Source organism: Arthrobacter sp. AOP29-A2-19, from assembly GCF_058138025.1.
The window spans coordinates 338,359-394,771 of sequence record NZ_CM176894.1 but is presented as its reverse complement, the minus strand read 5'-3'; the positions used below and the strand labels follow the sequence as shown (position 1 = coordinate 394,771).

General features: G+C 70.3%; 53 protein-coding genes (2 of these 53 running past the window's edge). 24 read left to right on the top strand and 29 right to left on the bottom strand.

What is annotated here, in order from left to right; translation table 11 throughout:
* Positions 1–1,113: the end of a DEAD/DEAH box helicase gene (locus AC3ZJJ_RS01815; protein ID WP_489895639.1), read on the top strand. It extends 1,194 nt beyond the left edge of the window; only the last 1,113 of its 2,307 coding nucleotides appear in the window; the start codon falls outside the window, past its left edge; the stop codon is at positions 1,111–1,113.
* Here the strand turns inward: AC3ZJJ_RS01815 and AC3ZJJ_RS01810 are convergent.
* The 7 genes from AC3ZJJ_RS01810 to ssd form a co-directional block, all read right to left on the bottom strand.
* A complete protein-coding gene (locus tag AC3ZJJ_RS01810) occupies positions 1,110–1,535 on the bottom strand; it encodes an Rv3654c family TadE-like protein (RefSeq protein WP_489893564.1) in 426 nt (141 codons plus the stop codon). The genes AC3ZJJ_RS01815 and AC3ZJJ_RS01810 overlap by 4 nt on opposite strands.
* Positions 1,522–1,908: a TadE family type IV pilus minor pilin gene (locus AC3ZJJ_RS01805; protein ID WP_489893563.1), complete on the bottom strand. Its 387-nt coding sequence runs from the start codon at positions 1,906–1,908 to the stop codon at positions 1,522–1,524. Before AC3ZJJ_RS01805 ends, AC3ZJJ_RS01810 begins: the two co-directional genes overlap by 14 nt.
* Before the next feature lie 11 nt (positions 1,909–1,919).
* Complete coding sequence (locus tag AC3ZJJ_RS01800; protein WP_489893562.1) at positions 1,920–2,114, bottom strand: DUF4244 domain-containing protein; 195 nt, start codon at positions 2,112–2,114, stop codon at positions 1,920–1,922.
* A gap of 154 nt (positions 2,115–2,268) precedes the next feature.
* Positions 2,269–2,994 (bottom strand): type II secretion system F family protein, encoded by a 726-nt coding sequence (locus AC3ZJJ_RS01795; protein WP_489893561.1) that lies wholly within the window; start codon positions 2,992–2,994, stop codon positions 2,269–2,271.
* Positions 2,946–3,557, bottom strand: a complete 612-nt coding sequence (locus AC3ZJJ_RS01790; RefSeq protein ID WP_489893560.1) for a hypothetical protein — start codon at positions 3,555–3,557, stop codon at positions 2,946–2,948. Before AC3ZJJ_RS01790 ends, AC3ZJJ_RS01795 begins: the two co-directional genes overlap by 49 nt.
* Positions 3,558–3,781: 224 nt before the next feature.
* Entirely contained in the window at positions 3,782–5,095 is a 1,314-nt protein-coding gene (locus AC3ZJJ_RS01785; RefSeq protein ID WP_489893559.1) for a TadA family conjugal transfer-associated ATPase, read from the bottom strand.
* Complete coding sequence (gene ssd, locus AC3ZJJ_RS01780) at positions 5,092–6,345, bottom strand: septum site-determining protein Ssd (protein ID WP_489893558.1); 1,254 nt, start codon at positions 6,343–6,345, stop codon at positions 5,092–5,094. Before ssd ends, AC3ZJJ_RS01785 begins: the two co-directional genes overlap by 4 nt.
* Before the next feature lie 136 nt (positions 6,346–6,481).
* Between ssd and AC3ZJJ_RS01775 the strand changes: the two genes are divergently transcribed.
* Positions 6,482–8,194: a bifunctional 3'-5' exonuclease/DNA polymerase gene (locus AC3ZJJ_RS01775; protein ID WP_489893557.1), complete on the top strand. Its 1,713-nt coding sequence runs from the start codon at positions 6,482–6,484 to the stop codon at positions 8,192–8,194.
* A gap of 18 nt (positions 8,195–8,212) precedes the next feature.
* On the opposite strand, the gene AC3ZJJ_RS01770 is transcribed toward AC3ZJJ_RS01775, so the two are convergent.
* Positions 8,213–9,037 carry a class I SAM-dependent methyltransferase gene (locus AC3ZJJ_RS01770; RefSeq protein WP_489893556.1) on the bottom strand — a complete coding sequence of 275 codons (825 nt, stop codon included), beginning with the start codon at positions 9,035–9,037 and terminating at the stop codon, positions 8,213–8,215.
* A 101-nt stretch (positions 9,038–9,138) separates the two neighbouring features.
* On the opposite strand from AC3ZJJ_RS01770, the gene AC3ZJJ_RS01765 reads away from it, so the two are divergent.
* Complete coding sequence (locus AC3ZJJ_RS01765) at positions 9,139–10,344, top strand: glycoside hydrolase family 26 protein (RefSeq protein ID WP_489893555.1); 1,206 nt, start codon at positions 9,139–9,141, stop codon at positions 10,342–10,344.
* A 124-nt stretch (positions 10,345–10,468) separates the two neighbouring features.
* On the top strand, positions 10,469–11,977 hold the full coding sequence (locus AC3ZJJ_RS01760; RefSeq protein ID WP_489893554.1) for a WXG100-like domain-containing protein: 1,509 nt from the start codon (positions 10,469–10,471) through the stop codon (positions 11,975–11,977).
* Here the strand turns inward: AC3ZJJ_RS01760 and AC3ZJJ_RS01755 are convergent.
* The 3 genes from AC3ZJJ_RS01755 to AC3ZJJ_RS01745 are packed head-to-tail and all read right to left on the bottom strand — an operon-like array spanning position 11,957 to position 14,725.
* Positions 11,957–12,658 (bottom strand): NUDIX hydrolase, encoded by a 702-nt coding sequence (locus tag AC3ZJJ_RS01755; RefSeq protein WP_489893553.1) that lies wholly within the window; start codon positions 12,656–12,658, stop codon positions 11,957–11,959. The genes AC3ZJJ_RS01760 and AC3ZJJ_RS01755 overlap by 21 nt on opposite strands.
* Entirely contained in the window at positions 12,655–13,440 is a 786-nt protein-coding gene (gene nth / locus AC3ZJJ_RS01750) for an endonuclease III (protein ID WP_489893552.1), read from the bottom strand. Before nth ends, AC3ZJJ_RS01755 begins: the two co-directional genes overlap by 4 nt.
* Positions 13,433–14,725 (bottom strand): hypothetical protein, encoded by a 1,293-nt coding sequence (locus tag AC3ZJJ_RS01745; protein ID WP_489893551.1) that lies wholly within the window; start codon positions 14,723–14,725, stop codon positions 13,433–13,435. The genes nth and AC3ZJJ_RS01745 overlap by 8 nt, the downstream gene beginning before the upstream one ends.
* 277 nt (positions 14,726–15,002) lie before the next feature.
* Here AC3ZJJ_RS01745 and acs point away from each other — a divergent pair, with 277 nt between their 5' ends.
* Together acs and aroQ are read left to right on the top strand one after the other, a co-directional pair.
* A complete protein-coding gene (gene acs / locus AC3ZJJ_RS01740) occupies positions 15,003–16,952 on the top strand; it encodes an acetate--CoA ligase (protein WP_489895638.1) in 1,950 nt (649 codons plus the stop codon).
* A 169-nt stretch (positions 16,953–17,121) separates the two neighbouring features.
* Positions 17,122–17,574, top strand: a complete 453-nt coding sequence (gene aroQ, locus AC3ZJJ_RS01735; RefSeq protein ID WP_489893550.1) for a type II 3-dehydroquinate dehydratase — start codon at positions 17,122–17,124, stop codon at positions 17,572–17,574.
* 14 nt (positions 17,575–17,588) lie between these two features.
* Here the strand turns inward: aroQ and AC3ZJJ_RS01730 are convergent, their stop codons facing one another.
* Positions 17,589–18,776, bottom strand: a complete 1,188-nt coding sequence (locus AC3ZJJ_RS01730; protein WP_489893549.1) for a MarP family serine protease — start codon at positions 18,774–18,776, stop codon at positions 17,589–17,591.
* A 207-nt stretch (positions 18,777–18,983) separates the two neighbouring features.
* On the opposite strand from AC3ZJJ_RS01730, the gene AC3ZJJ_RS01725 reads away from it, so the two are divergent.
* Positions 18,984–19,661, top strand: a complete 678-nt coding sequence (locus AC3ZJJ_RS01725; RefSeq protein ID WP_489893548.1) for a Crp/Fnr family transcriptional regulator — start codon at positions 18,984–18,986, stop codon at positions 19,659–19,661.
* 107 nt (positions 19,662–19,768) lie between these two features.
* On the opposite strand, the gene AC3ZJJ_RS01720 is transcribed toward AC3ZJJ_RS01725, so the two are convergent.
* The 3 genes from AC3ZJJ_RS01720 to sp36 form a co-directional block, all read right to left on the bottom strand.
* Positions 19,769–20,653 carry an NUDIX hydrolase gene (locus AC3ZJJ_RS01720; protein ID WP_489895636.1) on the bottom strand — a complete coding sequence of 295 codons (885 nt, stop codon included), beginning with the start codon at positions 20,651–20,653 and terminating at the stop codon, positions 19,769–19,771.
* A gap of 82 nt (positions 20,654–20,735) precedes the next feature.
* Positions 20,736–21,212: a RidA family protein gene (locus AC3ZJJ_RS01715; protein ID WP_489893547.1), complete on the bottom strand. Its 477-nt coding sequence runs from the start codon at positions 21,210–21,212 to the stop codon at positions 20,736–20,738.
* A 20-nt stretch (positions 21,213–21,232) separates the two neighbouring features.
* Positions 21,233–21,388, bottom strand: a complete 156-nt coding sequence (gene sp36, locus AC3ZJJ_RS01710) for a Sp36 family protein (RefSeq protein WP_489893546.1) — start codon at positions 21,386–21,388, stop codon at positions 21,233–21,235.
* Between the two features lie 37 nt (positions 21,389–21,425).
* Here sp36 and AC3ZJJ_RS01705 point away from each other — a divergent pair, with 37 nt between their 5' ends.
* From AC3ZJJ_RS01705 to AC3ZJJ_RS01690, 4 genes are all read left to right on the top strand, one after another.
* Positions 21,426–23,777, top strand: a complete 2,352-nt coding sequence (locus AC3ZJJ_RS01705) for a transglycosylase domain-containing protein (protein WP_489893545.1) — start codon at positions 21,426–21,428, stop codon at positions 23,775–23,777.
* Positions 23,778–23,779: 2 nt separating this feature from the next.
* Positions 23,780–24,736 (top strand): metallophosphoesterase, encoded by a 957-nt coding sequence (locus AC3ZJJ_RS01700; protein WP_489893544.1) that lies wholly within the window; start codon positions 23,780–23,782, stop codon positions 24,734–24,736.
* 160 nt (positions 24,737–24,896) lie between these two features.
* The gene (locus AC3ZJJ_RS01695) at positions 24,897–26,771 is read left to right on the top strand and encodes an ABC transporter ATP-binding protein (protein WP_489895634.1); all 1,875 of its coding nucleotides are present in this window, start codon (positions 24,897–24,899) and stop codon (positions 26,769–26,771) included.
* Entirely contained in the window at positions 26,768–28,576 is a 1,809-nt protein-coding gene (locus AC3ZJJ_RS01690; protein ID WP_489893543.1) for an ABC transporter ATP-binding protein, read from the top strand. Before AC3ZJJ_RS01695 ends, AC3ZJJ_RS01690 begins: the two co-directional genes overlap by 4 nt.
* A gap of 161 nt (positions 28,577–28,737) precedes the next feature.
* On the opposite strand, the gene AC3ZJJ_RS01685 is transcribed toward AC3ZJJ_RS01690, so the two are convergent.
* Positions 28,738–28,986, bottom strand: a complete 249-nt coding sequence (locus AC3ZJJ_RS01685) for a hypothetical protein (protein ID WP_489893542.1) — start codon at positions 28,984–28,986, stop codon at positions 28,738–28,740.
* A gap of 158 nt (positions 28,987–29,144) precedes the next feature.
* Between AC3ZJJ_RS01685 and AC3ZJJ_RS01680 the strand changes: the two genes are divergently transcribed.
* Entirely contained in the window at positions 29,145–30,383 is a 1,239-nt protein-coding gene (locus AC3ZJJ_RS01680; RefSeq protein ID WP_489893541.1) for a helix-turn-helix transcriptional regulator, read from the top strand.
* A gap of 28 nt (positions 30,384–30,411) precedes the next feature.
* On the opposite strand, the gene AC3ZJJ_RS01675 is transcribed toward AC3ZJJ_RS01680, so the two are convergent.
* Positions 30,412–31,317 (bottom strand): phosphoribosylaminoimidazolesuccinocarboxamide synthase, encoded by a 906-nt coding sequence (locus AC3ZJJ_RS01675; RefSeq protein ID WP_489893540.1) that lies wholly within the window; start codon positions 31,315–31,317, stop codon positions 30,412–30,414.
* Positions 31,317–32,684: a phosphoribosylamine--glycine ligase gene (gene purD / locus AC3ZJJ_RS01670; RefSeq protein ID WP_489893539.1), complete on the bottom strand. Its 1,368-nt coding sequence runs from the start codon at positions 32,682–32,684 to the stop codon at positions 31,317–31,319. Before purD ends, AC3ZJJ_RS01675 begins: the two co-directional genes overlap by 1 nt.
* Positions 32,685–32,739: 55 nt before the next feature.
* On the opposite strand from purD, the gene AC3ZJJ_RS01665 reads away from it, so the two are divergent.
* Genes AC3ZJJ_RS01665 through AC3ZJJ_RS01635 form a run of 7 tightly spaced genes read left to right on the top strand, consistent with a single transcriptional unit; the run spans position 32,740 to position 38,433 of the window.
* Positions 32,740–33,390, top strand: coding sequence for a class I SAM-dependent methyltransferase (locus tag AC3ZJJ_RS01665; protein WP_489893538.1), 651 nt, complete (start codon positions 32,740–32,742; stop codon positions 33,388–33,390).
* A gap of 10 nt (positions 33,391–33,400) precedes the next feature.
* The gene (locus AC3ZJJ_RS01660) at positions 33,401–34,405 is read left to right on the top strand and encodes an asparaginase (RefSeq protein WP_489893537.1); all 1,005 of its coding nucleotides are present in this window, start codon (positions 33,401–33,403) and stop codon (positions 34,403–34,405) included.
* Between the two features lie 13 nt (positions 34,406–34,418).
* On the top strand, positions 34,419–34,802 hold the full coding sequence (locus tag AC3ZJJ_RS01655; RefSeq protein WP_489893536.1) for a sterol carrier family protein: 384 nt from the start codon (positions 34,419–34,421) through the stop codon (positions 34,800–34,802).
* A 3-nt stretch (positions 34,803–34,805) separates the two neighbouring features.
* Positions 34,806–35,135 (top strand): hypothetical protein, encoded by a 330-nt coding sequence (locus AC3ZJJ_RS01650; protein ID WP_489893535.1) that lies wholly within the window; start codon positions 34,806–34,808, stop codon positions 35,133–35,135.
* A gap of 49 nt (positions 35,136–35,184) precedes the next feature.
* Entirely contained in the window at positions 35,185–36,735 is a 1,551-nt protein-coding gene (gene purF / locus AC3ZJJ_RS01645; RefSeq protein WP_489893534.1) for an amidophosphoribosyltransferase, read from the top strand.
* 14 nt (positions 36,736–36,749) lie between these two features.
* A complete protein-coding gene (purM, locus tag AC3ZJJ_RS01640; protein WP_489893533.1) occupies positions 36,750–37,895 on the top strand; it encodes a phosphoribosylformylglycinamidine cyclo-ligase in 1,146 nt (381 codons plus the stop codon).
* 43 nt (positions 37,896–37,938) lie between these two features.
* Positions 37,939–38,433 carry a 2'-5' RNA ligase family protein gene (locus AC3ZJJ_RS01635; protein WP_489893532.1) on the top strand — a complete coding sequence of 165 codons (495 nt, stop codon included), beginning with the start codon at positions 37,939–37,941 and terminating at the stop codon, positions 38,431–38,433.
* Here AC3ZJJ_RS01635 and AC3ZJJ_RS01630 read toward each other — a convergent pair.
* Entirely contained in the window at positions 38,430–39,365 is a 936-nt protein-coding gene (locus AC3ZJJ_RS01630) for a Sir2 family NAD-dependent protein deacetylase (RefSeq protein ID WP_489893531.1), read from the bottom strand. The genes AC3ZJJ_RS01635 and AC3ZJJ_RS01630 overlap by 4 nt on opposite strands.
* Positions 39,366–39,386: 21 nt before the next feature.
* Positions 39,387–39,614 carry a DUF3073 domain-containing protein gene (locus AC3ZJJ_RS01625; protein WP_489893530.1) on the bottom strand — a complete coding sequence of 76 codons (228 nt, stop codon included), beginning with the start codon at positions 39,612–39,614 and terminating at the stop codon, positions 39,387–39,389.
* A gap of 208 nt (positions 39,615–39,822) precedes the next feature.
* Between AC3ZJJ_RS01625 and AC3ZJJ_RS01620 the strand changes: the two genes are divergently transcribed.
* Entirely contained in the window at positions 39,823–40,416 is a 594-nt protein-coding gene (locus AC3ZJJ_RS01620; protein ID WP_489893529.1) for a septum formation family protein, read from the top strand.
* Between the two features lie 26 nt (positions 40,417–40,442).
* Here AC3ZJJ_RS01620 and clpB read toward each other — a convergent pair whose 3' ends face one another.
* The 3 genes from clpB to AC3ZJJ_RS01605 form a co-directional block, all read right to left on the bottom strand.
* On the bottom strand, positions 40,443–43,025 hold the full coding sequence (gene clpB / locus AC3ZJJ_RS01615) for an ATP-dependent chaperone ClpB (protein WP_489895632.1): 2,583 nt from the start codon (positions 43,023–43,025) through the stop codon (positions 40,443–40,445).
* Between the two features lie 103 nt (positions 43,026–43,128).
* On the bottom strand, positions 43,129–43,584 hold the full coding sequence (locus AC3ZJJ_RS01610; protein ID WP_489893528.1) for a VOC family protein: 456 nt from the start codon (positions 43,582–43,584) through the stop codon (positions 43,129–43,131).
* A 163-nt stretch (positions 43,585–43,747) separates the two neighbouring features.
* Positions 43,748–44,179, bottom strand: coding sequence for a YccF domain-containing protein (locus tag AC3ZJJ_RS01605; protein WP_489893527.1), 432 nt, complete (start codon positions 44,177–44,179; stop codon positions 43,748–43,750).
* 72 nt (positions 44,180–44,251) lie between these two features.
* Here AC3ZJJ_RS01605 and AC3ZJJ_RS01600 point away from each other — a divergent pair, with 72 nt between their 5' ends.
* Positions 44,252–46,303, top strand: coding sequence for a penicillin-binding transpeptidase domain-containing protein (locus AC3ZJJ_RS01600; RefSeq protein WP_489893526.1), 2,052 nt, complete (start codon positions 44,252–44,254; stop codon positions 46,301–46,303).
* 10 nt (positions 46,304–46,313) lie between these two features.
* Complete coding sequence (gene trmB, locus AC3ZJJ_RS01595; protein ID WP_489893525.1) at positions 46,314–47,168, top strand: tRNA (guanosine(46)-N7)-methyltransferase TrmB; 855 nt, start codon at positions 46,314–46,316, stop codon at positions 47,166–47,168.
* Between the two features lie 13 nt (positions 47,169–47,181).
* On the opposite strand, the gene AC3ZJJ_RS01590 is transcribed toward trmB, so the two are convergent.
* From AC3ZJJ_RS01590 to dnaK, 6 genes are all read right to left on the bottom strand, one after another.
* The gene (locus AC3ZJJ_RS01590; RefSeq protein ID WP_489893524.1) at positions 47,182–47,715 is read right to left on the bottom strand and encodes an SRPBCC domain-containing protein; all 534 of its coding nucleotides are present in this window, start codon (positions 47,713–47,715) and stop codon (positions 47,182–47,184) included.
* Positions 47,712–48,692 (bottom strand): alpha/beta hydrolase, encoded by a 981-nt coding sequence (locus AC3ZJJ_RS01585; protein ID WP_489893523.1) that lies wholly within the window; start codon positions 48,690–48,692, stop codon positions 47,712–47,714. Before AC3ZJJ_RS01585 ends, AC3ZJJ_RS01590 begins: the two co-directional genes overlap by 4 nt.
* Before the next feature lie 13 nt (positions 48,693–48,705).
* Positions 48,706–49,134, bottom strand: coding sequence for a heat shock protein transcriptional repressor HspR (locus AC3ZJJ_RS01580; protein WP_489893522.1), 429 nt, complete (start codon positions 49,132–49,134; stop codon positions 48,706–48,708).
* Between the two features lie 5 nt (positions 49,135–49,139).
* Entirely contained in the window at positions 49,140–50,132 is a 993-nt protein-coding gene (locus AC3ZJJ_RS01575; RefSeq protein ID WP_489893521.1) for a DnaJ C-terminal domain-containing protein, read from the bottom strand.
* A gap of 82 nt (positions 50,133–50,214) precedes the next feature.
* Complete coding sequence (locus tag AC3ZJJ_RS01570) at positions 50,215–50,889, bottom strand: nucleotide exchange factor GrpE (protein WP_489893520.1); 675 nt, start codon at positions 50,887–50,889, stop codon at positions 50,215–50,217.
* 13 nt (positions 50,890–50,902) lie between these two features.
* The gene (gene dnaK, locus AC3ZJJ_RS01565) at positions 50,903–52,765 is read right to left on the bottom strand and encodes a molecular chaperone DnaK (RefSeq protein ID WP_489893519.1); all 1,863 of its coding nucleotides are present in this window, start codon (positions 52,763–52,765) and stop codon (positions 50,903–50,905) included.
* A gap of 416 nt (positions 52,766–53,181) precedes the next feature.
* Here dnaK and AC3ZJJ_RS01560 point away from each other — a divergent pair, with 416 nt between their 5' ends.
* Both AC3ZJJ_RS01560 and AC3ZJJ_RS01555 read left to right on the top strand, forming a co-directional pair.
* Entirely contained in the window at positions 53,182–55,413 is a 2,232-nt protein-coding gene (locus AC3ZJJ_RS01560) for a glycoside hydrolase domain-containing protein (RefSeq protein ID WP_489893518.1), read from the top strand.
* Positions 55,410–56,413, top strand: partial view of a glycosyltransferase gene (locus AC3ZJJ_RS01555; RefSeq protein WP_489893517.1) — the 5' portion only. Its footprint extends 292 nt past the window's final position; only the first 1,004 of its 1,296 coding nucleotides appear in the window; it begins with the start codon at positions 55,410–55,412; its stop codon lies beyond the right edge, outside the window. The genes AC3ZJJ_RS01560 and AC3ZJJ_RS01555 overlap by 4 nt, the downstream gene beginning before the upstream one ends.

Sequence of the window (56,413 nt, the reverse complement as noted above, 5' to 3'; positions counted from 1 at the left end):
AATGCGCTGGCCGCCTTCGTCGCCAGCGACGACCCGCTGGACACCTACCTCGTCAACCACCCCGGGGCCATCTTCGACGTCAGCGTTGAGGCAACCGTCCTGGACCCCTCGAATCCCTACGTGCTCGGCCCGCATCTGTGCGCCGCCGCGGCGGAGCAGCCGCTGCGGCCCGAGGAGGCCGAACTGTTCGGGCCCACGGCGGCGGGACTGCTGGATTCGCTGGTTGAGCGCGGCTACCTCAGGAGGCGACCCTCCGGATGGTTCTGGACCCACCCGGAGAGCGCAGCCTCCATGGTGAACCTGAGGGCCGACGGCGGCGGGCCCGTGAACATCATCGACTCGGAGACCGGTTCCCTGCTGGGGACCATGGACTCCCCCCAGACGCACTACCAGGCGCATACGGGAGCGATCTATGTCCATCAGGGCTCCACGTATGTGGTCGACGAACTGAACGAGGAAGACCATTGTGTGCTGGTCCGCAGGGCCACGCCGGACTTCTACACCCAGGCACGCGACATCACCACCATCGAGGTGCTGGAGACGCTGCGCACCAAGGAATGGGGACCAGTGACGGCCCACTTCGGCGAGGTCCGCGTGACCACCCAAGTGGTCTCCTTCCAGCGCAAGGCGCTGATCAGCAACGAGATCCTGGGCGAGGAGCCGTTGGACCTCGGTGCGCGGGACCTGTTCACGAAGGCCGTGTGGTTCACGGTCCCGGAGCAGCGGCTGGTCTCTGCCGGCATCGTCCTTGGTTCTATTCCCGGCGCCCTCCACGCCGCCGAGCACGCGGCGATAGGCCTGCTACCGCTTGTGGCCTCCAGCGACCGCTGGGACATCGGTGGGGTGTCCACTGCCCTCCATGCCGACACCGAGATGCCGACGATCTTCGTCTACGACGGGCACGCCGGCGGCGCGGGATTCGTCGAGCGCGGCTACGAGCGGGCCACCACGTGGCTCGGTGCGACCCGCGACGCGATCATGGCCTGCGAGTGCGATGCTGGCTGCCCGTCCTGCGTGCAGTCGCCCAAGTGCGGCAACAAGAACAACCCGCTGGACAAGGATGGCGCCGTGGCGCTCATCGCGGCACTCCTCAAGGACGCGCCAAGGGACTAGCGCCCCGCCGGCGACCACGGCTGCGGGGGCGGCCCGGCCCTCGATCGGCCCTCGGCCTGCAGCCCCAAGCTTTCCAGCCAGCCCCAGGCGGCGCCGAGGGACACCGACGTCCAGACGTCAACCACTTCGCCGTCGGCGCCGGAACGCCGGCAGTCGACCAGCGTGGCGCCGTTGCGGCCGGCGGTTTGTTCGGCCGTGCCGCACGGATCGCCCTGCGCCAGCCCACGGGCGGCGTCCGCGGCGGCCAGCGCCGCCAGGTCGGCGGCGGTCGCCGCCCGGCCCGACGCCGCCGCCGCGTTTGTCAGCGCCAGGACGACCACGAGTCCCAGACACAACGCGGCGACGACGACGAACACCAGGGCGGTCCCCGCCCCGCGTTCGCGGCCAGGGCGGACGCGTTGCCGCAACCTATGGCCCGCCATGGTCGCCTCCGCCCGGAGGTTCGCCGGATTCGGCGCGGGCCTCGGCTTCGGCCTTGAGCACAAGCAGGCCCTCTCCGCCGTCGAGCGTCGGAATCCACGTGTCCGCGCTCACGTGAACCCGGCGGAATCCACCGTCTCCGCCGATTATGACGGTCGCGCCCTCTCCCGCCAGCCGCTGCCCGGTTTGGATCGCCGTGGCGGCGCTCTCGCCGCGGGCCAACTCGCGGGCCGCGGCCCGCGCCGCCTGCTCCAGACGGACTTGGGTGGCGCCCGCCGATCCCACACCCAGGGCAAGCACCAGCAGCGCGGCCACCGCGGGCAGCAGCACGGCGACTTCCGCCGTGCTGCCGCCCCGCTGTCCCTTACAGCGCACGGCCCCGCCCCCTAGTAGGACAGGGCCTGGCGAACCAGCCCCATCAGGAGCTCGCGGACGTCGCCACTGCTCAGGATGGTGACGAGCAGCCCCGCAAAACCCACGGCAGCAAGCGTGACGATGGCGAATTCGGCCGTCGCGATGCCGTCCTCCTGTGATCCCTCTGACCGCTGACCGCGGCTTTCTTCCCGATCTTCGTGCTGCATGAGCATGCTCCCTATGCCTTGGTTCCAACGGCCCCGCACCGGGGCCTGCAACCAGCATCCGCGGACCCCGTCCGCCGCTGTTCAGCGCCGGTCGTTTTCTGGATGAGACGCGTCCCCGCCGGCTTGTGGAGGGCCAGTCGGGCCCGCCCCGCGCCTAGCCGAAGTCCGGAAGGAGCGAAATCACCACGGGGACGATGCCCAGACAGATGAAGGCGGGCAAGGCGCAGACGCCCAGGGGAACAACCAGACGGACACCGAGTTCAGCCGCCCGCCGCTCGGCCGCCCTGACGTCCGCGCGGCGCTGCTGATCCGCCGCCTCGCGCAGCATCGTTGCCGTCGCGGCGCCCGTCAGGTGGGCGAACGCGAGCGACTCCCCCAGCGAGGCGAGCGGCGACGGCATTCCCGACCAGGCCCTGCTCCAGGGAATGGACAACTCGAGCGACCGGACGACGGTGGCCAGCGCTTCGCAACCCGGCACCTCCTCGGACAGGACCCGCAAGACCCTGGACACGGGCAGGCCCGCCTGCAACAGCGTGGCGCACAGGTCCAGGAGCAGCGAGGCGTCCTCCGGGCCCGCGACTGCCGCGTGCCCCTCGTCGTTCCGCTGGTTGGTCCCGGCCGCCGGCGCCCTCGGGTTGCCCGGCGGGGCAGACCGACCGGACGCGGCGCGGCGCAGCGCCTTGTGGCCGCCCCGGGCGCCGGCTCCCTGCGCCGTGGGCAACGGCGACGGCGACCGCCCGCCGTGCTCCGCGGGGCCGGCCCGCCGTCGCGCCGGACCGGAGACGACGCACCACGCGGCGAGCGCGGCGGCCACGACGGCGCAGAGGGCCATCACGGCGATGCCGGTTCCGAAGCCTGCGCCAACAGCCGCCGACCCCACGCGCGGTTGGCCCACCACAGCAACAGCCCCGCCAAAAGACACAGCCGGCCCACCGGGTGCACCGTGAGGACCGCCAGCGGCTGCGCTCCGATCAGCTGCGCCAGGCCCAGGCCGAACGCGGGCAGCCAGGCCAGCATCCGTTGTGTTGTCCTCGGGCCCGCGAGCGCCGAGTCGAGCGCTAGACGGCGGTCCTCCCCCGACTCCAGCTGTCCCGCCAAGCGCTCCAGCAGGTCCGATTGGGCGGCACCGGTCACCTCGGAGAGGCGGATGCACCACAGCAGGCGGGACCAGACCCTGCCGTATTCTTCGGGTCCCGAGCGGAGGTGCCGTTCCAGGCCCGTGGACGGCGCCGCACCCATCTCGTGGGCGCCCCTCGCGGCGCGACTGGCGGCCAGGATGTCTTCCGTCGCTCGTGCCCCTGCGGCCGGTTCGGTATTGGCGACGGCATTCGAGGCACCCGAATCCGGAAGCAGACGCGACCACGTCTCCTCAAGCAGGGTCCAGGCCTCCGCGGGCGTTCGGCCGGAGCGCAGAAGGGACGCGAGCTGTCGCAGGGCGCGCACGTGCCGCTCCACGGAGGGCGCCGTTCGCCTCAGACGCACCGGTCGGGGGGCGGGCCGCACCGAGTGTGCTCGCCCACCCTGCGATCTCCCGCCGCCGCCTCCACCGTGTCCTCGCCGCACCGGAGCTCGGCCGCGGCCCGCGGTTGGGGGCCATCGCCCAGGCCTAGCCCGGGTCCCGGGGACGGACAACCACGCGGCCCCGGCGGCGCACAATACAGCAACGATCACCAGGCCCACGGTACGGACCTCCGCACGAGTTCCCCGCGGAACCAGGGCGCCGCTGGCCCCTCGCGGACACCGCCCGCACCGTCCGCCTCCAGGACCGTCAGCATGGCCAGTGACGGTCCCGGCGCGTGCACCATGCGGCTCAGCTGGACCGGGCCGCGTGTTCCTCCGCGGCGGGACACGTGCACCACGAGATCCAGCGCGCTGGACGCCTGAAGCGCCGTGGCCTCCGGGGTCAGTCCGGCCAGTGCGCCCATGGCGGCCAGCCTGGCCGGTACGGCTGCGGCGGAGCTGGCATGGATTGTTCCTCCCGCGCCGTCGTGGCCGGTGTTCATGGCGGCCAGGAAGTCTCGGATTTCCGGGCCACGGCACTCGCCGACGACCAGCCGGTCGGGCCGCATTCGCAGTGCCTGCCGGACCAAGTCACCCATGGCCACTTGGCCCGCGCCCTCGACGTTCCCTGCCCGGCATTGGAGGCCGACCACGTGGGGGTGGGCGGGCGCCAACTCTTGGGAATCCTCGACGATCAGCAGGCGTTCGGCGGGATCCGCCTCCGCCAACATGGCGCCCAGAATCGTGGTCTTGCCCGACCCCGTGCCGCCACTGACGAGGAAATTCAGCCTGGCGGCGACGATGGCCCGGAGGATCGGCGCCCAGGCGTCCGTCTTCCCCCGGGGAAGCATGGCGTCCAGGCGGGGCGACTGGGAACTGCGGATGCGCACCGACACCAGTGGCCAGCCGGTCGAGACGGGAGGCAGCACCGCGTGTATCCGGTACGGGCCGACCACCACATCGGCGAACGGTTGCGCGTCGTCCAGCCTGCGGCCCCCGGCCGCCGCGAGCCGCACCGCCAACCGGCGCACGTCGTCGGCCTCTGCGAAGCGCATGCCGGTCGCCGCCAACCCGTTGGGCCCGTCGGACCAGACGCGGCCGGCCGCGTCGACCAGGACATCCGTGGTTCCCTCGAGGTCGGCGATTTCCTGGAGCGGACCCAAGCCGCGAAGGTCCTCCTGCAGCAATTGGATGACCCGCGCCGCGCTGCCGCTGCCCACCACCAGCCCGGAGGCCCGCACTGCCCCGGCGAGGTCGGCGCCGGACAGCTCGCCGGCACCCTGCAGGGCGCGGTTCCTGACTTCCTCCAGGACGCGCGAGTCGACGGCTTCCTTGCCCGCCGGGTCCGCCGCACCCCAGCTCCGCCGGCCGTGCCTTCCGGCGTTCGCCGCGGTGGAGTTGCCGTCCCCGTCCCCGCGCATGCTTGATCCGCCCGTCCCGTGTCCGCTCGTGCCCTGCCCGCTCCCGATTTCTCCCTTCATGCCACCCGCCCCGTCACGGGGACCGCCGCGGGCGCGCGACAGGCCGCCACGAGGGGGCGCACGGCGGAACGCAAGGCGCGGCGGCCCAAGACGGCCAACAATCGGCCTTCGGCGCACGCGGCGCCGACAGCCTTGGATTCCGGGAAGAAGCACACCGCCTCGAGCCCAAACCCCGCGGCGACTCGGGACGCGTCGGAGCCCGGGTGCAGCCTGCCCGTGACGACGGCGCCCCACGGGAGCGCGGACCCGTGCGGGCCCAACAGCCAGCCCGCCGCGGTACCGCTGCGCGCGGGCACCACTGCAAGACCGCGGTCGGCCACCGCCACCAGTGCCGCGTCGAGCCCCGCCGAGCGTCCCCCGTCGACAACGACCACGTCGTAGATCCGTCTGGCCGCGGCAACAACCTCGCCGAGCACCTGAACGGGAAGGTGCCGGCCGGGCTCCCTCGCGGACCAGGTCAACACGGCCGTCCCCTGGGCGAGCGGGAGGATCTCGGCCAACTGTGCAGGGGCGACCTGGCCACGGGACCGCGAGAGGTCCTCCCACCCCACCATCCCCGACGATTCCGGGCGCAGGACGGGCCACAGGCCGGGACTGTGCGGATCGGCATCGATGAGGAGCGTGCGCGAGCCGTCCAGCGTCGCCGAACCCGCCGCCAGAGCCGCGACCGTTGTCGTCCCGGCGCCGCCGGCCGTTCCCGCAACAAGAAGCACCCGGCCCTGTCCGCCGCGCAACCCCAGCTCACCCAGGAACTCCCCCAGCCACGCGGCGGCGCGGGGCAGCACCGCCACGCGCGAGCCGGGCCGGCGGGCCGCAACCCTCCACAAGGCGTCTTCCGACTCGGCATAGCCGACGAGGATCACCGGCCCGCCCGTCCGGAGCGCGATGTCGGCCAAGGCGGCATCCGGCCCAAGCAGCAGGACGTTCCCCGGCTCCGGCGGAGCCCCGGAGGCGTCCCGCGCAACATGCAGCGCGGCCCCCGCGGCCGCGGCGACGAGGGCCACGTGGTCGGCGAGCGCATCGTCACGGGTCACCAGCAGGCAGTCCCCGCCCACCAAACCCTCGGCGTCCCGCGTGAGCGTCGCCGCAGCTTGGCCGGCCGCCGGTGCCGGGCCCACGAGGGCACCGGCATCCACCCCGCCGGACGGACGCCGCTCCACCCCGCCGGGCGGAGTCCGCTCCACCCCGCCGGCGGGCCTGCGACCCCAGCGATCCTGCGGCACGGCCACAAATCTCCTCGGTTCCCTCATGCCTCCACCCTCGCCTGGACCCCGACCGGCGCGGACCGGCGTCGCCGGCGTGTGGACGGCCGCCGGGCCCCGCGCGCCGCGGCGCGCCTGTGGAGGGCCGGTCCGGGACCACGCACGGGGCTGACAGAATGGGATGGTGCCCCGTTACGCCGTGCTGGCGACCCATTCCGACGGCCAGCCCGCTCCCGAGGCCGGCGCGGCCGCCGCCGTCGTGCTTTTCCTCGACGACCGCGGCCAGGCGGAGGGCCCCGCCAGGCCGGTGCCCAGCGGTCGACTGGCCGACGCGGTCGACCATGTGGAGGAACGCGGGCTGCGCTGGGTCTGGGCGAGCACGACGGAGTGGTATCCGCGGCTGCTCGCCGCGGGACGCAGCGTCGAGCGCGCCCACGATCTCGCCCTCTGCCGCACCATCCTGCGCCACTCGACGGCGGCGCTGGACACCGACTACACGGAGGAACTGCGGCGGCAGGCGCCGGAGGCGGGCAACGGCGAGCCGCCGCTCGCGCTCCTGCCGCCGCGTCCACCGGAGAATCAGGGGTCGCTCTTCGAGGATCCCCAGCCGGCCGGAAGCTCCGCAGAGGCCATCGCCGAGGAATTCTCGCGCCAGCTCGCCGCGGTCCCAAACACGCCCCGTGGAAGGAGGCTGCAACTGCTCCTCGCCGCGGAATCCGCCGGGTCGCTTGTGGCGTCCGAGATGCGGGCCCACGGCATCCCGTGGCGTCGCGACATCCACGAGACGCTCCTGACGGAGGAGCTGGGCCCCCGCACCGCGCCCGGCATCCGTCCGACGCGGCTGGAGGCGACGGCCGCCGAGCTGCGGACGGCGTTGGGCGCGCCGATCCTGAACCCGGATTCCTCCCAGGAGCTCCTACGCGCCCTGCACCGGGCCGGGATCGACGCCAAGAGCACCAGCCAGTGGGAGTTGCAGGAGTTCAGCCATCCGGCGCTCGATCCTCTTCAACGGTACAAGAAGCTCTCGCGCCTGCTGACGGCCAACGGCTGGGCGTGGTTGGACGCCTGGGTGGCCGACGGCCGCTTCCGTCCCGAGTACGTGGTGGGCGGCGTGGTCACCGGCCGTTGGGCCTCGCGTGGCGGAGGAGCCCTGCAGATCCCCCACACCGTGCGCGACGCCGCCCGCGCCGACCCGGGCTACCGGCTTGTGGTTGCCGACGCGGCCCAGTTGGAGCCGAGGATCCTGGCCGTTCTGGCGAACGACGGCGCCCTGGCCGACGCCGCGCGCGGCCGCGACCTGTACCAAGGCATCGCCGACCTGGGATTCGGCGGGGACCGTGCCCACGCCAAGATCGCCATGCTGGGGGCGATGTACGGGGCGACCACGGGCGAGTCCGGCCGCCTTATGCCTCAGCTGGCCCGCACCTTCCCCAAGGCCGTGGAGTTGGTGGAGCGGGCCGCGCGGGTGGGCGAGGCCGGCGGCACCGTGGGCACGTTCCTGGGGCGGTGCTCGCCCCCCGCGTCCCCGCAATGGCTGGCCGCCCAAAGGACGTCCGACGCGGACGAGCAGCGGCGAGCCGACCAGATGTCGCGCACCCGCGGTCGCTTCACGCGGAACTTCGTGGTCCAGGGCACCGCCGCGGAGTGGGCCCTGTGTTGGCTCGGCGAGCTGCGACGTCGACTCCGCGCGGAGCGGGCGGCGGGAAACGACGCCGGCGAGTTGGCGTTCTTCCTGCACGACGAGGTGGTGCTGCACGTTCCCGCGGAGCGCGCCGATTTCGCGGCCGCCATGGCACAGGAGGCCGCGACCGCCGCGGCGGAGTTGATGTTCGGCCGCACACCGGTGGAGTTCCCGGTCGGGGTCGCCGTGGTGGAGTCCTACGCCGACGCCAAGTAGGGACGCGGCCCGCCGCACCTAGTTCCTGCGTGCCGTCACCAGCAGGTACTCCCACTCCAGCGCCCCGCTTCCGGCGCCGAAGCGGCGGGCCAGGTCGGCGAGTTCCTCGTCCAGGTCCTTCACCCGCTCGGGTTCGGCGGCGATGTTGCGGTAGACGGCGATCGTGGGGCCGTAGCGCTCCTTGAAGTAGTCGCGAAAGTCTTCCGGGGCGCCAAAGTGTCCCACTGGAAGCTTGGCCCTACGCACATCCACGACGTCGGTCCTCTCGCCGAGAAGCCTTCCCACATGCTCCTCGTTGCCCCACAGCGGCGGCGGGGAGGCGCCCGGCGGGGGCGGCGGGGCGTAGGGCTTCATGGTGGCGAACATCTGGCCGATGAAGCCCTCGGGAGTCCAGTTCAACAGACCGATGGTCCCGCCCGGGCGGCAGACGCGGACGAGTTCGTCGGCGCTGCGCTGGTGGTGCGGCGCGAACATGACCCCGAGACAGGACATCACGACGTCGAACGCCGCGTCCTCGAACGGGAGCGCCTCGGCGTCGGCCTCCCGCCACTCCAACTCCGCTCCCCGGGCCGCGGCCAGCGCGCGGCCGGCGTCCAGGAGCTCGGGGGTGAGGTCGCTGGCGACAACGCGGGCGCCCGCCAAGGCGGCAGGAATGGCGGCGTTTCCGGACCCGGCCGCCACGTCGAGGACGCGGTCTCCGGGCTTGATGCCGCTCGCGTCCACCAGAATGGGGCCGAGGTCCCCGACGATATCGGCGGCCACCGAGGGGTAGTCGCCCAGCGCCCACATGGCGCGGTGCTTCGATTTCAGGGCGCGGTCGTCGGCGCCCGTGGAGTCGCTCATGGTGCGGTCCTTTCCCGAATGGGAACAGGGTGCTCCGCCGGGCCGCGGCGGTCAAGGGCAAGGCCCGCGCCGGGTTCGCGCACGTCCAGTAGATTTGGGGTGTGACTAGAGGGTACGGACTTTTCGCCGGCATCGTCGTGGGGGCGGCACTAGTGTCTTCCTGCACCTTCGCGCCGCCGGAGGATCCCGTGCCCGGGCCGGCCGCTTCCGCGGCGGCTTCCCTCCCCGCGTGCGCCGTCGCCGGCCGGGACGCACTGCCGCCCCGGTCCGGCGTCCTGTCCGGCGTGAACCTGGACTGGGAGAGCCAGACCCTCGCAGACTACGCGGCGTCGTCGGGCAGCAGTCCGTCTGTCGCCGGCATTTTCGCTCCGTTCCCCCTCGGTGCCCAGGACAGGGCCGCGGTCGAGTCCGCGGCCGGCCAGGTCCGGGCGAGCGGGGGCGTGCTGCTGCTGACGCTCGAACCCGAGGCGGGGTTGGCGAAGGTGGGTCAGGAGAACTCGGACGCTCTGGCGGGACTGCTGGACGGCTTCAACCGCTCCGGGGTTCCCGTCATCGTCCGGTTCGCCCACGAGATGAACGGGTCCTGGCACGCATGGGGGCAGCAGCCCTCCGCGTTCAGGGCCGCGTTCCGCCAGGTCGCGGAGTCCATCCACCGCCTCGCCCCCGGCAGCGCGACGATGTGGGCGCCGAACTACGGCGGAGGGTACCCGTTCGCGAGGGGACCGCACCAGGCCGCCCCCGGATCCCCGGACTTCGCCACCCTGGACACCGACCGGGACGGAGACCAGACCGGCGAGGACGACCCGTACGCTCCCTACTATCCGGGCGACGACGCCGTCGACTGGGTGGGGCTGTCCATCTACCACTGGGGCAACACCTACCCGTGGGGAGCGAACGTCGTCCCGGAGGACGGCAAGTTCGTCGACCAACTCACGGGCCGCTACAACGGCAAAGGCGGCGACGACGCGGCCGTGCCGGACTTCTATGCCGAATACGGCGCGCGGCGGCAGAAGCCCGTCGCCATCGCCGAGACCGCCGCGCTCCTCGTGTCCGGGGCGGGGGGAGCCGACGAGCTCGCGATCAAGCGCGCCTGGTGGAGGCAGCTCTTCGACCCGGCGCTCCATCAGGACTACCCCCTAATCAAAATGGTCAACTGGTTCGAGTGGGACAAGTTCGAGGACGAGGTCGGGGGCGCCGTCGACTGGCGCGTTGCCGCAAGCCCACGAATCGCGGAGGCCTTCGCCGCGGATCTCCCCTCCTGGTACCGATCCGCGACACCGCCCGGGGCGTGCGCGCCCGAGGACTGACGGCCCGCCCGTCACCCCGGGCGCGGCCGGCCACTTGTCCACAGGGAGTACGACGCCGGTGGTGCCGCCCCGCGTGCGCCCCTAGGCTCGGTTCCGGGCCCACACGGGTCCCGGAGGGAGGGCCATGGCGCGCCTGGTGGTGGAACCGGATGCCTTCGTGGACTCCGGGAGGATCACCGCGGAATGGGTTGCCGAACTGGACGCGGCGGGTGCGGCGACCGGCCGGGAGTTGTGCGACACCGCGGGCATGGCCGGGGCGGACGCGACGGGCCGCGATTTTGCCACGGCCTACGACGACGCCTCCGCCGCCGTGTTGGAGGGCCTTGCCCGGACCGCCGGCGGCCTGGCGCGGCTGGCGGACGCGCAGTTCCTGTGCGGGGCCCTCTACGCGGCGACCGAGGCGGCGAATTCCGGGCTCGAGGCTCCGCCGGCCGTCCGGCCGGAGGCTCGGCCGGCCCTTTGCCCTCCCCTCCCGCCGTCCGCCGCCGGCGCCGCGTCGCTCGGCGGCGCAGGACCGCACCAGTGGGTGTTGGACCTGTGCGGCATCGTGTGGCCGGGGGCCGAGCCCGCGGGGTTGCGGGCCGCGTCGGACATCTGGGCACGGGCCGCGCGCCGCGTGGGCGCGCTTGCCGGCGCATATCCTCCGGATGCCATCCGGCGGCTGTCGGGGTGCGTGTCCGCCGACGCGACCCTCGTTGTCGACGCGCTCAGGATCGGGGCGGACGATGTCCACACGCTCTCCGAAGTCTGCCGGGCCCTGGCCGAGTCCTGCTCCGAGTTCGCCGCGTACGTGGACGCCGCGCACGAGGAGGTCCGCAACGAGGCGTTTCAGGTCGCGCTCGAGACCGCGGCGCTCGCCGGGGTCTCGGCCGCCGCCGCCCCGCTGACGTTCGGAGGGTCCGTGGCCGTCGGGGTCGCCCTGTCCGCCGGACGGGCCACCGTGGTGGGCATCCGCCTGGGCGCGACCGTCAACCGGTTGGCGGTCCTCGGGCAGGCCGTGGCCGGACGCATCGCCCCGCTCGCCGAGAGGTGCCGTGCGTTGCTCGCGCCAACCGGACGGCTCACGGGAGGCGTGGCCGCCGGCGGAGCCGCGCGGCTGCGCGCCATGGCCGGATCGCCTCGCGTCGATGCGGCCGTGCGCGGGATCGGACGCCTCACGGAGACGCGGGCGGCGAAGGCCCTCGCCCTCACGCGCGACGTAGCGAGCGGGGGCGTGGCGGGCACCTTGGCCGGGCACCTCGGCGAGCGGGCCGGCGTTGGCGCCGCCGCGCTGCTGGGGAAGGGCGTGGCCGCCGGCGGGAGGAGGCCCGGCATGCGGGCCGACTGGGCCGCGGCGCTGCGCGATCCCGTCATCCGCGCGGCGGCACGGCGCGGAGCGATCCTGGCGCCGTCGGCCGCGAAATTGGGCCCCTCGGTTCTCGCGATCAAGGCGGCAGCCCACGCCGCCGACTCGACGATGGGCGCCGCGCTGCCTGGTAGGGGCTACGCCGCGGGGACCGCGAGCCAGCGCGCCGACGCCAACGCGGCGCTGGCGACAAGGCTCGGGGCGGCCCGTTCCGCGGCCGGGGGGACCGCCGGACCAAGGCGACCACGGGCGGGCCGGCGCACGCAATCAGTCGAGCGGGAAAGGTAGCTCCACGGAAGCGTCCCATGGCTGGGTCCACCCCAGTTCGTCGAACAGGCGCGAGAGCACGATGCCGGTGAATCCCCAGATCAATTCCCCGTCCACGGTGAAGGCCGGCGACGAGTGACGCCGGCCTTCGCGTACGACCACAACCGTGGCGCGGTTGGCCGGATCGAGGAGGTCGGCGACGGGGACGCGAAAGACCTTCGCGGATTCGCCGGAATCCACAACGAACACCTCCGAGGGTCGGACCCACCAGCCGATGACCGGCGTCACGAGGAAGTTGGTGACGGGCAGTTCCGCATCTGGAAGCGACCCCAGGATCTCCACGCCCTCGGGGTCCAGCCCCGTCTCCTCGTGGGCCTCCCGCAGCGCCGCGGCGGCCTGCGACGCATCAGTGTCGTCGACGGCCCCGCCGGGAAAGGCAACCTGGCCGGGATGCTGGCGCAGGGTGTCGGCCCGCTGCACAAAGAGCATGTCCAGATCGGCTGGGACGGCGGGCGATCCGTGCCGAGCCGGAACGTCGTCGAGCCGGCCAAAAAGGATCAGGACGGCGGCGCGGCGCGCTCCCGCGTGGTCCATTTCGCGGAGAACCCAGGTGCCGGGCATCTCGCCGGGTCCCTCGGACCCGCTGGCCAGCGCCCTACGGTGCCGGGAGATCAGCGACTCCAACTCGGCGCGGGCGCTCATGCGTCCAGCCCGTGGCCCAGTTCCCGCAACTCCCGGCGGGTCTTACCGCTGCGCATGAGCTCCAAGAGACTGGAGCGGTGTGGAGCAAGCTCGTACTTCAGGAGCTTCGCAGCCGCCACGGGGTCCGTTTCTCCCTCGCCGTAGGCGGGGCACAAGGTTGCCACGGGGCACGCGCCGCACGCCGGCTTCCGGGCGTGGCACGCGCGACGGCCGTGGAAAACGACCCGGTGCGAAAGCATGGTCCAGTCGCTCGGCTCGAACAGCGCGCCGACCGCGTGCTCCACCTTCACGGGATCGGTTTCGGTGGTCCAGCCGAAGCGCCGGGCGAGCCGGCCGAAGTGCGTGTCCACCGTGATCCCCGGCACTCCGAACGCATTGCCGAGCACCACGTTGGCGGTCTTGCGTCCGACGCCCGGGAGCGTCACCAGGTCCTCCAGGCGTCCGGGGACCTCGCCGTCGTACTCGTCGACGATCCGCCTCGCGAGGGCCATAAGGTTCTCCGACTTGGCGCGGAAGAACCCCGTGGGCCGAATCAGTTGCTGAAGCTCCGCGGAGTCGGCCTCCGACAGTGCCACCGCGTCCGGATACCTGGCGAAAAGCGCCGGCGTCGTGGCATTGACCCGGACATCGGTGGTCTGGGCGGACAGGACCGTGGCCACCAGCAGCTCGAAGGCGTCGCCGAAATCGAGTTCGGGCACGGCATAGGGGTACGCGTCCGCGAGGATGCGATTGATCCGCCTGGCCCGCCTCTTGAGGGCGAGCGTCGATTCTCCGCTAGGCACGTTCAACGTTCGCCAGGTCCCTCAGGACGCCGATTCGGCCGTCGGTGTCCTGGACCAGGTACTCGTGCCCGCGGTCCTCCAGGGCCAGGATCCATGCGCCGGGTTCGGCGGTGAAGACCGTCCGGCCGGTCCGTTCGTCATAGACGTCCCGGGGGCGGGGGACCGCGAACCAGAACGCCTGGTAGGCCGGGCCTTCCTCCGCGTCGCGGCTGGCCTCGAAGGGCTCGTCGTCATCCGGGGTAGATACCGGCGCCTCGTCGGTTCGCGGCGCCGCGGGCTCGATCCGTGCCTGGGCAACGGTCGAAGGAGCCGCTGCGTCCGCCCGAGGCTGGGCCACCGTGGCGGGGCCGGCGACGAGTCCGTGCTCGCCGGTCGGGACGGCGACACCGGACCGGTCGTTCGAGGCCGCCGTAACACCGGCGTCGGATTCTGGCGCGGATTCAGGGGCGTCCGATTCGGCCGCGGCCCGGGACTGGGTCTCGCCGGAATCCGCTTCGGGGGCATGGGTCCCTTCGCCGGCCGAAGGGCCGGCCGGCACGTCCCCGGCTGACGGCGCGAGTCCGGAGGCGGCCGGGGCTTCCGGGCCGGCGCCCGAGCGCCCGTCGAAGAAGGCCGGGGCCCCGGACTGGTCCGGCGACGCGGCGGCCTCCGCGTTCGACGCCGTTGCCTGCGCCTCATCAGTCGCCACCGGCGGGGTTGATCCCGAACCCGACGCGGCCCCGGCGCCGAGCCAGGACTTCGGCGCGGACGCGCCCGCCTTGGCCGCGTTTCCTTTGCCACCCTCGGGGCGCCGGGAAGGAACAGCCGCCCTCACCGGGCGGGTCAGCAGCGGACCGTCCCCGGGTTCGAAATCGGCCGCGAATCCGGGGATGACAGAGGCCGAGGTGGTCCCGGCGAGGAGCGCGAGGGCACCCACAAGACCCAGCAGGAACGCCGCGTTCATCGACATAACGGTGCCGAGGAAGAAATAGAGGACGGTCAGCACCGCCACGACCGAGCCGAGCTGGTCCAGCGTCATCGACCCGACCCGCACCAGCCGCCGTCCGGTCATGCGGCGCCAGGCAAAGGCCCCGGCGACCAGCAGCGGCAGCGCCAAGGAGACGAACTGGTTGAAGACCAGGGCGCTGAATCCCCAGATGTTGAGGTAGGTGCCCGCCACCTGGAAGGGAAGGACGGACCCGAGCAGGAGCAGGACACCGCCAGCCATCACCACAACCTCGCGCAACGTGAAGGGCCCGGCAAGCGCCGTCGCGGACTCTTGGTCCAGGTCAGTTCGGTACACCATGGTGACTCCTTCTTCCCCGCCACCCGGCGGGCCGTGTGAGGGCTTCTCGCCCCAGCTTAATGGCGCCACACCACACGGGCACCACCAAGGCAGCCCCGCGGTGCGGGCATTCGGCGGCCATCCCAACCGTTCACCGCAGAAACGGTGCGTTCCACGGCCGGACTTGTGACGGACGCCACCACGGCGCCAACCCGGCTGTAACCTGAGTCACAGCACAAATCCCGCTCCGAAAGGACCCGTCGTGTCGGATAAAAACACTTCCACCCTGGACAACCTGATGCGCGAGGAGCGCAAGTTCGCACCCAGCCCCGTGTTCGCCGACAACGCCGTCGCGGACGCCTCGCTCTACGAGCGGGCGGCCGCGGACCGCTTGGGATACTGGGCGGACCGCGCCCGCGAGACCCTCACGTGGGACACGGACTTCACCGAGACACTCGACTGGTCCGGCGCGCCGGTCGCCAAGTGGTTCGTCGGCGGGACCGTAAACGCCGCCTACAACGCGCTGGACCGCCACGTCGAGGCCGGGCTCGGCGATCGTGTCGCCATCCATTTCGAGGGCGCGATGGGCGACACCCGCAGCTACACGTACGCCCAGCTGACGGACGAGGTCAAGCGCGCGGCCAACGCCTTCGAATCCCTGGGCGTGTCCAAGGGCGACCGCGTCGCCGTGTACCTCCCCATGATCCCGGAGGCCGTCATCACGATGCTGGCCTGCGCCCGCATCGGCGCCATCCATTCGGTCGTCTTCGGCGGCTTCTCCGCCGACGCGCTGCGCTCCCGGATCGACGACGCCGAGGCCAAGCTGGTCGTGACCGCCGACGGCACGTGGCGCCGCGGCAAGCCCAGCCCGCTGAAGCCGGCGGTCGACGACGCGCTAGCGGAGGGCAGGCACACGGTGGAGAACGTGGTGGTCGTGAAGCGCAACGGCGAGGACGTGGTCTGGAACGACGGCCTCGACAAGTGGTGGGACGACGTCGTCGGCTCGGCGGCGCCGGAGCACACGGCCGTTGCGCACGACTCGGAGCACCCGCTGTTCGTCCTCTACACCTCCGGCACCACCGGCAAGCCCAAGGGCATCGTCCACACCACCGGCGGCTTCCTGGTCCAAACGGCCGCGACGCACAAGGACACCTTCGACCTCCATCCGGAGACCGACGTCTACTGGTGCACCGCGGACATCGGCTGGGTCACGGGGCACTCCTACGTCACCTACGCGCCGCTGGTCAACGGCGCCACGCAGATCGTCTTCGAGGGCACGCCCGACGCGCCGCACCGCGGCCGCTGGTGGGAGATCGTCGAAAAGTACGGCGTCACGATCCTCTACACCGCACCGACGGCCATCCGCACCATGATGAAGTGGGGACGGGAGATTCCCGACGGCTACGACCTCTCCTCGCTGCGGGTCCTGGGTTCCGTGGGCGAACCCATCAACCCCGAGGCCTGGATGTGGTACCGCGACGTCATCGGCACCAACGCCGGCAAGAACGGCGAGCGCAAGGACCACCCGACGCCCATCGTCGACACCTGGTGGCAGACCGAGACCGGGGCGCACATGATCGCCCCGCTCCCCGGCGTCACCGCGACCAAGCCCGGTTCCGCCCAGGTTCCCGTGCCGGGGATCACCGTGGACGTCGTCGACGAGTTGGGCCAGTCGGTCGGCAACGGCGAGGGCGGCTATCTGGTCATCCGCGACCCGTGGCCCTCCATGCTGCGCGGTATCTGGGGCGACATGGACCGCTACCGCGAGACGTACTGGTCGCGCTTCGAGGACATGTACTTCGCCGGCGACGGCGCCAAGAAGGACGACGACGGCGACATCTGGCTCCTCGGCCGCGTCGACGACGTGATGAACGTGTCCGGCCACCGGCTCTCCACCACCGAGATCGAGTCGGCGTTGGTTTCGCACCCGCTCGTGGCGGAGTCCGCCGTCGTCGGCGCGAAGGACGAGACGACCGGCGAGGCGATCGTTGCTTTTGTGATCCTGCGCGGCGAGCCGACGGACGGGCCCGACGTCGTTCAGGTCCTCCGCGACCACGTCGCCAAGGAGATCGGCCCCATCGCCAAGCCCAAGGTCATCCTCGTGGTTCCCGAGCTGCCCAAGACGCGCTCGGGGAAGATCATGCGGCGCCTGCTCAAGGACGTGGCGGAGGGACGCGACGTCGGCGACGCGACGACGCTGGCGGACAACACCGTGATGGCGCAGATCGCGGAGTCGCTGCGCAAGTAACCGGCTGCGGATGCCGCAACCAACGCTGGCAGAAGGATTTCTCGTGTCTCGGGAATCCCTCCCCGCTCACGGTTGCGGCGTCCGCGCGTTCCGGTAACGACGTCCCCGCGCGGGCGCCCAGGGCACGCCAGTCCCGGTGGCAAGCCAGCCGCCCGGGTATAAAGGATGCATGACTGATGTGAACGCGGCTCCGCGGAAGATCCTGGTCCTGAACGGGCCCAACCTGAACCTGCTCGGGACGCGCGAGCCCGACGTGTACGGGCACCAGACGCTCGCCGACGTGGAGGACCTGTGCCGCGTGGCCGCGTCCGCCGCCGGGTTCGAGATCGACTTCCTGCAGTCAAACCACGAGGGCGTGCTCATCGACGCGCTCCACGCGGCCCGCGGGAACGTCGCAGGCGTTGTGTTCAATCCGGGCGCCTTCACCCACACGTCGATCGCCCTGGCCGACGCCATCTCCGGCGTCGAACTGCCCGTGGTGGAGGTCCACATCTCCAACGTCCACAAGCGCGAGTCCTTCCGGCACCATTCCTACATCTCCCCCGTGGCCGCCGCCGTCATCGTCGGCGCGGGCACCAACGGCTACCGGCTCGCGATCTCGCACCTGTCCACCCTGGGCTAGGGGCCCGGGGCCGGCTACTCGGCCGAGCAGGCTCCGGTCGAGACGGTGTCGATGAAGCCGGGCGCGTCGTCGACCACCGGTTCGACCTCCTCGAGCGATAGCGCGTAGCCGACGTCGAGGTCTCCCTTGGCCTTGGCGAACACGACGCCGGCCAGTTCCCCGTCCGTGCCCAAGAGCGGCCCGCCCGAATTGCCCTGCTCCACGTCCGCGCCGAGCTGGTAGATCTCCAACGGCGAGGGATCGGCGCCGTAGATGTTGTGCACCATGACCTCGCGCAGCGACTGCACGGTGGCTCCCTGGCTGGCGAAGGGGCCGCCGGCCGGATAGCCCAGGAACGCGCCCGTGTCACCGGTGGAGAGGTCTTCCCCCACCGGGATCGGATCGAGTTCCAGTCCGTCGACGGAGAGGACCGCAAGGTCGGTGACGGTGTCGAAAAACACCACACGCGCGGGCAGCGCGCGGCCGTCGCGGGTATTCACGACCGGTTCGCTGATGCCGGCGACCACGTGCGCATTGGTCATCACGCGGTTGTCGGCCGCGGCGAACCCGGATCCCGTCTGGTTGACGCCGCAGGCGAAGGCCGTGCCGGTGATCTTGACGACGGCGTCGCCGGCCGCCTCCAGCGCGTCGGAGGACGGCGCGTCCCCCGGAGGCGCCTCGGTGTCCGTGGGCGCGAAGGGCTCCAACAGTTCGGGGATCGTCTGGCCCATCACCGTGGACCTGGCCTGTGCCATCAGCGCCGCGACGGGGTCCGGGGTCCACGTGCGGATGGTTCGGATGACTTGCGAGGAGGCAATGGCCTGCGACAGCATCGGGACGCCCATGGTCGCCGCCGAAAACGCAAGCGCAGAGACCACGAGCGCGGCCACGATGGCGTTGGCGACTCCGCCAAGGAGGCGGTCGAAGGACTTCAGCACGGGAAAATTGAGGCCCAGGCGGACGCGCGCCCCGATGGCGGCGCCGATGCCGTGTCCCAGGAGCATCAGGACGACGGCGGTGGCGATCACCCAGAAAAGCCGCCATCCTGCGTCCTGCACCCAGCTGGAGACCAGCGGGATGGCGAAGAAGGTTGCGACCCCGCCTGCGAGGAAGCCCACGATGCCGCCCAGGGTGACGAAAAACCCCTTCCGCAGCCCGGAAACGAAGAACATCGCCAGGGACAACACCAAGAGGATGTCCAGCCAACTGAACCCGTAAAGCACGCTCTGACTCCAAACCCGCCGCGGCCGCGCTTGCAACCCGGCCGGTCACGTGCCGACGCGGTCGCCACCCCTCCAGTCTAAGCCGAAAGGCCCCCACGACCCCTTCCGAGGCACGCAATACCGGCGGTTCACGGTGTGGAAGGTGTCACATGCCTCCTGACTACGGCACAATGAAGAGAGCGCCAACGACACTTGACAGGAGAATTCATGGACATCGAGGTACTTCGCCGGGCCCCACTTTTCACCACCCTGGGCGACGAGGTGTTCTCGGCCTTGACCGAGGAGCTCACCGAAGTCGACCTTTCGCGGGGCGCCTCCGTCTTCCGGGAGGGCGACCAGGGCGACCAGCTCTATTTCATCGTCTCCGGCAAGATCAAGCTGGGACGGACGGCCCCCGACGGCCGCGAAAACCTGCTGGCCGTGCTTGGCCCGGGCGAGCTCTTCGGTGAGATGGCACTCTTCGACCCGAGCCCGCGCAACGCGACGGCCACCGCGGTTTCGGAGACGCGCCTCGCCGGGCTGCGGCACGAGAACCTGCGCAAGGTGATCCAGACCAGCCCCGAGGTATCCGTGCAGTTGCTGCAGGCGCTGGCGCGCCGCCTGCGCCGCACCAACGAGTCCCTCGCCGACCTGGTGTTCTCCGACGTCCCGGGCCGCGTTGCCAAGGCCCTGCTCGACCTGGCGGACCGCTTCGGGCGCCCTGCGACGGACGGCATCCTGGTGGCGCACGAGCTCACGCAGGAAGAGTTGGCGCAGCTGGTCGGCGCCTCCCGCGAAACCGTGAACAAGGCCTTGGCCGAGTTTGTGCAGCGTGGTTGGCTGCGCCTCGAGGCCCGGGCCGTGGTCATCCTGGACATCCAGCGCCTGCGCCAGCGTTCCCGCTAGGCCTCAGAACGAAGACGGCGGCGCCGCACCCCTCCACAGGGTGCGGCGCCGCCTTGGTTGGCGGGGTCGGGCGTTGGCCGCGTTCGTCGCCGGCGGTACCGCCGTCGCTAGCGTCCGCGCGCCGTGGCTCCGCCCTCGGCCGCCGTGTCCACAACGACCTCCAAGGAGAATCCGTCCTCGGTGTCGACCAGCGTGGGGTGGTAGGACCGCAGCTCGCGGCGGTGGGAAAGGTATGCGACCGTGCCCCGGGTCGTCGCGATCTTCTCGAGGATGCATTCGACGGCGGGGGTCGTCAACTCGCCCAGGACCAATCCCGAGGTGTCCGGCAATCCGATTTCGTCTCCGAGCACCGTCTCACCGCGGTGCTCAAGGACCTCGGCCGCGGCCAGCCACTCGGCCCAGACGCCCTTGCCGCGCAGCAACGACACCCGCTGGTTCACCGGGATGGCGGCGGCGAAGTAGCGTGTGTCGAACCGGCGGTGCGCGAAGTCCGGGCTGATCCAGTGCGACAGCGGGCGCAGCAGGTCCGTGCGCAGCCCCAGCCCGCGTTTGGCGAGCACGCTGGTGAACGACTTGTCCTGGACGGCCACCGCCTCGCGCACGTCCATCCACTCGTCGGTCGAGCAGTTCTCCACGATGGAGAGGGGGTCCGCACCGGCCAGCAGGATGCCGGTCTCCTCGAACAACTCGCGGACGGCGCACACGATGTGGCTCCGGACCTTGCGGTGGTCCAGGATGCCCATGCGCTTCGCCCACGTGCCGATGTCCGGGCCGAACCACTCGGTGGTGTCCTCGTCCCCCGGCTCGACGCTGCCGCCCGGGAAGGCCACGGTTCCCAGCGGCGAACCGCCGGGCCGGTAGCCCAAGTACGTCTCGACTCCGCGAGGACTGTCCCGGACCAGGACCACGGACGACGCGCGCCGGGCGCTGCGCGGCGTGCGCTCTCCGTAGGCGACCCAGCTTTCCGCCGCCCCGCGCTGCTCGGGCGGCACGGGAAAGAAGCGGCGGCGTTGCCCCGCCGGGGGCTTGGTGGCGGAAGTCCCCGGCGGGTTTCCGGCCGGGGCCGGGCCCGCGTCAGCTGTATTCGGCAATCAGTTCGACCTCCACGGGCGAATCCAGCGGCAGGACGGCGACCCCCACTGCGGAGCGGGCGTGGACGCCCGCGTCGCCGAAGACCTTGCCGAGCAATTCGGAGGCGCCGTTGACGACGCCGGGCTGTCCGGTGAAGGACGGGTCCGAGGCGACAAACCCAACGACCTTGACGATCCTCGTGACGCGGTCCAGGTCGCCGATGACGCTCTTGACGGCGGCCAGCGCGTTGACCGCGCACGTGGCGGCGAGCGCCGCGGCGTCCTCGGCGGCGACGCCCGCCCCCACTTTGCCCGTAGCTGGGAGTTCCCCGTTAATAAAAGGCAACTGCCCCGAGGTGTGGACGTAGTTGCCGGAGACGACCGCCGGCACGTAGGCGGCCACCGGCGCGGCCACCGGAGGAAGGTCGATGCCGAGCTCCGCGAGGCGTCGTTCGACGGCTGAGGTTGGCTGGTTGTCCACGGGTTCTCCGGATTCTCTGGTTAGGACTTGGGACGCTTGAGGTAGGCCACTGGCGCGTTGCCGTCGGGGCCGGAAATGACTGTCACAAGCTCCCAGCCGTCGTCTCCCCACTGGTCCAGGATCTGCTTCGTGGCGTGGATGATGAGCGGTAAGGTGGCGTACTCCCATTTGGTCATAACGGATAGGTTATCCGCTCCGGCTAAACTGGTCTGTATGGCAGGTCGAAAGTCACCCTTTTTTGATACCGCAACCACTCTGGGCAAGATCGTCGCCTTCTTCGGGGTGAGTGCCTTCTGTGGAGTGCTCGCGGCCGGTCTGCTGGTTCCCGCAGCCGCCGTCGCAGGGTCCGGAGCGACCGCGGGCATCGAGTTCTTCGAGGCACTCCCGGCGGAGCTGCGCGAAGAGCCGCTGTCCGTTCCGTCCCGGGTTCAGGCGAAGGACGGGTCGACGATCGCCTCGTTCTACGCGGAGAACCGCGTGCCCGTGACCCTGGACAAGGTCTCCGAGAACATGCGGAACGCGATCGTGTCCATCGAGGACGAGCGCTTCTTCGAGCACAACGGCGTGGACCTGCGCGGCATTACCCGCGCGGCCATGCACAACCTCACCAGCTCCACGCAGCAGGGCGCCTCCACGCTGACCCAGCAGTACGTGAACAACACGCTGATCAACGCCGACAGCCTGCGGGGCGTGGACAAGAGCGACCTGACCATCTCCGGCTCGAAGTCCATCGGCGACAAGCTGCGCGAGGCCAAGCTCGCCATCGCCGTGGAAAAGGAGTTCAGCAAGGAGGAGATCCTCCAGGGCTACCTGAACATGGTGCTCTTCTCCGGAACCACCTATGGGGTCGAAGCGGCCGCCCAGCGCTTCTACTCGGTGCCCGCGTCCAAGCTGAACATCCAGCAGTCGGCCATGCTGGCCGGCATGGTGCAGCTGCCCAACGTCTTCAACCCCGAGACGAACCCGGAGGCGAGCACCAAGCGCCGGAACGTGGTCCTCGGCGCCATGAAGAAGACCGGCGCTATCACCGACGCCGAGTACCAGCAGGCCGTGAAGTCGGACCTGGGAATCAAGCCCAAGAAGCTCAAGTCGGGGTGCATTGCCGCGAGTAGCGCAGCGTACTTCTGCGACTACGTCTCCCACCTCATCCTCTCCGATCCGGCCTACGGCAAAACGCCCGAGGACCGCACCGCCCTGCTGTACCGGGGCGGGTTGACGATCAAGACCACGCTGGATCCGCGCCTGCAGAAGGAGGCGGAGAAGGAAACCAAGAACGCCATCCCGGCCAAGGACGAGTCCAACCTCGGGACGTCCATCGTGTCCGTGCAGCCGGGCACCGGCGAGATCCTGGCCATGGCGCAGAACAAGACCTACAGCCCGCAAGACGGTACGGAGTACACGGAGTACAACTTCAACGTCGAGAGGAACATGGGCGGCTCCGGCGGCTTCCAGGGCGGGTCGACGATGAAGCCGTTCACGACACTGGCGTGGCTGGAATCGGGCCGCAACATGTGGGACAACATCGACGCGTCGCGGGACTCCTACCCCGACACCTACCTGTGGCAGGCCTCCTGCCTGCCGAAGGGATACACCACCACAGTCAGCGACGATGACGGCCGCTGGGATTTCGGCAACGCGTCGGAGGGTTTCAAGCGCAGCATGACCGTGGACTACGGCCTGTACTGGTCCGTGAACACGGCCACCGTGGCGGAGGCCGCCCAGCTGGACCTGTGCAGTATCGTCGACGCCACCGAGCGCCTGCGCCTCGTCGACGGCACCACCGGCGAGGCCCAGAAGCCGAACCCGTCCTTCGTGCTCGGCACGACCGAGGTGACCCCGCTGGCCCAAGCCTCCGCGTTCGCCGCCTTCGCGAACAAGGGCGAGTGGTGCGCCCCCCGCGCCCTCACCGCGGTGTCCGATGCCGCCGGAAACAACTACAAGGTCCCGGCCCAGGAATGCTCGCAGGAGATCGACGAGCAGGTCGTCGCCAACCTCAACGGCACACTCTCGAAGATCGCCGGCGAGCGCGTCGCCAAGGGAACGTTGGACGTGCCGGTCGCCGGCAAGACGGGCACCAACAACGGCGCCTCATCCACCTGGTTTGTCGGCTACACCACCGGCGTCGCTACCGCCGCCTGGGTCGGCCGCAACACCGGAAACGCGGAGATCTTCGGCGAGCGGATCAACGGTCAGATCTACGACTACGCGGACTCCGCGACGTTCGCCTCGCCGCTGTGGCTCTCGTACATGCAGGACGTGGTCCAGTACTACCCGGCCGAGGACTTCGGGACACCGGATTCGCGCCCGTCCGCGGCACCGACCCCCACCACACCGTCGGACAATGGCCAGGACGACAACGGCGGCGACGGCAACGAGTCCGACGAATCGTCTGCGCCGGACCAAGAGTCCGCCCCGGCGGACGAGTCCTCCGAGCCCGCGGACGAGTCCTCGGCCCCGGCGGACGAAGACAACGGCAACGGCAACGGCAACGCGAATGGCAACGGCAATGGCAACGGGCAGGATTCGACGCCCGAGCCGCCTAGCCAGGACGACGAGGACGAGTAGGCGTGGCCGCCGTGAGTGAGTTCGCGTCCGCAGTGGGGTCCGTCGCGCGCAGGACGGCATGGGGCGCCGGCGCGCTGGCCGCCGCTGGCGGGGTCGCGGCCGGCTACGGGCTGCTGGAGCGCAACCGCTTTCAGGTGCGGCACGAGTCGGTCGCGGTGCTGCCGCCCGGCATCCCGGACATCCGGGTCCTCCATCTCTCGGACATCCACATGGTGCCCGGCCAGGAGATAAAGCGCCGCTGGCTGCACTCCTTGGCGGATCTCGAACCCGACCTGGTGATGAACACCGGCGACAACCTGAGCCACCGCTCGGCCGTTGGTCCGCTGCTGGAGGCCCTCGGCCCGCTGATGCGCTTCCCGGGCGTGTACGTTCCGGGCTCCAACTGCTATTTCGCGCCGCGGCTCAAGAACCCGCTGCGGTACCTCCGCGGCCCCTCGGGCACCCCGCGGAACAACCCCAACTTCGAGCTTCCGTGGCGCGAGATGCACGCCGGGTTCGGATCCGCCGGGTGGCTCAACCTGGCCAATCGGAACCTGTCCATGCCCTGGGGACCCCTGCGCATCGATTTCTCCGGCGTGGACGATCCCCACCTCCGACGCGATGCCTACGCCGGATGGCCCCGCGGTTCCTCGACGTCGTCGCTTGCCCCGCACGTGCGCATCGCCCTGGCCCACGCGCCGTACCAGCGTGTCTTGGACTACTTCACGGCCGGCGGTGCCGACGTGATCTTCGCCGGGCACACCCACGGCGGCCAGGTCTGTGTTCCCGGCTACGGCGCCCTCGTCAGCAACTGCGATCTGCCCACATGGCGGGCGCGCGGCCTCACCGAGTGGGAACTCGATGGCCGCTCGGTGCCGCTGAACGTATCCGCCGGAATCGGCACGTCGCGTTTCGCGCCGGTGCGTATCGCCTGCCCGCCGGAGGCCGTGGTCGTCACGCTCACCGCGCGCGGGGCGTAGCGGCCCGTCCAGGACGATCGTCCCCGCGACCGCACCACTCCCTTAGCACCTGTCGCCGTCGTTCGCCGATTGATGAACGTCAACCAGTCGGGGTAATCTAGAAATGATTGCTGTAGGCAAATAAGACGGATCGGGGACGCCACTCGTGGTGCAACACCAAATGGGCCATGCCGGCCAGAGCGGCCAGACTTCCCTGGTCCGCACCTTCTCCCGACTGTGGCCCCAGCTGAAGCCCATTCTGCCGCGCCTGATCCTGGGCTTCCTCTGCGCCCTCGCAGCCGGTCTCGTGGCGCTCACCATCCCCCAGGTGCTCCGCGAGCTGGTGAATTCCGTCCTCCACAGCGGCGGGGCCAGCCAGGCCGTGTGGATCAGCGCCGGTGTCGTCGCCGCCCTTGGCCTGTTGGAGGCCGCGCTGGTCTACTTCAGGCGCGTTTTTGTCATCACACCGGCGGCGAAGATCGAATCCAATCTGCGTATCGGCCTCTACCGGCATCTCCAGCAGTTGCCGGTGGCCTTCCACGACAAGTGGGGCTCCGGCCAGCTGCTGTCCCGGTCCATGGCCGATTTGGGGCTCCTGCGCCGCTGGCTGGCGTTCGGCTCCATCATGCTGGTGGTCGCCACCGTCACGGTAGTTGTCGGCGTCACGCTGATGTTTGCCAGCAACTGGCTTCTGGGGCTGATCTACCTGGCAGGCGCCATTCCCATCACCGTGCGCGCGTTCCATTTCCGCAACGTCTTCCGGGACGCCAGCCGGCTGAGCCAAGACCAGGCCGGCGATCTGGCCACCGCCGTGGAGGAGTCCGTCCACGGCATCCGCGTCATCAAGGCGTTCGGGCGGGGCCGCCAGTCGCTGGAGGGCTTCAGCGTCCAGGCGCAGAAGCTTCGGGACACCGAAATCAAGAAGGCGCGGTCGCTTTCCGGATTCCTGATGTTCGTGGTGTCCGTTCCCGAATTCACGCTGGGGATCGGACTGTTCGTTGGCATCTGGCTCACGGCGCAGGACCAGCTCACGGTCGGAGAACTGGTGGCCTTCTTCGCGACGGCCGCCGTGCTCGCCGCCCCTGTCGAGGGAATCGGAATGCTTCTGGGCATGACGCTCACCACCAAGACGGCGCTGGACCGCCACTTCGAGGTGACGGACACGCTGAGCAACATCGTTTCCCCCGCCCGACCGGCCGTCCCCGCCGACGCGCGCGGCCACGTGCGCCTGCGCGATCTCGAGTTCCGCTATCCGGACGCACGGCGGGACACCTCACCGGTGCTCTCCGGCGTCGATCTCGAGATCCGCCCCGGCGAAACCATGGCGCTGGTCGGGACCACCGGCAGCGGCAAGTCGACCCTCCTTCAGCTTGTGCCGCGGCTCTACGACGCCACGGGTGGGGCGGTGGAGCTCGACGGGATCGATGTCCGCGAGTACGACCTCGAGGCCCTCCGGACCGCCGTCTCCGTCGCCTTCGAAGACACGACCCTCTTTTCGGCCTCCATCCGGGACAACGTGTTGCTCGGGGCACGGCCCGCCGCGGGACAATCACCGGACGAGGCTCTCGACGAGGCGCTCGACGTCGCGCAGGCCGGTTTCACCCGCGACCTTCCGGAGGGCGTCGACACGGTGATCGGCGAAGAGGGCCTCTCGCTGTCCGGCGGCCAGCGCCAACGCATCGCGCTGGCCCGTGCGATCGCCGCCAGGCCACTGGTCCTGGTGCTCGACGACCCTCTGTCCGCACTCGACGTGCGCACCGAAGAGAAGGTGACGGACGCCCTGCGCCGCGTCCTCTCGGGGACCACCACCCTCATCGTCGCCCACCGCCCCTCCACCGTGATGCTCGCGGACAGGGTCGCACTGCTGGACGGCGGCAGGATCGTCGACGTCGGCACCCACGCGGAACTGCTGGCGCGCAGCGACCACTACCGGTACGTCATCGCCAGCCTCGACGAACCACCGACCGTGGAGGACGTGCTCGAGGGCGACGCCGACCCCAACGGCGGCGCGGCAACGGGCGCGGACCAGCGCCAGGAAGAGGAGGCCTCCCGATGAGCCATCCAGTCGGCGTCGCAAACGAGGACGAGGTCAATCTCAACAAGTCCGACCGCGCCCGCGTCCGTACCCGCTCGTGGGCGCTGCTCAGGCTCCTGGCGCGGCCGCTGCACAGGATGCTGGCGCTGACCATCGTCCTGGTGGTTGTGTCCAACGCGGCACGGGCGTCCTTTCCCCTCATCATCGCGTGGGCCATCAACTGGGCGTTGCCGGAGATCCTGGCCGACCGTCCACTCGCCCTCGGCATCACCGGGGGCATGTACCTGGTCTCCGCCGTGCTGGCCGGCGTCCTCCTGGGCTGGTACAACCTGTGCACCGCCAAGGTCAGCCAGGCCATGCTGCTGGACCTGCGGCTGCGCGTGTTCCGGCACACCCAGCGGCTCAGCCTTGAATTCCACGAGAACTACACGTCCGGCCGGATCATCTCCCGGCAGACGTCGGACCTGGAGACCCTGCGCGAACTGCTCGACCAAGGCATGTCGCAACTGGTCTCCGGCATCGTCTTCATCGTCTTCACGGCGGCCAGCGTGTTCCTCCTCGACTGGCGAAGCGGGATCGTGGTGGTCTGCGCCGCGGTACCGATCGCCGTGATCTTCAGGTGGTACCAGCGCCACTCCGAGCTGGTCTACCGGGAGTCCCGCGTGGTGTCCGCCCGCCTGATCACCTCCTTCGTCGAGACGATGACCGGCATCCGCGCGGTCAAGGCTTTCCGGCGGGAGCGCGACAACGACGCGACCTACACCGCCGTGGCCGAGGAGTACCGCGACAACTCCATCCGCTCCATCAACCTCTTCGGGGTGCTCCAGCCCAGCCTCGTGTTGATCGGCAACCTCACGGTCGCCGCGATGCTCCTGCTCGGCGGATTCCGCGTCCTCGACGGCGCGCTCGAAGTGGGCACGCTGGTGGCGCTTCTGCTGGCCGCCAAGCGCGTCTTCCAGCCGGTGGAGTCCATCGCCATGTTCTACAGCTCCCTACAGGCCGCGACGGCGGCCCTGGAGAAGGTCTCGGGGCTCCTGGAGGAGGAACCCACGGTGCTGGAGCCGGCGCACCCGGTTCCCCTGGCGAACGCCAGTGGCCACATCGCCTTCACCGGCGCCGAGTTCCGCTACGGCGACGGCCCGATCGTCATGGAGAAGTTCAGCCTGGACATACCTGCGGGGCAGACCGTCGCCGTCGTGGGACAGACCGGCGCGGGCAAGTCCACCCTGGCCAAGCTGATCGCCCGCTTCTACGACCTCAGCACGGGTTCCCTGGCGCTGGACGGCGTGGAGCTGCGCGACGTCTCCAACACCGACCTGCGCCGCGCCGTGGTCATGGTCACGCAGGAGGCGTTCCTCTTCTCCGGGTCCGTGGCCGAGAACATCGCCCTGGGCAAGCCCGGCGCCTCCCACGAGGAAATCGTGCTCGCCGCCAGGGCGGTCGGCGCCCACGAATTCATCCTCGAGCTTCCCGACGGATACGACACCGACGTCAACAAGCGCGGCGGGCGCGTCTCGGCCGGCCAACGGCAGCTGATCTCGTTCGCCCGCGCGTTCCTCGCCGACCCCGCCGTGCTGATCCTGGACGAGGCCACCTCGTCGCTGGACATCCCCAGCGAGAGGTTGGTCCAGAACGGGCTGCGCCAGCTACTCGGCGAACGCACGGCCTTGATCATCGCCCACCGACTCTCCACGGTCGAGATCGCGGACCGCGTCCTGGTGGTCCACGACGGGCGCATCGTCGAGGACGGCTCCCCCCAGGAGCTCGTCGCCGCCGGAGGCCGGTTCGCGACCCTGCACAGGGCGTGGCGCGACAGCCTGGTCTAGCCGCCCACGCACGGATTCCGTGCCGTGGCACCCGCAACGGCCCCCCGGCCGCCGCATCCGGAGCGGATCGCCCGGCCCGCCCGGCGAACGGCGAAATGCGACGGCAAAAGGATCTCCCCGGGTCCGAGGACCCGGGGAGATCGGTAACGCTTTTGTGGTGCCTAGTGCGGCCAATCACCCACCAGGGTGCTCGACTGCGGGCTCCATCCCCCCACGGTTGGTGCCGATGCGGCGTGTGGCCAGTCCCCCACACGCGTTGTTGACAGATGCGGCCAGTCCCCCACAACTGCCCGGACGGAATGCGGCCAGTCCCCCACTGCCAGCGACTCGTGTGGCCAGTCCCCCACTGCCATGATGCCGATACCGGCCAAGGCCGTCGCGGCGGCGAACGCTGCAATGAACTTCTTCATGGTTCTCCTTCTGGAGCATCTCAAGTTCGGGCGAGTAAGTGGCGAACCACTTAACATTCATTGTAAATTGATACAAACACGTTTCGTCAAGGGCGCAGTCGGTCGGCTTCCCGGGGCGGGGGATTTGACTGATAATCCACACAACCTAAGGGGATCCATTGGGCATCAAATTCGGAGAGAAGCTCCGCCAGGCACGCCTGCAACACAAGATGACACAGGCTCAGCTCGGCGCGGGGAAATACTCGACGAGCTACATCTCCCTCCTGGAAACCGGCAGCCGCGAACCGACCTCCGACATCATCACCGAATTGTCGGCGCGACTGGAACTCGACCGTGAGGTCATGGAGTCCTGGAACACGCCCGTCTCGGCGGACGAGGCGGAGTTCGTCTTGTTGGAGCACCGCGCCCGGCAGTCGTGGACCGCCCGCGAGTACACCGACGCGGAGTCCACCGCCACCGAGGCGGCGGCGGTCGCGTTGCGGCTGAAGAACTCCAGCGCGTGGTGGAACATGATGTTCCTGCGCGCCGAATCGCTCCGCGACCAGGGGCGCCACGACGACTACCGGGCGGCAGCCGAGGAAGTCCTCTCCCACCCGCTGACCGACGAGTCGCTGGCCCTCAAGGTCAGGGCGGAAACCCTCGTCGCCAATGCCTACCTGGGGCTCGGAAAGCTGCACATCGCCGTCGACCACGCGCTGACCGCCGTCGCGCTGGGCAAGGACCTCCCCGGCGACTCGCTGATCTACATCGGTTCCCTCTTCTCGCTCATCGCCTCGCTCGCCGAATCGGGCCAGCTGGACGAGGCGTGGAAGACGTGCGAAACCCTGTCCGAGGCCGTCGCGAACGGATCGCCGAGCCAGACCGCCGGCAACGCCTACTGGGCCATCGGCAACGTGGCGTTCAAGCGCCAGGACATCGCCGCCGGGCTCGCGAACCACCAGCTCGCGGCGCAGCGGCTCCTCCCGGCGAGCGACATCGAGCTGTGGGCCCGCTTCAACAAGGCATCGGCCTCGATGCGGCTGTCCGCGGGCGTGGTGGAGCCGGAAACCCTCGAGTGCATCGAAAAGGCGGAGCTCGCGCTCAGCGTGATCGGCGGGAACCCCGCCGAGGGGCTGGAGCTCCGGCTGATCCGCGCCCGCTGGCTGCACCTCAACGGCCAGCCGGCGGAGGCCCTTGAGCAGCTCAAGCCGGTGGACGAGGAGCGCAAGGCGCTCTCGCAGCACCTGCAGGGCGAGCTGGACCTCCTGACCGCGCGGTGCCTCGTCGCGACGGGCAAGGCCCAGGAGGCGCTGGAACACCTGGCGACCGCGCAAAGGTCCTTCGCCTCCGCGGGATCCCCGGACCGCGCGTCGCTCGCCATCGAACTCGCGACGGAGATCCGCTCGGCCAACCGCTAGCGGCCGCGCCGCCCGGACCGGGCGCGGGTTACGCGGCGAACGTCTCTCCGGTGATGCGCTCGTACGCCTCGATGTAGCGCGCGCGGGTGCGCCGCACGACGTCGTCCGGAAGCGCCGGCGGCTCGGCGCCGGAGGACTTGTCCCAGCCGGATTCCGGTCCGCTCAGCCAGTCCCGGACATACTGCTTGTCGAAGGAGGGCTGCGCCCGCCCCGGGGCATAGGTTTCGGCGTCCCAGAAGCGGGAAGAGTCCGGCGTGAGGACCTCGTCGCCGAGCGTGATCTCCCCCGTTGCGGGATCCGTCCCGAACTCCACCTTGGTGTCTGCGAGGATCACGCCGCGCTCCCTGGCGATCGCCTCCGCACGCGTGTAGAGCGCCAGCGTCAGCCGGCGCAGCTCCGCAGCCGTCTCCGCGCCCACGCGCTCCTCGGTTTCAGCGTAGGAGATGTTCTCGTCGTGTTCTCCCACCTCGGCCTTGGCCGACGGCGTGAAGATCGAGGGGTGCAGCCGCGAGCCGTCGACGAGACCGTCGGGCAGCGGAAGGGAACACACGGTCCGCGACTCCCGGTACTCCAGCAGCCCCGAACCCGTGAGGTAGCCGCGGGCGATGCACTCGATCGGGAACATGTCCAGCTTCTTGCACACCATCGCCCGTCCCACCACGGCCTCCGGCACGTCGGTGGAGATCACGTGGTTGGCGATCCCGTCCAGCTGCCGGAACCACCACAGGCTCAGCCGGGTCAGGACCTTGCCCTTGTCGGGGATCTCCGACGCGAGCACAAAGTCGTAGGCGCTGATCCGGTCGCTGGCCACCACCAGCACACGGTCCGCGTCCGCCTGCGTGGAGCCGGCCGGAACATAGAGGTCCCTCACCTTCCCCGAGTAGACGTGGGTCCAGCCCGGCAGGTCCAGCGTCTGCGTGTCCAGGCCCGCCATCAGAGGAGCCCTCCCTGCGCGCCGGCGGCGCTTCCCGCGGATCCGGAGGGGCCCGGGGACCCAGCCGAACCCGGAGTACCCGCCGATCCCGGAGGGGCGACGGCGATCGACCCCTCGGCCGCCTTGAGCGCGATGTCCGTGCGGTGCTGACCGCCGGCCAGCGTGATGCGGCCGACGCCGCGGTACGCCGCCTCGCGGGCCGCGTGGAGGTCCTCGCCGAGCCCGACGACGGCGAGCACGCGGCCGCCGGCGGAGACCACCTGGCCGGCGTCGTCGGTCGCCGTGCCGGCGTGCAGGACGCTGACGCCGTCGAGCGCCTCGGCGTCCTCCAGGCCCCCGATCGGATCCCCCACCACGGGCTTGTCCGGGTAGTTCGCCGAGGCGAGCACCACCCCGACGGCGGATTCGTGCCGCCAGTGGAGTGTTTCGGCGTCGTCCAGGGAACCGGTGGAGGCCGCCATCAACAGCCCGCCCAGCGGGGTGCGGAGGCGCGCGAGCACGGCCTGCGTCTCCGGATCGCCGAAGCGGGCGTTGAATTCGATGACCCGGATGCCTCGGCGGGTGATGGCCAGGCCGCAGTAGAGGACGCCGACGAAGGGCGTCCCGCGGGCGTCCATCTCGCGGATGGTGGGGTAGGCGACGCGCTCCATGACCTCGTCGACGAAGCCCGACGGCAGCCACGGAAGCGGGGTGTAGGCGCCCATGCCGCCGGTGTTCGGTCCGGCGTCGCCGTCGTGGATGCGTTTGAAGTCCTGCGCGGGGGCCAGCGGGACGGCGTGCTTGCCGTCGGAGATGACGAACAGCGAGACCTCGGGGCCGTCGAGGAACTCCTCGATCACCACCGTGCCGCCGAGGGAGAAACAGGCGTCGGCGTGCGCGAGCGCCTCGGCGCGGTCGTCCGTGACCACCACGCCCTTGCCCGCGGCCAGGCCGTCGTCCTTGACCACGTAGGGCGCGCCGAACGTGTCCAGCGCGTCGGCCGCCTCCGCGGCGTCGACGGCGACTCGGGCCATCGCCGTGGGGACGCCGGCCTCGGCCATGACCTCCTTGGCGAAGGCCTTGGACGCCTCCAGCTGGGCGGCCGCCTTCGAGGGGCCAAACACCGGTATCCCGGCGTCGCGCAGGGCGTCCGCGACGCCAGCGGCCAGCGGGGCCTCCGGGCCCACGACGACCAGCGACGAGTCGAGTTCGCGGGCCAGCGCGACGACGGCCGCTGGATCCTGGGCGTCGATCGCGTGCACGGGGACGTCGGCGGCGATGCCCGCGTTTCCGGGCGCGCAGTGCACGTCGGTCACATAGGGGTCGGCCTTCAACGCTCGGACAATTGCGTGTTCGCGGCCACCGGGGCCGATAACGAGTACCTTCACGATCCCCCAGCCTACCGGGGAGCACCGCGCAACGGACGGGCGTTACGCTGGTCCCGTGCGAAAGGAAACGTTGTGGGAGGCGCGGCTGCGCGCCAATCCCGGACATTCACAGTGGTACATCGACCGCTTCGCCGCCATGCGGGCCGAGGGCGCGGACCTGCATGGCGAGGCCCGGCTGGTGGATGCCATGGCGGCCCGGGGCAGCCGCATCCTCGACGCCGGATGTGGTCCCGGCCGCGTCGGCGGCGAGCTGGCGCGCCGCGGGCACCGCGTGGTGGGCGTCGACGTCGACGCGGCGCTGGTCGCGGAGGCGGCCAAGGACCACCCGGACTGCCGGTGGCTGGCCGGCGACCTTACGGAGCTGGGCATCGTGCTCGGCGCCACGCCGTCCAATCGGGCGCCAGAGTTCGATGTGATCGTGTGCGCGGGCAACGTGATGGCGTTCCTCGCGCCGGGAACCGCCCCGGAGGTCCTGACCGGCTTCGCCGCCCACCTCGTGCCCGGGGGCCGCGCCGTCGTCGGATTCGGCTCCGGCCGCGGCTATGCCTTCGATGACTTTTCCCGGGACGCGGAGCGGGCCGGACTCGCCGTGGACGGCAGGTTCTCGACCTGGGATCTTCGGCCGTTCACGCCGGACAGCGACTTCCTCGTGGCGGTGCTGTCCCGGGGCCAGCCGGGCGAATCCGGGACGGCCACGACTCACTAGACTGGTCACCATGCCAGAAACCTTCTCCTCGGCGGATGCCGTTGACCTTGCCGTCGTCGAGCGCAACGGATTCGTGGAATCGCGGCACCGCGGATCGGCCGTTGTGCTGGACGGCTCCGGCGACGTCGTCACCGCCTTGGGAGACATCGATGCGCCGGTCTTCCCGCGCTCCTCGCTCAAACCCTTCCAGGCGCTGGCCTCCATGCAGTCCGGCGTCCCGCTGCGAGGAGCCGAGGTGGCACTCGCGTGCGCCAGCCACGTCGGCAGCCGGGAGCACATGGACCTCGCGGCCACCATATTGGCGAAGGCCGGGCTGGGCGAGGACGACCTGCGCTGCCCCGCGGCATGGCCCGGCCACGAAGAGACGCGCAACGACCTGGTCCGGGCCGGCCACGGGAAGTCGCGGCTGGCGTTCAACTGCTCCGGCAAGCACGCCGCCTTCCTGTGGGCGTGCACGGAGAACGGGTGGGACACGGAGACGTACCTCGATCCCGAGCACCCGCTGCAGCGCCGCGTGGTGGAGGTCGTCGAGGAGTATGCGGGTGAGAAGATCGCCCACCTGGCCGTCGACGGCTGCGGCGCACCCGTTCCGGCCTTCTCCCTGCGCGGGCTGGCCCGCGCCACGGGCCGCCTCGCGAAGTCGCCCGGAAACAAGCACGCGGACGCCCGCGCCGCGACGATCGCCACCGCCATGCTGGACTACCCGTGGGCAGTGCACGGCCACGGCGAAGAGAACACCGTGGTGATGGAGGAGCTCGGCGTCATCGCCAAGCTCGGGGCGGAGGGTGTGCTGATGCTGGGCACGGACACGGGGTACGCCTGCACCCTCAAGATGCTCGACGGCAACGGCCGCGGCGCCACGCTGGTGGGCCTGACACTGCTGGCCAACGCCGGCGCCATCGACGTGGAGCGTGTGGGGCCCGTGCTGGAGACCGTCGTCCGGCCCGTCCTGGGCGGCGCCGGTCCGGTCGGCAGGATCCGTCTCGCCGCGCCCGTGATGGCGCTGCTGGACTAGCGGGGCCGAACGCATGGGAGTACGACGACGGATCGCCGCGGACGTGGGCCGTGGCGCGTTGCGCCAGTGGATCGAGGCCACCCCGGGCGACCGGCCCGCCCTGCCGCGGGCCGTGACGGCGACGGCCGTGCGCTTTGCGCTGGAGGAGCTGTCCGAGGCCGCCGAGGGCAACTCGGTGGAGGTCAGGGTGCCCCCGTTCGGCGTCGCGCAGTGCGTCGAGGGGCCCCGGCACACCCGGGGCACCCCGCCCAACGTCGTCGAGATGGATGCGCAGACCTGGCTTGCGCTGGCCACCGGCGTCCTGTCGTGGGAGGGCGCCCGCGCCTCCGGCACCGTCGGCGCTTCCGGCCTGCGGGCGGACCTGTCCGCCCACCTCCCCCTGTTCGGTACCCTTTAAGGCATGCATTCACCGCAGCAGGACAACCAGGACGTGCCCGAACAGGCGCCGCAGGACGGCTCCGTGGAGGTCCGCCTGCGCCGCGCGCCCAAGTTCTGGCCGTTCGTCGGCACGGGAGCCGCCCTCGGCGTGTTTGTGGCCATCCTGTCCGCCTTGACCGGCCCCGAGAGCGCCGAGTTCACCCGCAACACCGTGGCCGGGTTCCTGTCCGTCTACTTCGGCCTCGCCGGGGTGCTGGTGGGATGCGTCACCTACCTCGTCGCCGATCGGATCCTGTCCAAGCGGGACCGCCGGACCACCGCGGTTCCACTGGACGAAACAGAGGACCGCTAGCCCGTCGCCGATGCGCCGCAGCCCATCCTCCCGTGAGAGAATGGACCCCATGGCGCGTGGTGACGGAATGCTTTCTCATGATCTCTTGCCCAACGAAAAGGGTCCGCAGGACGAATGCGGTGTCTTTGGCGTATGGGCCCCCGGCGAGGACGTCGCCAAGCTGGCGTACTACGGGCTCTACGCCCTGCAGCACCGCGGACAGGAATCCGCGGGCATCGCGACGTCCGACGGCCAGCGCATCAACGTCTATAAGGACATGGGCCTGGTCTCCCAGGTGTTCGACGAGAACACGCTGAACTCGATGACCGGCCACATCGCCGTCGGCCACTGCCGCTACTCCACCACCGGTGCCAGCCACTGGGCCAACGCGCAGCCGACCCTGGGCGCGACGTCCGAGGGCACGGTCGCCCTCGCCCACAACGGCAACCTGATCAATTCGGCCGAGCTGATGGACATGGTCGTCGCCGAGCAGGGCGCGAAGTTCCGCGGCGAGCTGGCCCAGGGCAACACCACGGACACCGCCCTGGTGACCGCCCTGATGCGCGGCACCGAGGGCAGGTCCCTCGAAGAGACCGCCATGGAGCTGCTTCCCAAGCTGCAGGGCGCCTTCTGCTTTGTGTTTATGAACGAGGGCACGCTCTACGCGGCCCGCGACTCCCACGGCGTTCGTCCACTGGTGCTCGGGCGGCTCGAGCGTGGCTGGGTCGTGGCGTCCGAGCAGTCCGGCCTCGCCACCGTCGGCGCCAGCTACATCCGCGAGATCGAGCCCGGCGAGCTGATCGCCATCGACGAGGACGGGATCCGGTCCCAGCGCTTCAGCCCGGCGACGCCCGCGCACTGCGTCTTCGAATACGTCTATCTGGCCCGCCCGGACGCTTCAATCAACGGCCGGTCCGTCTACGAGTCGCGCGTGGAGATGGGCCGCCAACTGGCCAGGGAGAACAGCGCCGAGGCGGACATCGTTATCCCCGTCCCGGAATCCGGCACCCCAGCCGCGATCGGCTACGCCGAAGAGTCCGGCATTCCGTTCGCCCACGGCTTCGTCAAGAACGCCTACGTCGGGCGCACGTTCATCCAGCCCTCGCAGACCCTTCGCCAACTCGGCATTCGCCTCAAGCTCAACGCCCTGGAGCCGGTGATCAAGGGCAAACGCGTCATCGTGGTGGACGACTCGATCGTCCGAGGGAACACGCAGCGCGCGATTGTCCGCATGCTGCGCGAGGCGGGGGCCACCTCGATCCACGTCAAGATCTCCTCGCCCCCGATCAAGTGGCCCTGCTTCTACGGCATCGACTTCGCCTCCCGCGCGGAGCTGATCGCCAACGGCGCCACCATCGCGGAAATCACCACCTCCATCGGCGCGGACTCCCTGGCCTACATCTCCGACGACGGGATGATCAACGCCACGGAGCAGCCGCGCGAACGCCTCTGCACCGCCTGCTTCACCGGCGAGTACCCCATCGAACTCCCCAGCTCGGACCGGCTTGGCAAGAACCTGCTGGAGCGCTCCGTCGACAGCAGCGACGGCTGCGACCCGGGCCCGGACGCCGAGTTCGAGCCCTCGCTCACGCCCGCCGACAAGACCCCCAGCACCAAGTAAAGGACGCCCGACGCATGACTTCCCCCACGCCAGAGCACCGCACCGGCATCACCTACGCGTCCGCGGGCGTCGACGTCGAAGCCGGCGACCGCGCCGTCGAACTGATGAAGGGCGCGATCAAGGCGACCCACAACGCGTCGGTGCTCGGTGGGGTGGGAGGGTTCGCCGGACTCTACGACGCGTCCCGCCTGCTCGCCTACTCCAAGCCGCTGCTGGCCACGTCCACGGACGGGGTGGGCACCAAGGTGGCCATCGCGCAGGCCATGGACATCCACCACACCATCGGCCACGACCTGGTCGGCATGGTGGTCGACGACATCGTGGTGGTCGGCGCGGAACCGCTGTTCATGACCGACTACATCGCTTGCGGCAAGGTGGTGCCGGAACGCATCGCCGACATCGTCCGCGGCATCGCCGAGGCCTGCACCATCGCGGGCACCGCGCTGGTGGGCGGGGAGACGGCCGAGCACCCCGGGCTTCTGGGCGAGCACGAGTACGACGTGGCGGGCGCCGCCACGGGCGTTGTCGAGGCGGACGCGCTCCTCGGCCCCGAGCGCGTCCGCTCGGGGGACGTGGTCATCGCCATGGCATCCTCCGGCATCCACTCCAACGGCTACTCGCTGGTCCGCCGCGTGATCAACCACGCGGGCTGGGCCCTCGACCGCGAGGTCTCCGAACTCGGGCGCACCCTGGGCGAGGAGCTGCTGGTGCCCACCAAGGTCTACGCGGCCGACTGCCTCGACCTCATCCGCACCCTCAATGTTGATGGCGCCGCTCCCCTGCACGGTTTCAGCCACGTGACGGGCGGCGGCCTCGCGGCCAACCTGGCCCGCGTCCTGCCGCAGGGCCTGATGGCCACGATCGACCGCACAACGTGGGAGCTGCCCGCCATCTTCAAGCTCGTCGCCGAACTCGGTGGCGTGCCGCAGCCCGATCTCGAACGCACCCTGAACCTCGGCGTGGGCATGGTCGCCATCGTGGAGGCGTCCGCGGCGGACGCCGCCCTGGCGCGCCTGAACGAGCGCGGCGTGGCCTCGTGGGTGATGGGCACGGTGTCCGGGATCGACCCGTCCGCCGCGTCCGCGGGGTTGGATTTCGTCCAGGGCGCCAAGGGAGTCGACGGCGGCGCCGTTCTGCTCCGCGGAGCTTACGCCCAGTAGCGAAGCCTACGCCGCGCCGTCGCGGGCTACCGGCCCACCGGCCATGGGAAGCTACGTGCTGGTGGTGTTCGTCTCGCGGATTCCCGCGGGAACCGTGTTCGCCCGCGCCCGCTGGCCGCTCCATGCGACGCTGGTGCGGTTCGATGCGGCCGAGCCCGCCGCGCGGATCCGCCAACGGATCGGTCCGGCGCTGACCGCGCGGGCGGCGTTCGCCGCCACAGTTGGCGGGGACGCGGCCTTCGGGCGCGACGGGAGTGTGCCGGTGTCGCTCCTGGACGCCGACTCGGGGCTCGCCGCCCTGCACGTGGCCGTCCTCGACGCGCTCGGCGACGCCGTGCACCTGCCGGGCGGACGCCACACCAAGGCCGGGTACCGCCCGCACGTGTCGCACACCGTGGGTCGGCTGCACCCGTCGGACACGCTCGCGGTCGACCACGTCGCCCTGGTGGATATGCGGCCCGACGGGGACCCGCGCTGGCGCCGGGTGGTCTTCGTCTGGGACCTCGCGCCGGGCCCTATCCAGGACGCGACCTCCTAGGCGGCAGGAACTCCGGACAGCAATTCCTCGAGCGCGGGCGCAACGCGTGCCCGCCAGAGCCACGTGGCCTTGGCGTCGCCACGCGTGGGGCCTCCATTGATGATGCCAATCTGTTTGCCCGCCCTTTCTGCGTTCAGCACCAGCCGATAGCCGCTCATCACCGCGAGGCTCGAGCCCACGACCAGCAATCCAGTGGACTTATCCTCTAGTTGCTTTACGACGGCTTTCCTCGCGGGAGGCACGCTCTCGCCGAAATAGACGACGTCGGGCTTCAGTTCCACGCTCCCACAGGACAGGCAGCCGACCATGGCGAATTCGTCCACATGTGCCTGGTCGAGGGTGACGTCGCCGTCAGGATTCACGAGTGCGGGATCGAGGCTGATGCGCTCCACGTAACCGGGGTTCGCCTCGGCCAAGCGGGCGTCCAAGTCCGCGCGCTCCTCGACGAAGCCGCAGCTGAGGCACATCACGGTGTCCAGGTCCCCGTGCAGCGGGACGACCATCTGGGATCCTCCGCGGACGTGCAGGCCGTCGACGTTCTGTGTTACCACACCGCTGAGCACCCCCCGCCGCTCCAACTCGGCGACCGCGTGGTGCGCCGAGTTGGGTTCGGACCTGGCCATCTGGCGCCAGCCGACGTAGCTGCGGGCCCAGTACCGGTGACGCGCCGCGGGGTCGTGCTTGAACTCCTGGTACGTCATGGGCCTGTGCCGGCGCAACGAGCCGTTGGGCCCCCGGTAGTCGGGTATCCCTGAGTCGGTGGACACGCCTGCGCCGGTCAGGAGGAGCACCGGTCCGGCCAAGAGCATGGAGGAGATTCCCGCCAGGGCCGTTGCCGGATCCTGGGGCTGCGCCGTCTCGTCCACCACACGCTCGATGGAGCGGATGGCGGCGCGATGCGCGTTGGCGATGGGAAGATCCGTGAAGTCCACGCTGAGTGTGTGCGTGCGTGATCAGCCGATGCGGCGCTGATCGTCCTCGTCGTCGTCATCCGAGTACTTGTCGCCGTAGTCCGAGTAGTCCGGCTCAAACGGTTCTTCGACATGCGTGGCTGGAGCACCGGCGTGACCGCGGGTGTTTCCGAGCTCGCGTTGGAGGGCAGACAAGTCAGTGGCCGGGGAATAATACTTGATATCCCTGGCCTGCCGAGTTGCTTTTGCCTTCTGACGGCCGCGCCCCATGGCGTGACCCCCTTTTTCGGTAGATCCGGAGGTGGTCCACCCCTTGCAAGGTAGAGGCCCCGGAATATGCGACTGATTCTTTCGTGCTTCTAGGTTAACATGATTCGGCCCCAATCGCCGTCTCCGGCACCTCTCCGGGTGGCGCGCCGGCGGCGGCTAGAGTTGAACCCAAATGCCCCCTACGACACATTCAGGACAGGGAACCGACGTGAACGAGCAAGAGGCGCCGGAACCCTCGCCATACCAACCCGCGCGATCAGCCGAGACACAGGTGCGCCGCCGCCGCGGCACGTCCCCGTTCTGGGTGGTTCTCGGCGCCGCCGGAATCATTCTGATGCTGGTCTACGGGGCGGGAAAACTGATGGACACGGCCTCCCCCGACGCCGCCCCGGCGACCGAGGTCTCGCGGGACACGGACCCAGGAATCGACGGGATCATCGCCCGCGACGCGCCGGCCTCCCAGTTTGTCGCCGGGGACTGCCTCACGGACTTCGAGGGGCCGCTGGACCGGGCCACGATCGTCACCTGCCGCACCCCCCACACCGCCCAGCTCATCGGGATAGCGCGACTGGACGACACCCCCTACCCGGGAGACGCCCGCACGGCGACCAAGGCCGAGGCGGCGTGCAAGGCCATCCGCCTCGACCCCGCCGCGTTGTCCGAGGGCGCGTGGACCTACGAATTCAGCAGTCCCTCGCAGGGCACGTGGGCAGCGGGCGACAGGAACGTCGCGTGCTTCCTCACCCTCACCGAGGGAACCGTGGGACGCTCCATGCTGCCGGCGGCATCCGGAACGGCCTAGGCCCGCTCCGGACGGGCCCGCTCCGGCTAGCGCCGGACCACCGTCAGCCCCTTGCCGTCCGCCACGTCCACGAGAACCCCGTCGCCGTCGGCAATCGTGCCGGAGAGCAGCTCCTTGGCCAGCCGGTCGCCGATCTCCCGCTGCACCAGGCGCCGGAGCGGGCGCGCGCCGAACGCGGGATCGTACCCGGTCAGCGCCAGCCAGTCCCGCGCGGCCTCCGTCACCGTCAGCGCCAGCCGGCGGGCCGCCAGGCGACGGCCGAGCGCGTCGACCTGCAGGTTGACGATGCTTCCGAGCTGCTCCAGGGACAGCGGGTCGAAAATCACCACGTCGTCCAGCCGGTTCAGGAACTCGGGCTTGAACGCTGAGTGGACGAGTCCCATCACGGCCGCCCGCTTGCTCTCCTCGTCCAGCGTGGGGTCCACGAGGAACTGCGATCCCAGGTTCGACGTCAGGACCAGGATCACGTTGCGGAAGTCTACGGTGCGCCCCTGGCCGTCGGTCAGGCGGCCGTCGTCGAGCACCTGGAGCAGGATGTCGAACACCTCCGGGTGCGCCTTCTCCACCTCGTCGAGCAGGACGACGGAGTAGGGCCGGCGGCGGACGGCCTCCGTCAGCTGGCCGCCCTCCTCGTACCCGACGTAGCCCGGGGGCGCCCCGACCAGCCTCGCGACGGAGTGCTTCTCCGAGTACTCGGACATGTCGATCCGGACCATCGCCCGGTCGTCGTCGAAGAGGAAGTCCGCCAGAGCCTTCGCGAGTTCCGTCTTGCCGACGCCCGTGGGCCCCAGGAACAGGAAGGACCCCGTGGGACGGTCGGGATCAGATATGCCCGCGCGGGCCCTCCGGACGGCGTCGGAGACCGCGCCGACCGCCTTCTCCTGGCCGATCAGGCGCTTGCCCAAAAACTCCTCCATGCGCAGCAGCTTCTGGCCCTCGCCCTGCAGCATTCGGCCGGCGGGGATGCCGGTCCAGGCCGAGATGACCTCGGCGATGTCGTCCGCCGTGACCTCCTCGGACACCATCGACTCCAGCCCGCCCTCCTCCTGCTCCGCCGCCTGCGCCTCGTCCAGCTGGCGCTGCAGGTCCGGGATCTCCCCGTAGAGCAGCCGGGAGGCCCGTTCCAGGTCGCCCTCGCGCTGGAACATCTCCGCGTGCGACCGCAGCTCGTCCAGTCGGACCTTGAGGTCGCCCACCCGGTTCAGGCCGGCCTTCTCCGCCTCCCACCGGGCGTTCAGCGCGTCGAGGGCCTCCTTCTTGTCGGCCATGTCCGCGCGTAGGGCCGCGAGCCTCTCGATCGAGGCCGCGTCCGACTCCCCCTCCAGAGCCAGTTCCTCCATCTTCAGCCGGTCGACGGACCGGCGCAGCTCGTCGATCTCCTCCGGCGCCGAGTCGATCTCCATGCGCAGCCGCGACGCCGCCTCGTCCACCAGGTCGATCGCCTTGTCCGGAAGCTGGCGCCCGGAAATGTAGCGCTTGGACAGCGTTGCGGCTGCCACCAGCGCCGAGTCGCCGATGGAGACCTTGTGGTGCGCCTCGTAGCGCTCCTTCAACCCGCGCAGGATGCCGATGGTGTCCTCGACGGACGGCTCGCCGACGTAGACCTGCTGGAAGCGGCGCTCGAGGGCCGCGTCCTTTTCGATGTTCTCCCTGTATTCGTCCAGGGTGGTGGCGCCGATGAGCCGGAGTTCGCCGCGGGCCAGCATGGGCTTGAGCATGTTGCCGGCGTCCATGGCCCCCTCCGAGGCCCCCGCGCCGACGACGGTGTGGATCTCGTCGATGAACGTCACGATCTGTCCATTGGAGCCCTTGATCTCTTCGAGGACGGCCTTCAGCCGCTCCTCGAACTCGCCGCGGTACTTGGCGCCGGCGATCATGGACCCCAGGTCCAGCGCCACCAACGTCTTGCCGCGCAGGGATTCCGGCACGTCCCCCGCCACCATCCGCTGGGCAAGGCCCTCGACGACGGCCGTCTTGCCGACGCCGGGCTCGCCGATGAGCACCGGGTTGTTCTTGGTGCGCCGGGAAAGCACCTGGACCACCCGGCGGATCTCGCCGTCGCGCCCAATCACTGGATCCAATTTCCCGGAGCGGGCGATGGCCGTGAGGTCGGTGCCGTACTTCTCAAGAGCCTGGAACGTGTTCTCGGGATCGGGGCTGTCGACCTTCCGGTCGCCCCGGATCCCCGGCAGGGCGGCCAGCAGGGCCTCGGGCGTGGCCCCGGCGTCGCGCAGCACCGATCCGGCCTTCCCCGTGTCCGCGGCGAGTCCCAGCAGCAGGTGCTCCGTGGACAGGAAGGTGTCCCCATACCGCTCCGCTGCCTGCTGCGCGGCGGTGATGACCTGAAGGATCCCGCGGGAGTACTGCGCCTGCGCCACGGAGGACCCGGACGACGCCGGGAGGGCCTTGATCGCGGCGCTCGCCTGCACGGAGACGGCGTCGGGATCGACGCCGGTGGCCCTCAGCAAGGCCACGGCGATGGATTCGCGCTTGTCGACCAGCGCCTTGAGCAGGTGCGCGGGTTCGACCTGCGGGTTTCCCGCCGTGGAGGCGTTCATGCCTGCGGCGGAGAGTGCCTCCTGGCTTTGGGTGGTGAATTTGGCGTCCACGACGGGTCCTTCCTCTGCTCGGGTCATCCATTCAGACTTGAGTCTACTCCACTCAACTTTGGACTGATGGGGATTATTCCGGAGGCGGAATGCGTCGCCGGCGTCAGCCGGCCGCGGCCGCCTCGAGGACGGCCAGATCGAACTTGCGCATGGGCATAAACGCTTCGACCACCCGGCGGGCGACCTCCGGGTCCCCGCCGCCGAGGAGTTCGGACAGCCTGTGCGGCACAACCTGCCAGGACACGCCGAAGCGGTCGGTCAGCCAACCACACTGGCCCTCCGCCCCGCCAGCCGTCAGCGCGTCCCAGTAGCGGTCGATCTCCTCTTGCGAATCGCACACGATCTGAAAGGAGACGGCTTCGTTGAAGACGTTCGCCGGACCGCCGTTGAGCGCCACAAACGAGCGTCCGTTGAGTTCGAAGTTCACCGTCATCGGCTCACCGCCCTCGGGCCCCGAAGACTGGCCGAGGATCCGCGAATTCGGGAAGAGCCGCGTGTAGTACATGGCGGCCTCCAGGCCCCTGCCGTCGAACCACAGGCAGTTAACGATGTCTTGCATTGGAGAGCCTTTCCGGAACCCCTCCTGGCCGCCGGCGGAACCGGCGGCCCGGGGGAAACAATGGGTCGCTGCGCGGCTTTTCAGCGCGACGCTTCATCCACAATGTACCCAATGCCGGGCACGCGCCAGACCGGCGGCCGGGGTTTCCTCGGCCCGCGTTCGCCTAGCGGTGGCGCGGCGCCCAGGCGGGCGCCCCGAACGGCGCCCCGGACGAGGGGATGATCTCCTTGCCCAGCGGAACCAGGGAGACGGGGATCAGCTTGAGGTTGGCGATGCCCAGCGGGATGCCGATGATGCTCACGAACATGGGGATCGCCGTCAACACGTGCCCGATCGCGATCCACAGCCCGGCAACCAGGATCCAGATCACGTTGCCGACGGTTGAGAGGGCGCCGGTCCGGCCGCCGCGGTCCACGATGGTGCGGCCGAACGGCCACAGCGCGTAGCTGGCGATGCGGAAGGAGGCGATGCCGAAGGGGATGGTGACGATCAGCAGGCAGCACACGATCCCGGCGAGGAAATAGCCCAGCGCCAACCAGATTCCACCGAACACGAGCCAGATGATATTCAGGGCGATTGCTAGTGGTCCGTTCATAAATCCATCCTCGCGCATGCGCGGCCGACCCGCCATCGGGGATTCCCCCCATTTAATGGACATAATGGGTACATGACCTCGACAAACCGGTTCGCCACCAGCGCCGCCTCGGTCCGCCGCACAACACCCGCCACCCGTCGGGCCCTCCCCGCCGCGATGGCCGGGATCCTGCTGGCCTCGTCGCTGGCGGCCTGCAGCCAGCAGGCCCCGGACCCGTCACCGGCCGCGCAGGCGTTGGCCCAGGGCCTCCAGGCGGCCAACCTCGACGCGGTCCCGCTGACGGATGGCTCCGGCACGGAGGCGACCGAGGCGCTGCTCGCCGCCTACGGTTCCCTTGCGGACATGCAGCGGACCGTGGAGGTCCAAGCGGTCGCCCTGGACGAGACGGCGGACGACGGCCCGGCCACCGCGACGGCCACGCTGAGGACGGCCTGGGACCTGGACGAATCCGACAACGACTGGTCCTACACCACCTCCGCCACCCTCGAGTACAACGCCGAGGCGGAGTCTTGGCAGACCCGCTTCACGCCGGGGGTCGCCGTCGAGGGACTCCTCGACGGCGAGTCGCTGCGGCTGCGCACCACGGCCGCCCAGCGCGGCGACATCCTCGGTTCGGGCGACTACGTCCTGGTCACCAACCGCGAGGTCCTCCGCATGGGCCTGGACAAGACCCTGCTCGACGGCGAGCCCGCGGCCGCCAGCGCCTCGGCGCTGGCCCGCCTGGTGGACATCGACGAGGCGGACTTCGCCGCGCGGGTCGACGCGGCGGGCGACAAGGCGTTTGTGGAGGCGATCGTCCTGCGCGACGACGAATCGCTCGAGATCTCCGACGCGGATCTCGCGGTTATCCCCGGCGCGCGCGCCATTCCCGACGAGTTGCCGCTCGCCCCGACGAGGACCTTTGCCCGGGCCGTGCTGGGAACCGTCGGCGAAGCCACCGCAGAACTCGTCGAGAAGTCGGACGGCCGGCTGTCGGCGGGCGACGCGACGGGGCTCTCCGGCCTCCAGGCCACCTACGACGAGCGCCTCGCCGGGCGCAAGGGGCTTTCGGTCTGGACCGTTCCGGCCGACGCCGGGGAGGGCGCCGAAGGCTCGGCGTCCGGCGCGGCCTCCGACGGAGCCGGCGAGGGCCAGGCCGAGGAGCCGCGCGAACTCTTCAGCCTCGCGCCCGTGGACGGCGACGCCATCCACACAACGCTCGACGCGCCGCTTCAGCGCGTGGCCGAGGGGATCGTCTCGGAGACCGATTCACCCAGCGGGATCGTGGCGCTGAGGCCCTCGGACGGTTCGGTGCTCGCGGCCGCCAGCGGACCGGACAGCAACTCCTACAACACGGCGATGATCGGGCGCTACGCCCCGGGATCGACGTTCAAGGTGGTCTCCGCGCTCGCCATGCTGCGCTCGGGGTACACGCCCCAGAGCAAGGTGCAGTGCCCGCAGACCACCGTGCTCGACGGGCGCACGTTCAAGAACTACACGGGCTACCCGGCCGCCGGGTTGGGCACCATCACCCTGTCCGAGGCCATCGCGCAGTCGTGCAACACCGTCTTCATCCGCGCCAGCGAGAAGGTGGACATGTCGACCGTTTCCGAAGCCGCCGGGTCGCTGGGCCTGGCGCCGGAACCCGCCGCCGGGGCCCCCGCCTTCCTCGGTTCCGTGCCGTCGGACTCCACCGGAACCGAACATGCGGCGAACATGATCGGCCAAGGGGTGGTCGAGTCCTCGGTCCTCGGCATGGCCACGGTCGCCGCGTCGGTGGCCAAGGGGTCCACGGTGTCCCCACACATCGTGGCGGACCCGGAGCCCGGGGCGGGGGCCAAGCCCTCCACCCCGCTGACCGAGGCCGAGGCGAAGCAGCTGCTGGCGATGATGGGCGGAACCGTGGACCACGGCACCGTCACCGAGCTCCAGGACGTCCCGGGACCGGCCGTCGCCGCGAAGACCGGCACCGCCGAGTACGGGGACGGCAAGGAGGACCTTCGGCACACGTGGGTCATCGCCATTCAGGGCGATCTCGCTGTCGCCGCGTTCGTGGAAACCGGCTTCTCCGGTGCGGAAACGGGCGGCCCCCTCATCAAGGAGTTCCTGACCCGGGCGAACGCCCTCACCGCCGCGGGCGACTAATCTTGATGCAATGGATATCCACGACCACAAACCACCCCAAAGCGGCCGCGCCGTCGACGACCTGAGCTATTACCGCACGGAGCCGGTGTCGTTCGTTCGGCGCGGAACGCGGCTGCACGGCAAGCGCCAGGAGGCGTGGGAACGGCAATCGGGCAAGTTCCTGCTGGAGGTCCCGCGCCACCACGCGGACACGTCCGTGCGCGAGGACTTCGGCTTCGATGCCGCCGAGTCGTTCGGCCGCATCGCGCCGCTGACGGTTGAAATCGGCTCGGGTCTGGGCGAGGCCGTCGCCGACGCCGCCGAGCGTCACCCCGAGCGCGATTTCCTGGCCGTGGAGGTCTACCGTCCCGGACTGGCCCAGCTGATGGTGCGGATCGAGCAGAAGGGCCTGACCAACGTGCGGGCCGTCCAGGCCAACGCCCCCGAGGTGCTCGACGTGATGCTCCGCCCGGGGTCGGTGGACGAGCTGTGGGTGTTTTTTCCGGACCCTTGGCACAAGGTCCGGCACCACAAGCGCCGCCTGGTCAAGGGTGCCTTCGCGGACAAGGCAGCCCGGGTGCTGGCGCCCGAGGGGACGTGGCGGCTGGCCACGGACTGGTCCAACTACGCGGAGCAGATGCGGGCCACCCTGGACGCGTCCGCGGACTTCGAGAACCTGCATACCGGGCTCGGCGGCGGGCCTGGCGGGCCCCTGACACGAGTGCGCCGCGGCGGACTCGAGGGCCACGAGGCGGAGCCGGACTTCACCGACGAGACGGGCGGCTGGGCCCCCCGCTTCGACGAGCGCGTCCTCACCAGTTTCGAGGGCAAGGCGCTCAAGGCCGGGCGGCTGGTGTTCGACCTGGCCTACCGGCGCAGGGCGTAGCCGCACCCCGCCCCTACGGGCGGTCCCCGGTGTCCGGCGGAAGGGCCGTCGACGCCTCGGGGCCGAACTTCCGCGCGTACGCGCCGAAGAGCGACGGCCAGTCCTTGTCGCTGTCCTCGACGTAGCCGCCCACGGATTCGCGCAGGTTGGCCAGGCAGACATGCCAGCCCGCGCCTTCGCGCGCTCCTCGGCCCTGCTCGTCGAGCGAGGCCGCGAACACCAGGCGGGTGCCGGCGTCGTGCTCCTGGAGGGCGATGCGCAGGGAGTCCGACTCCCACCTGAAGACCAGGCTGCTGCCCGAGTCCACGTCCACCACTTCCCCACGCATCGGGTCCGCGTCCGGGTCCTCCGGGAAGGTGAAGACCAACTCCCGTCCGGGCGTCCACTCGCCGACGATGGTGGCGGGGAACCACTCGCGAAGCCCGTCCCTGGAGGTGACGGCGATCCAGGCGTCCCAGCGGTTGACCGGCAGGTCTATGCCATATGTCAGCACCCAGCGTTTGCCCGCGGGCGCGAAGGTCGCCAGATCCATGGAGTAGCCCGTCATGGCCACAGTCTACGACCGGCAAACCGGGGAGCGCCGCCCCGGCCCGCCGGCTGCGGACCCACCGGTCCGCGGCCCGTTGTGACCAGGGCCAGGTTGCGCAGCGATTGGGTGCCGGGGTCGCGGTAGCCGTAGCTTGACCGGTGCGCGCCGGGCACAAAGCGGGAGGTGTTGTGCCCCGTGACGGGAAGCAGGCCCAGGACGGGCGCGCCGTCCACACCGAATCCGCGGCCGGGCACCAGGGACCGCCCGCTCAGCAGCCGCCCGGCCCGCGCCAGGGAGTCGCTGGTTGCGACGCCCTCGAACACGGCGTCGCCGGCGAGCCCCATCAGGGCGGGGTCCCTCGCCAGGCGGCGCGGCATGCCCGCCGATCCCGTGGTCGCGAGCGCGTGGACCCGGAGCCCGCCGGCGCCGCCCGCCCCGGCCGCCAGTCGCTCGAGCGCGTGGGCGGCGAGGGTGGCGCCGTAGGAGTGGGCCTCGATCACGGTGCGGGGAGAGTCCGGCCGCAGGCGGGCAAAACGCCGTAGGTCGTGTGCCAGGCGTTCCACGGCCGTGCGCGCCGTCCGGTTGAACACGGCCCGCAGCAGTCCCGGCGCGGGATACCCGAGCCAAGCGACGACGGCCGGATTCCGCTCCCCCACCAGACGCTGTTCCAGGAGGAGCTGGCCGGCTTCCCGGACGGTTCCCCACATGGCGGTGGTGGCGCGGATCCCCGCGCCGGAAAGTTGCCAGGTCACATGGGTCGCGGTGTCCAGGTCGCCGACGACGATGGCCGCGAGCGGCTCGGGCCCCTGCAGGTCCAGGTAGAGCAGGCGGCGGCGTGGGATGGCCGGATCCATCGCGGCGGGATTCAGCGCGTGCACAACGCCGTCGATGGCCGCCTTCTTGCGCTGGGGCAGCCCGTCCCGCCTCGACTTGAGGATTTCCAGCCGTGCCTCCGCGGCGTCGCTCACCTCCGCATAGCTCGCTGGGAGGACCATGTTGGACGGGCTCCTAGCGCTGCGGTCGCCAGAGGACAACGGCCTGGCCGCTGCCGCGGGGACGCTTCCCCCGCGCGAGCGGGACAACGTCCCCTCCCGCGCCGGCCGCGAACACGCGGTACAGCTCGGCGTTGCGGCGTCCGGAGCGGGTGGCCTCGAGCTCTTGGGAAAGTTCGGTCACGCGGGAACGCAGGGCGGCCACCTGGTTCTCCAGCTCCAGGATGCGCCGGATGCCCTCCAAGGACACGCCGTCCTTTGAGAGACGCTGGACCTCTCGGAGCAGTTCGACGTCGTGTTGGCTGTAGCGCCGCTGTTTTCCGCGTTGCCGCGACGGGGACACAAGCCCCATCCGGTCGTACTGGCGCAGGGTCTGCGGGTGCATCTCGGCGAGGTCCGCCGCGACGGAGATCACGAAGATCGGCGCAAACCTGTCTGGAACCATGACCGCTACAGCACCGCCTTGGCGGCCAGCCCCGCCCGCGGGTTGGCACCCGCGGTGGCCTCGGCGAACGCCTTGACCGCCGCCTCGGCGTCGGCGCCGAGGTTCTGCGGAACCACGACGTCGATGGTCACCAGCAGGTCCCCGGTGGCCTTGGACGTCTTGACGCCACGGCCCTTCAGGCGCAGGGTGCGGCCGGAGGACGATCCGGCGGGCACCTTGACCTTGACGGTCTCGCCGGTCAGGGTGGGCACCTCCACCTGGCCGCCCAGGGCGGCCTCGGGGAAGCTCACGGGCACGTGGATGCGGATGTTGTTGTCCTCGCGCACGAAGAACGGGTGCGGCCTGACGGCCACCTTCACCAGAAGGTCGCCGTTGCCAGCCGGCCCCCTCTGGCCCTTGCCGCGCACCCGCACGGTCTGTCCGTCCTTGATGCCCGGCGGGATGCGGACGTCCAGGACCTCGCCGCTGGCCTCCCGCAGACCGATGGTGGTGCCGTTGATGGAGCCCGCGAACGAAATGGTGGTGTTGGCCGTGCGGTCGGCCCCCTTCTGGGCGGCCTGCTGGTGGCCCCCGCCGAATCCGCCGCCGCCGAAGAGGTCGGCGAATTCGGGCGGCACCGATCCACCCTGGAACCCTCCCCCGCCGGGGAAGCCTCCGCGTCCCCGCGACGGTCCCGGCCCGCCAAAAAGGTTGCCGAAGATGTCGTCGAATCCCGCGCCCTGTCCCGCGCCGCCGGGACCGCCCGCGGTGAAGCGGGCGCCGGAGCCCATGGCGCGGATGGCGTCGTACTGCTGGCGCTCTTCGGGGTCGGACAGCACCGAGTGCGCCTCGGTGATGTCCTTGAACTTAAGCTCGGACGCGGCGTCCCCGGCGTTGGTGTCCGGGTGGTGCTGGCGCGCGAGCTTCCGGTACGCCTTTTTGATGTCGGCGTCGCTCGCGTCCTTGGAGACGCCGAGAATGGCGTAGAAGTCCTTTTCGGCCCAATCCTGGCTTGCCATCGGGCGCCTCCTTTCAACGTTGTGGGGCGTTTCCGCCGGGACGGGCGGGCCGGGGCTCGCGCCCCGACCCGCCGCACTTGATCTATTCTCCGGTGGAAACGATGACCTGGGCGGCCCGGATCACGCGGTCGCCCTTGCGGTAGCCGGGGCGCAGGACCGCGCCGACGTGGTCGGCGGGCACCTCCGCGTTCGGCTGCTGCATCAGCGCCTCGTGGATCTGCGGGTCGAAGGCCACGCCCGGCTCGGCGATGCGCTCCAAGCCGTGGCCGGCCAGAATCCCGTCGAACTTGTTGGCGATGGCCGCGAACGGCCCGTCCGTGAGGTCGCCGTGCTGGCGTGCCGCGTCCAAGTCGTCCAGCACGGGCAGGAGCCCGGCCAGCACGGACTGGACCGCGAGTTCGCGAACCGCTTCCCTGTCGCGCTCCACGCGCTTGCGGTAGTTCACGTACTCGGCCTGGAGGCGCAGCAGGTCGTTGCGCAACTCGGCCACCACGCTGACGGCCTCGCCCTGCGCCTGGACGTCCTCGGACGACACCTCGTTCAGGATCTTCTCCGCCTGGGCCAGGGCGTCTCCCGAATCGTGGGCCTCGTCGGTCGGCGTGAGGTCCTCGTGGTGCTCGCCCTCCGGCGCCGCTAAGTCCTCCGCCGCGCCGTCCTGGCCGCGGACCTTGCCGGTCTCCGGGTCGATCTTTCGCTTGTCGGTGAAGCGGACGGGCTCTTCGGCGCCGTGCTCTTCCTCGTTGCCGTGGTGCGGCATGGGCACTCCCGCCTTACTTCTTCTCGTCTTCGTCGACAACCTCGGCGTCGACAATGTCCTCTTCGGGAGCGTCGGACGCCCCGCCCGCGGACTCGGTTCCGGGGTTCCCGGCGGGCGCCTCGGACTGGGCCTGGGCGTAGATGGCCTCGCCCAGCTTGGTCTGGGAAGCCTGCAGCTTCTCGTACGCGGCCTTGACCTCGTCGTCGTTGTCCTGGCTTTCCAGCGCCTTCTTGAGGGCGTCGACGTCGGCCTGGACCTCGGTCTTGACGTCCTCGGGCAACTTGTCCTCGTTGTCCTTGATGAGCTTGTCCACGGAGTACGCGGTCTGCTCGGCGTGGTTGCGGGTCTCCGCGGCCTCGCGGCGCTTCTTGTCCTCCGCGGCGTGCTCCTCGGCCTCGCGCACCATGCGGTCGATGTCGTCCTTGGACAGGCTCGAGCCGCCGGTGATCGTCATCGACTGCTCGGTCCCGGTGCCCTTGTCCTTGGCGGACACGTGGACGATGCCGTTGGCGTCGATGTCGAAGGTGACCTCGACCTGGGGAATGCCGCGCGGTGCCGGCGCGATGCCGGTCAGCTCGAACGTGCCCAGCGGCTTGTTGTCGCGGGTGAACTCGCGCTCGCCCTGGAACACCTGGATGGAGACGGACGGCTGGTTGTCGTCCGCGGTGGTGAAGGTCTCGCTGCGCTTGGTCGGGATGGCCGTGTTGCGCTCGATGAGCTTGGTCATGACCCCGCCCTTGGTCTCGATGCCCAGGGACAGCGGAGTGACGTCGATCAGGAGGACGTCCTTGCGCTCGCCCTTGAGGACGCCGGCCTGGAGCGCGGCGCCGACGGCGACGACCTCGTCCGGGTTGACGCCCTTGTTGGGCTCCTTGCCGGCGAGCTCCTTGACCAGGTCGACGACGGCCGGCATGCGGGTGGAGCCGCCGACGAGGATGACGTGAGCGATGTCCGCGACGTTGACGCCGGCCTCCGCGATGACGTCCTTGAACGGCTTGCGGGTGCGCTCGAGCAGGTCCTTGGTGAGGTCCTGGAACTTGGCGCGGGACAGGTGCTCGTCCAGGTGGACCGGGCCCTCGGGAGTCACGGAGAGGTACTGCAGCGAGATGTTGGTGCTGGTCGCCGAGGACAGTTCCTTCTTCGCCTGTTCCGCGGCCTCCTTGAGGCGCTGGAGGGCGATCTTGTCCTTGGAGAGGTCTGCGCCCTTGGACTTGGCCTGTGCCAGCAGCCAGTCGACGACGCGCTGGTCCCAGTCGTCTCCGCCGAGGCGGTTGTCGCCGGCGGTGGAGCGGACCTGGATGGTGGAGAAGTCGTCCTCGTCCTTGCCCACCTCGAGCAGGGAGACGTCGAACGTGCCGCCGCCGAGGTCGAACACCAGGATGAGCTCGTCTTCCTTGCCCTTGTCGAGGCCGTAGGCCAGCGCGGCGGCCGTCGGCTCGTTGACGATGCGCAGGACGTTCAGGCCGGCGATCTCGCCGGCCTCCTTCGTGGCCTGGCGCTCGGCGTCGTTGAAGTAGGCCGGGACGGTCACCACGGCGTCGGTGACCTTCTCGCCCAGGTACGACTCGGCGTCGTGCTTGAGCTTCATCAGGACGCGCGCGGAGATTTCTTGCGCCGTGTACTTCTTGTCGTCGATGTCGACGGACCAGTCGGTACCCATGTGGCGCTTGACGGACGCGATGGTGCGCTCGATGTTGTTGACGGCCTGGCGCTTGGCGATTTCGCCGACCAGGACCTCGCCGGACTTGGAGAACGCGACCACCGAGGGGGTGGTGCGTGCGCCCTCCGCGTTGGCGATGACGGTGGGCTCGCCGCCCTCCAGAACGGAGACGACAGAGTTTGTGGTTCCGAGGTCGATGCCTACGGCACGTGACATGGTGTTTCCTTCTTTCCTTGGAAAACTGGGGTGTGTCGGCTGAGCGAAACTGCAGCTTGAGCGTTCTGGACTCAAGTCTACGCGGGCCGAAAACGATGTCAATTCAGAGTTGAGCCTATCCGGCTCAACTTGGTTCGCGCGGCCGCGAATCGCCGGTGGTCCCCCTCCCGTTGTCCCCGGAATGTCGGGCTTCCCGCGCGGTAACGTCTGCGGTGTTCGCCCTCAGCGAGCACGGCGCCTAGCGGGCCCGGCCCGGCCGTCGGCGCTGCGCAGGGGGGCGGAGCGATCCCGTTGACCCAATCGTCGACGACCCGTAACGGCACCGCCACATTCGGCACCTACTGTCCCAGCATGGAATCCTTTCGAGCACCGAGCCCCCGGACGGACGCACCGGCCGGACCCGGGGCCGGGTCCGCGTGATCGACCGCGTCGACCCGTTCATCGGGAGCGAAGCCACCGATCTGCCGGAGCCCTCGGGGCTCGCGGCAAGCTGGTGGTGGCCGAAGCCCCAGATCGGCAACACCCATCCCGGGGCCACCTATCCGCTGGGAATGGTCTCCGCGACCGCCTACTCCGGCGCCTACCCCACGGGGTACGGCCGCTACGACCTGAGCACCGAGGGTGTGCCCCCGGCGCTGTTCGGTTCCAACGCGGCGTCCGGCTTCACGCACTTCCAGCAGTCCGGAACCGGAGCCATCCGCAAGTACTACAACTACTTCCGAGTGTCTCCCATGCTCGGACCGCTCGACGACCTGGGGACGCGGTGGGAACTGCAGGAGGAGGAGGCCCGGCCGGGCTACTACGCCACCACGCTGGACTCCGGCATCAGGTGCGAACTGACCGCGGGCCCCAAGAGCGTGGTCCACCGCTACACCTTTCCGCGCCACCGGGACGCCCGCCTGGTCATCGACTTCTCGTTGGGCGGGCTAGGAATCCCGTTCGGCAGCACCGTGCCCCTGCGGGCCGCGCTCGAGTCCTGCTCACCCGGCGTCGCGCGCGGCGAGATCACCGTGGAGGGCACGCCGCTGGCCGTGCACATGGAGTGCGACGCCGACCAGTGGCGCCAGATGCTCTGGTACGACCGCCGCCTGATGCCGGGCGGGAAGCGGCTGGACTTCGACCACATTCGGCCCACCACGCTGCGCCCCTTCGGACTGATGTGGGCCGGGCCCGCGGAGCCGGGACGGACCATCGAGCTGCGCATGGGATTCTCGCTCCGCGGCGTGGAGCAGGCGCGCGAAAACCTGGAGCGGGACTGCGGCACGGAACGCGAGGCGTTCGAGCTGCGCCGAAGCCGGACCACCGGCGACTGGGCGGCCCACCTGGGCCGCGTCGCCGTGGACACCCCGTCGCGGGAGCGCCAGACGGTGTTCTCCACCGCCCTGTACCACTCGCTCATCAAACCGTGCCTGGCCCCGGACGAAAGTCCCTTCTGGCCGACCGACGGCGCGTTCGCGTTCGACATCTGCACCATGTGGGACATCTACCGCACGCAACTGCCGCTCCTGACCACTCTCTTGCCGGACAAGGCCGTGGAGCTGGGCAACGCCCTCCTGACCATCTGCGAGGAGGAGGGCAACTTCCCGATCGGATACCGGATGGCGCGCGGAAGCGACCGTTTTGCGCGGCAGGCCAGCGCCTTGGCGCACACGTACCTGGCAGACCTGTGCAGGCTCGAGCTGCCTGGCATCGACTGGGACTGGGCACTGGTCCACATGCACAATGACCTGCGCCGCACGTACGGGGAAGACTTCCTGCTGACCGGCACGACCCATCCCATCAGCCACACGCTGGACCTTTCGCTCGGCTACTGGTGCTCGGCGCACATCGCCCGTCACGTCGGCGACCCCGCCCTCGCCGGCGACCTCGACGCGCTGGCCGGCCGCTGGCCCAACGCCTACGATCCGACCACCGGGCTGTTGCGTGACTCGACCTTCTACGAGGGCGGGCCCTGGAACTACTCGTTCCGGCTGATGCAGGACATGGCGGCCCGCATCTCCCTCGCCGGAGGCGACGAGGCGTTCGTCGGGCTCCTGGACCGGTTCTTCGGCTTCGGCGCCAAACCCGTGCGCCAGCCCGGGGTCGCGCCGGGCGAGCTGGAGATGCTCGACGGCTACGGGCTGGGCCGCTTCGAGGGGATGAACAACGAACCGGACATGGACGCCCCCTGGGCCTACCAGTACGCCGGGCGCCCGGACCGGACCGCCGACGTCGTCCACGCCGCGGTGCACCAGCAGTTCGGCACCGGTCGCGGCGGGCTGCCCGGCAACGACGACTCCGGGGGCCTCAGCTCCTGGTACGTCTGGGCGTCCCTGGGCCTGTTTCCGGTCGCGGGACAGGGACTGTTCCTGCTCAACACGCCCTCGTACTCCGAGTCCACGGTCCAGGTGGGCGACGAGGAGCTGACCATCGCCACCCGCGGCTTCACCGAACCGCGGCCCGGCGGGCGCGCACAGTACGTGCAGTCGGTCGAGTTCAACGGGCAGCCGCTCGAACGGAGCTGGCTGCTCGGCAAGGAACTCCACCGTGGCGGCCGGCTCGTTATGGAGCTCGGCAGCGAACCGGGGCCCTGGGGCCGTGACCGGCGACCGCCGTCGGCATCCATTCCCCGCTCCCCACGAAACCCGATCCAGGAGGCATCATCGTGAAATCCAACCCCATGCGCCGGCTCGTCATCGTTGTCCGTGCCGATCCCGTCATCTGCGGCCACTCCGGGGAGGGCCGCAACCTGGCGGAGGCCGCCCTGACCCAAGGCTTCGACGAAGTCAGGATAGTTACCTGGCCCATCGACCGACTCAGGGACACCGGGCTTCCGCTCAAGCCGCTCGAGGGCGTCCTTCCCTACAGCGACGGCATCGTCGTGGAGCGGCCGGAGCCGGTCGGCGACTATAAGGTTCCCGACGGACGCTACCTGGCCGGCCTGGTGGGACGCCTCGTCGAACTGTTCACCGACGGCGTCCCCACGGTCTGCATGTCGCTCTACCTCAGCCCGCACACGCTCGCGGTCACGGAGGCCGTGCGCGTGGCACGGTCCACGGGGCTGCCGGTCAACGTGACGACCATCGCCGAGGCCGTCGGCTCCGACATCACCAACGTGGTCCGGGCCTGCGCCGACGAGGGCCGGTTCGGCGCCGCGGCACACGTGCTGTCCAGCTATCTGGCCCAGGACCACTGCGTCGCCGTGTCCGAGTACACGCGCGATCTGGTGGTCGCCTCGGCCGCGGAGATCGACGAGCTCCACGGCACCCGGTTCGCGGACCAGTTGCGCCGACGCGTCGGCATCTCCTACCCCGCCATCGACGCCTCCGCCTACCTCGACCTGGATCAGCTGCGGCTGCGCGACGCCTTGGACCGCCGGGGGCTTTCGCGCGACGGCTACGTCCTCTATCTCTCCAGGTTGGCGCGCGCGAAGGGCGTCGACGATCTCATCAACGGCTTCGCCGCCAGCCGGGCGTCGGCGGGGCTGAAGCTGGTCATCGCCGGGCGCGGACCCGAGGCGGCCGAACTGCGCGAGCAGGCGGCGGCCTCGACGGCCGCCGCGAACATCGTGTTCCTGGACGACGTCGACGACGCCGAGAAGCCCTACCTGATGGCGGGCTGCGCGGCCTTTGTGCTGCCCAGCAAGCCGCGCCCCGAGTTTGTCGAGAC

Excerpts from the sequence above, each read along its gene's own strand:
- AC3ZJJ_RS01810 (WP_489893564.1), bottom strand. The coding sequence starts at position 1,535 with ATGGCGGGCCATAGGTTGCGGCAACGCGTCCGCCCTGGCCGCGAACGC.
- AC3ZJJ_RS01800 (WP_489893562.1), bottom strand. The coding sequence starts at position 2,114 with ATGCAGCACGAAGATCGGGAAGAAAGCCGCGGTCAGCGGTCAGAGGGA.
- AC3ZJJ_RS01785 (WP_489893559.1), bottom strand. The coding sequence starts at position 5,095 with ATGAAGGGAGAAATCGGGAGCGGGCAGGGCACGAGCGGACACGGGACG.
- ssd (WP_489893558.1), bottom strand. The coding sequence starts at position 6,345 with ATGAGGGAACCGAGGAGATTTGTGGCCGTGCCGCAGGATCGCTGGGGT.
- AC3ZJJ_RS01770 (WP_489893556.1), bottom strand. The coding sequence starts at position 9,037 with ATGAGCGACTCCACGGGCGCCGACGACCGCGCCCTGAAATCGAAGCAC.
- AC3ZJJ_RS01760 (WP_489893554.1), top strand. The coding sequence starts at position 10,469 with ATGGCGCGCCTGGTGGTGGAACCGGATGCCTTCGTGGACTCCGGGAGG.
- AC3ZJJ_RS01755 (WP_489893553.1), bottom strand. The coding sequence starts at position 12,658 with ATGAGCGCCCGCGCCGAGTTGGAGTCGCTGATCTCCCGGCACCGTAGG.
- AC3ZJJ_RS01745 (WP_489893551.1), bottom strand. The coding sequence starts at position 14,725 with ATGGTGTACCGAACTGACCTGGACCAAGAGTCCGCGACGGCGCTTGCC.
- acs (WP_489895638.1), top strand. The coding sequence starts at position 15,003 with ATGCGCGAGGAGCGCAAGTTCGCACCCAGCCCCGTGTTCGCCGACAAC.
- aroQ (WP_489893550.1), top strand. The coding sequence starts at position 17,122 with ATGACTGATGTGAACGCGGCTCCGCGGAAGATCCTGGTCCTGAACGGG.
- AC3ZJJ_RS01725 (WP_489893548.1), top strand. The coding sequence starts at position 18,984 with ATGGACATCGAGGTACTTCGCCGGGCCCCACTTTTCACCACCCTGGGC.
- sp36 (WP_489893546.1), bottom strand. The coding sequence starts at position 21,388 with ATGACCAAATGGGAGTACGCCACCTTACCGCTCATCATCCACGCCACG.
- AC3ZJJ_RS01705 (WP_489893545.1), top strand. The coding sequence starts at position 21,426 with ATGGCAGGTCGAAAGTCACCCTTTTTTGATACCGCAACCACTCTGGGC.
- AC3ZJJ_RS01695 (WP_489895634.1), top strand. The coding sequence starts at position 24,897 with ATGGGCCATGCCGGCCAGAGCGGCCAGACTTCCCTGGTCCGCACCTTC.
- AC3ZJJ_RS01690 (WP_489893543.1), top strand. The coding sequence starts at position 26,768 with ATGAGCCATCCAGTCGGCGTCGCAAACGAGGACGAGGTCAATCTCAAC.
- AC3ZJJ_RS01685 (WP_489893542.1), bottom strand. The coding sequence starts at position 28,986 with ATGAAGAAGTTCATTGCAGCGTTCGCCGCCGCGACGGCCTTGGCCGGT.
- AC3ZJJ_RS01675 (WP_489893540.1), bottom strand. The coding sequence starts at position 31,317 with ATGGCGGGCCTGGACACGCAGACGCTGGACCTGCCGGGCTGGACCCAC.
- AC3ZJJ_RS01660 (WP_489893537.1), top strand. The coding sequence starts at position 33,401 with ATGCCAGAAACCTTCTCCTCGGCGGATGCCGTTGACCTTGCCGTCGTC.
- AC3ZJJ_RS01655 (WP_489893536.1), top strand. The coding sequence starts at position 34,419 with ATGGGAGTACGACGACGGATCGCCGCGGACGTGGGCCGTGGCGCGTTG.
- AC3ZJJ_RS01650 (WP_489893535.1), top strand. The coding sequence starts at position 34,806 with ATGCATTCACCGCAGCAGGACAACCAGGACGTGCCCGAACAGGCGCCG.
- purF (WP_489893534.1), top strand. The coding sequence starts at position 35,185 with ATGGCGCGTGGTGACGGAATGCTTTCTCATGATCTCTTGCCCAACGAA.
- purM (WP_489893533.1), top strand. The coding sequence starts at position 36,750 with ATGACTTCCCCCACGCCAGAGCACCGCACCGGCATCACCTACGCGTCC.
- AC3ZJJ_RS01635 (WP_489893532.1), top strand. The coding sequence starts at position 37,939 with ATGGGAAGCTACGTGCTGGTGGTGTTCGTCTCGCGGATTCCCGCGGGA.
- AC3ZJJ_RS01625 (WP_489893530.1), bottom strand. The coding sequence starts at position 39,614 with ATGGGGCGCGGCCGTCAGAAGGCAAAAGCAACTCGGCAGGCCAGGGAT.
- AC3ZJJ_RS01610 (WP_489893528.1), bottom strand. The coding sequence starts at position 43,584 with ATGCAAGACATCGTTAACTGCCTGTGGTTCGACGGCAGGGGCCTGGAG.
- AC3ZJJ_RS01605 (WP_489893527.1), bottom strand. The coding sequence starts at position 44,179 with ATGAACGGACCACTAGCAATCGCCCTGAATATCATCTGGCTCGTGTTC.
- AC3ZJJ_RS01600 (WP_489893526.1), top strand. The coding sequence starts at position 44,252 with ATGACCTCGACAAACCGGTTCGCCACCAGCGCCGCCTCGGTCCGCCGC.
- trmB (WP_489893525.1), top strand. The coding sequence starts at position 46,314 with ATGGATATCCACGACCACAAACCACCCCAAAGCGGCCGCGCCGTCGAC.
- AC3ZJJ_RS01590 (WP_489893524.1), bottom strand. The coding sequence starts at position 47,715 with ATGACGGGCTACTCCATGGATCTGGCGACCTTCGCGCCCGCGGGCAAA.
- AC3ZJJ_RS01585 (WP_489893523.1), bottom strand. The coding sequence starts at position 48,692 with ATGGTCCTCCCAGCGAGCTATGCGGAGGTGAGCGACGCCGCGGAGGCA.
- AC3ZJJ_RS01580 (WP_489893522.1), bottom strand. The coding sequence starts at position 49,134 with ATGGTTCCAGACAGGTTTGCGCCGATCTTCGTGATCTCCGTCGCGGCG.
- AC3ZJJ_RS01575 (WP_489893521.1), bottom strand. The coding sequence starts at position 50,132 with ATGGCAAGCCAGGATTGGGCCGAAAAGGACTTCTACGCCATTCTCGGC.
- AC3ZJJ_RS01570 (WP_489893520.1), bottom strand. The coding sequence starts at position 50,889 with ATGCCGCACCACGGCAACGAGGAAGAGCACGGCGCCGAAGAGCCCGTC.
- dnaK (WP_489893519.1), bottom strand. The coding sequence starts at position 52,765 with ATGTCACGTGCCGTAGGCATCGACCTCGGAACCACAAACTCTGTCGTC.